Origin of the sequence: Streptomyces sp. NPDC008121 (assembly GCF_042957155.1) — a bacterium.
In the GTDB taxonomy this organism is placed as follows: domain Bacteria; phylum Actinomycetota; class Actinomycetes; order Streptomycetales; family Streptomycetaceae; genus Streptomyces.
In genome coordinates this window covers 395,151-444,043 of record NZ_JBIBHT010000009.1, presented here as the reverse complement: position 1 = coordinate 444,043, position 48,893 = coordinate 395,151, and the positions used below count along the sequence as shown (strand labels likewise).

37 protein-coding genes (1 of these 37 only partly in view) are annotated in these 48,893 nt (G+C 74.6%); 17 read left to right on the top strand and 20 right to left on the bottom strand.

Annotated elements, in window-relative coordinates; all coding sequences use genetic code 11:
• Positions 1 to 456 precede the first annotated feature (456 nt).
• Both ACFZBD_RS29400 and ptsP read left to right on the top strand, forming a co-directional pair.
• Positions 457 to 906 (top strand): PTS glucose transporter subunit IIA, encoded by a 450-nt coding sequence (locus ACFZBD_RS29400; RefSeq protein ID WP_391145304.1) that lies wholly within the window; start codon positions 457 to 459, stop codon positions 904 to 906.
• An 83-nt stretch (positions 907 to 989) separates the two neighbouring features.
• A complete protein-coding gene (gene ptsP, locus ACFZBD_RS29395; protein ID WP_391145302.1) occupies positions 990 to 2,660 on the top strand; it encodes a phosphoenolpyruvate--protein phosphotransferase in 1,671 nt (556 codons plus the stop codon).
• A 66-nt stretch (positions 2,661 to 2,726) separates the two neighbouring features.
• Here the strand turns inward: ptsP and ACFZBD_RS29390 are convergent, their stop codons facing one another.
• On the bottom strand, positions 2,727 to 3,620 hold the full coding sequence (locus ACFZBD_RS29390; protein ID WP_391145300.1) for a hypothetical protein: 894 nt from the start codon (positions 3,618 to 3,620) through the stop codon (positions 2,727 to 2,729).
• Between the two features lie 22 nt (positions 3,621 to 3,642).
• Positions 3,643 to 4,914: an MFS transporter gene (locus tag ACFZBD_RS29385; protein ID WP_391145298.1), complete on the bottom strand. Its 1,272-nt coding sequence runs from the start codon at positions 4,912 to 4,914 to the stop codon at positions 3,643 to 3,645.
• Between the two features lie 46 nt (positions 4,915 to 4,960).
• Here ACFZBD_RS29385 and ACFZBD_RS29380 point away from each other — a divergent pair, with 46 nt between their 5' ends.
• The gene (locus ACFZBD_RS29380; protein WP_391145295.1) at positions 4,961 to 6,280 is read left to right on the top strand and encodes an aminotransferase class I/II-fold pyridoxal phosphate-dependent enzyme; all 1,320 of its coding nucleotides are present in this window, start codon (positions 4,961 to 4,963) and stop codon (positions 6,278 to 6,280) included.
• A gap of 111 nt (positions 6,281 to 6,391) precedes the next feature.
• Here the strand turns inward: ACFZBD_RS29380 and ACFZBD_RS29375 are convergent, their stop codons facing one another.
• On the bottom strand, positions 6,392 to 8,368 hold the full coding sequence (locus ACFZBD_RS29375; RefSeq protein ID WP_391145293.1) for an acetoacetate--CoA ligase: 1,977 nt from the start codon (positions 8,366 to 8,368) through the stop codon (positions 6,392 to 6,394).
• 215 nt (positions 8,369 to 8,583) lie between these two features.
• Here ACFZBD_RS29375 and ACFZBD_RS29370 point away from each other — a divergent pair, with 215 nt between their 5' ends.
• Positions 8,584 to 10,938, top strand: a complete 2,355-nt coding sequence (locus ACFZBD_RS29370) for a TIM-barrel domain-containing protein (RefSeq protein WP_391145290.1) — start codon at positions 8,584 to 8,586, stop codon at positions 10,936 to 10,938.
• 106 nt (positions 10,939 to 11,044) lie between these two features.
• Here the strand turns inward: ACFZBD_RS29370 and ACFZBD_RS29365 are convergent, their stop codons facing one another.
• Positions 11,045 to 11,557 (bottom strand): NUDIX domain-containing protein, encoded by a 513-nt coding sequence (locus ACFZBD_RS29365; protein WP_391145288.1) that lies wholly within the window; start codon positions 11,555 to 11,557, stop codon positions 11,045 to 11,047.
• Positions 11,558 to 11,616: 59 nt separating this feature from the next.
• Between ACFZBD_RS29365 and ACFZBD_RS29360 the strand changes: the two genes are divergently transcribed.
• The 3 genes from ACFZBD_RS29360 (at position 11,617) to ACFZBD_RS29350 (ending at position 14,254) form a co-directional block, all read left to right on the top strand.
• A complete protein-coding gene (locus ACFZBD_RS29360) occupies positions 11,617 to 12,426 on the top strand; it encodes a M15 family metallopeptidase (RefSeq protein ID WP_391145285.1) in 810 nt (269 codons plus the stop codon).
• Between the two features lie 170 nt (positions 12,427 to 12,596).
• Positions 12,597 to 13,070, top strand: a complete 474-nt coding sequence (locus ACFZBD_RS29355; protein WP_391145282.1) for a zinc ribbon domain-containing protein — start codon at positions 12,597 to 12,599, stop codon at positions 13,068 to 13,070.
• Positions 13,067 to 14,254 carry a lipid-transfer protein gene (locus ACFZBD_RS29350; RefSeq protein WP_391145280.1) on the top strand — a complete coding sequence of 396 codons (1,188 nt, stop codon included), beginning with the start codon at positions 13,067 to 13,069 and terminating at the stop codon, positions 14,252 to 14,254. The genes ACFZBD_RS29355 and ACFZBD_RS29350 overlap by 4 nt, the downstream gene beginning before the upstream one ends.
• A gap of 125 nt (positions 14,255 to 14,379) precedes the next feature.
• On the opposite strand, the gene ACFZBD_RS29345 is transcribed toward ACFZBD_RS29350, so the two are convergent.
• From ACFZBD_RS29345 to ACFZBD_RS29330, 4 genes are read right to left on the bottom strand one after another with little or no spacing between them, the layout of a single operon-like run.
• Positions 14,380 to 14,985: an ATP/GTP-binding protein gene (locus ACFZBD_RS29345; protein ID WP_391145277.1), complete on the bottom strand. Its 606-nt coding sequence runs from the start codon at positions 14,983 to 14,985 to the stop codon at positions 14,380 to 14,382.
• A complete protein-coding gene (locus ACFZBD_RS29340) occupies positions 14,966 to 15,379 on the bottom strand; it encodes a DUF742 domain-containing protein (RefSeq protein WP_391145274.1) in 414 nt (137 codons plus the stop codon). Before ACFZBD_RS29340 ends, ACFZBD_RS29345 begins: the two co-directional genes overlap by 20 nt.
• A 13-nt stretch (positions 15,380 to 15,392) precedes the next feature.
• Positions 15,393 to 15,827: a roadblock/LC7 domain-containing protein gene (locus ACFZBD_RS29335; protein ID WP_391145271.1), complete on the bottom strand. Its 435-nt coding sequence runs from the start codon at positions 15,825 to 15,827 to the stop codon at positions 15,393 to 15,395.
• Positions 15,824 to 19,048, bottom strand: coding sequence for a nitrate- and nitrite sensing domain-containing protein (locus tag ACFZBD_RS29330; protein ID WP_391145269.1), 3,225 nt, complete (start codon positions 19,046 to 19,048; stop codon positions 15,824 to 15,826). Before ACFZBD_RS29330 ends, ACFZBD_RS29335 begins: the two co-directional genes overlap by 4 nt.
• Positions 19,049 to 19,476: 428 nt before the next feature.
• On the opposite strand from ACFZBD_RS29330, the gene ACFZBD_RS29325 reads away from it, so the two are divergent.
• Entirely contained in the window at positions 19,477 to 20,010 is a 534-nt protein-coding gene (locus ACFZBD_RS29325) for a hypothetical protein (protein ID WP_391145266.1), read from the top strand.
• A 113-nt stretch (positions 20,011 to 20,123) separates the two neighbouring features.
• Here ACFZBD_RS29325 and ACFZBD_RS29320 read toward each other — a convergent pair whose 3' ends face one another.
• From ACFZBD_RS29320 to ACFZBD_RS29300, 5 genes are all read right to left on the bottom strand, one after another.
• Complete coding sequence (locus ACFZBD_RS29320) at positions 20,124 to 24,980, bottom strand: hypothetical protein (protein WP_391145263.1); 4,857 nt, start codon at positions 24,978 to 24,980, stop codon at positions 20,124 to 20,126.
• Between the two features lie 153 nt (positions 24,981 to 25,133).
• Positions 25,134 to 26,030: a hypothetical protein gene (locus ACFZBD_RS29315; RefSeq protein WP_391145260.1), complete on the bottom strand. Its 897-nt coding sequence runs from the start codon at positions 26,028 to 26,030 to the stop codon at positions 25,134 to 25,136.
• The gene (locus tag ACFZBD_RS29310; protein WP_391145258.1) at positions 26,027 to 26,473 is read right to left on the bottom strand and encodes a hypothetical protein; all 447 of its coding nucleotides are present in this window, start codon (positions 26,471 to 26,473) and stop codon (positions 26,027 to 26,029) included. The genes ACFZBD_RS29315 and ACFZBD_RS29310 overlap by 4 nt, the downstream gene beginning before the upstream one ends.
• The gene (locus ACFZBD_RS29305) at positions 26,470 to 27,996 is read right to left on the bottom strand and encodes a hypothetical protein (RefSeq protein ID WP_391145255.1); all 1,527 of its coding nucleotides are present in this window, start codon (positions 27,994 to 27,996) and stop codon (positions 26,470 to 26,472) included. Before ACFZBD_RS29305 ends, ACFZBD_RS29310 begins: the two co-directional genes overlap by 4 nt.
• A 132-nt stretch (positions 27,997 to 28,128) precedes the next feature.
• Positions 28,129 to 28,848: an FCD domain-containing protein gene (locus ACFZBD_RS29300; RefSeq protein ID WP_391145252.1), complete on the bottom strand. Its 720-nt coding sequence runs from the start codon at positions 28,846 to 28,848 to the stop codon at positions 28,129 to 28,131.
• Positions 28,849 to 29,034: 186 nt separating this feature from the next.
• On the opposite strand from ACFZBD_RS29300, the gene ACFZBD_RS29295 reads away from it, so the two are divergent.
• Genes ACFZBD_RS29295 through ACFZBD_RS29280 form a run of 4 tightly spaced genes read left to right on the top strand, consistent with a single transcriptional unit; the run spans position 29,035 to position 32,597 of the window.
• Positions 29,035 to 30,315, top strand: coding sequence for an MFS transporter (locus ACFZBD_RS29295; protein ID WP_391145249.1), 1,281 nt, complete (start codon positions 29,035 to 29,037; stop codon positions 30,313 to 30,315).
• 19 nt (positions 30,316 to 30,334) lie between these two features.
• On the top strand, positions 30,335 to 31,102 hold the full coding sequence (locus ACFZBD_RS29290; RefSeq protein ID WP_391145247.1) for a 5-oxoprolinase subunit PxpA: 768 nt from the start codon (positions 30,335 to 30,337) through the stop codon (positions 31,100 to 31,102).
• Positions 31,099 to 31,725: a 5-oxoprolinase subunit PxpB gene (pxpB, locus tag ACFZBD_RS29285; RefSeq protein ID WP_391145243.1), complete on the top strand. Its 627-nt coding sequence runs from the start codon at positions 31,099 to 31,101 to the stop codon at positions 31,723 to 31,725. The genes ACFZBD_RS29290 and pxpB overlap by 4 nt, the downstream gene beginning before the upstream one ends.
• The gene (locus ACFZBD_RS29280; RefSeq protein WP_391145241.1) at positions 31,722 to 32,597 is read left to right on the top strand and encodes a 5-oxoprolinase/urea amidolyase family protein; all 876 of its coding nucleotides are present in this window, start codon (positions 31,722 to 31,724) and stop codon (positions 32,595 to 32,597) included. The genes pxpB and ACFZBD_RS29280 overlap by 4 nt, the downstream gene beginning before the upstream one ends.
• Positions 32,598 to 32,618: 21 nt before the next feature.
• Here ACFZBD_RS29280 and ACFZBD_RS29275 read toward each other — a convergent pair whose 3' ends face one another.
• The 6 genes from ACFZBD_RS29275 to ACFZBD_RS29250 all read right to left on the bottom strand — a co-directional run bounded on the left by ACFZBD_RS29275 (position 32,619) and on the right by ACFZBD_RS29250 (position 42,694).
• Positions 32,619 to 36,281 (bottom strand): hydantoinase B/oxoprolinase family protein, encoded by a 3,663-nt coding sequence (locus ACFZBD_RS29275; RefSeq protein WP_391145240.1) that lies wholly within the window; start codon positions 36,279 to 36,281, stop codon positions 32,619 to 32,621.
• Positions 36,278 to 37,123: a GDSL-type esterase/lipase family protein gene (locus ACFZBD_RS29270; protein ID WP_391145365.1), complete on the bottom strand. Its 846-nt coding sequence runs from the start codon at positions 37,121 to 37,123 to the stop codon at positions 36,278 to 36,280. The genes ACFZBD_RS29275 and ACFZBD_RS29270 overlap by 4 nt, the downstream gene beginning before the upstream one ends.
• 587 nt (positions 37,124 to 37,710) lie before the next feature.
• Positions 37,711 to 38,868: a glycosyltransferase gene (locus ACFZBD_RS29265; protein ID WP_391145362.1), complete on the bottom strand. Its 1,158-nt coding sequence runs from the start codon at positions 38,866 to 38,868 to the stop codon at positions 37,711 to 37,713.
• Between the two features lie 158 nt (positions 38,869 to 39,026).
• Entirely contained in the window at positions 39,027 to 40,313 is a 1,287-nt protein-coding gene (locus ACFZBD_RS29260; protein ID WP_391145237.1) for a glycosyltransferase, read from the bottom strand.
• 329 nt (positions 40,314 to 40,642) lie between these two features.
• The gene (locus ACFZBD_RS29255; RefSeq protein WP_391145234.1) at positions 40,643 to 42,058 is read right to left on the bottom strand and encodes a HEAT repeat domain-containing protein; all 1,416 of its coding nucleotides are present in this window, start codon (positions 42,056 to 42,058) and stop codon (positions 40,643 to 40,645) included.
• A gap of 243 nt (positions 42,059 to 42,301) precedes the next feature.
• Positions 42,302 to 42,694, bottom strand: a complete 393-nt coding sequence (locus ACFZBD_RS29250) for an ankyrin repeat domain-containing protein (protein WP_391145232.1) — start codon at positions 42,692 to 42,694, stop codon at positions 42,302 to 42,304.
• Between the two features lie 431 nt (positions 42,695 to 43,125).
• On the opposite strand from ACFZBD_RS29250, the gene ACFZBD_RS29245 reads away from it, so the two are divergent.
• Both ACFZBD_RS29245 and ACFZBD_RS29240 read left to right on the top strand, forming a co-directional pair.
• The gene (locus ACFZBD_RS29245; protein WP_361232465.1) at positions 43,126 to 43,320 is read left to right on the top strand and encodes a hypothetical protein; all 195 of its coding nucleotides are present in this window, start codon (positions 43,126 to 43,128) and stop codon (positions 43,318 to 43,320) included.
• A gap of 37 nt (positions 43,321 to 43,357) precedes the next feature.
• The gene (locus tag ACFZBD_RS29240; protein WP_391145229.1) at positions 43,358 to 45,199 is read left to right on the top strand and encodes a hypothetical protein; all 1,842 of its coding nucleotides are present in this window, start codon (positions 43,358 to 43,360) and stop codon (positions 45,197 to 45,199) included.
• 277 nt (positions 45,200 to 45,476) lie between these two features.
• On the opposite strand, the gene ACFZBD_RS29235 is transcribed toward ACFZBD_RS29240, so the two are convergent.
• Complete coding sequence (locus ACFZBD_RS29235; RefSeq protein WP_391145225.1) at positions 45,477 to 46,982, bottom strand: aminotransferase class I/II-fold pyridoxal phosphate-dependent enzyme; 1,506 nt, start codon at positions 46,980 to 46,982, stop codon at positions 45,477 to 45,479.
• Positions 46,983 to 47,083: 101 nt separating this feature from the next.
• On the opposite strand from ACFZBD_RS29235, the gene ACFZBD_RS29230 reads away from it, so the two are divergent.
• The 3 genes in view from ACFZBD_RS29230 to ACFZBD_RS29220 are tightly spaced (at most 43 nt apart) and all read left to right on the top strand, a layout consistent with a single transcriptional unit that may run on beyond the window.
• Complete coding sequence (locus tag ACFZBD_RS29230) at positions 47,084 to 47,761, top strand: YitT family protein (RefSeq protein ID WP_391145222.1); 678 nt, start codon at positions 47,084 to 47,086, stop codon at positions 47,759 to 47,761.
• Complete coding sequence (locus tag ACFZBD_RS29225) at positions 47,758 to 48,522, top strand: glycerophosphodiester phosphodiesterase family protein (RefSeq protein ID WP_391145220.1); 765 nt, start codon at positions 47,758 to 47,760, stop codon at positions 48,520 to 48,522. Before ACFZBD_RS29230 ends, ACFZBD_RS29225 begins: the two co-directional genes overlap by 4 nt.
• 43 nt (positions 48,523 to 48,565) lie before the next feature.
• Positions 48,566 to 48,893, top strand: partial view of an MFS transporter gene (locus tag ACFZBD_RS29220; RefSeq protein ID WP_391145217.1) — the 5' end (the start) only. It continues 1,028 nt past the right edge of the window; 328 of the gene's 1,356 nt are visible here — the first part of the coding sequence; the start codon lies at positions 48,566 to 48,568; its stop codon lies off the right edge, out of view.

Genomic DNA, 48,893 nt, shown 5'->3' with positions numbered 1-48,893 from the left:
CTCTCGGGCTTTCCTCCGGGCTTTTCCCTTCGGTCTTTCGTGTTTCCAGCTTAGCAGATCCGATTTCCGTTTCCGCCACCCGCTGGAGCGGGTTTGCCGGTTCAGGAATTCGCTTTTTGCGCTTTCCCTTGCGGCGGGGTCAAACACTACCAGGCTTTTTCGCTCCCCCCGACCACGCTCTCCGCAGTGCATGCAGAGGTGTAGACCACTGGGGTTAGGATCTGGCTCGATAGGTGCTGCCGACCCACGACTCGATGTCGCGTTGGGGTCAGGCAGAAGTACGACAGTACATCTCACCGTCAGTAGAGGCAAATCGTTTCTGGGTAGCCTCTAGGTCCGCCAACTGGTACGTCTCGTGCGGAACTAGGACTTCTCATGACATACGCTTCGGAACAGTACGCCGTCCAGGACAGGTAGTGACGGCGCCACACCATCTCCGCCCCTGGGAGGCTTCCCATGACAACCGTGTCGTCGCCGCTTGCCGGACGCGCCATCGGTCTCGCCGCAGTACCCGACCCCGTCTTCTCCGGCGCCATGGTCGGCCCCGGCACCGCCATCGACCCCGACCGTGGTCCGTCGGAGGCCGTTTCTCCGGTTGACGGCGTCATCGTCTCTCTGCACCCGCACGCGTTCGTCGTCGTCGACGGCGAGGGCCATGGAGTGCTGACCCACCTCGGGATCGACACCGTCCAGCTCAACGGGCAGGGATTCGAGCTGCTCGTGAACAAGGGGGACACCGTGACGCGCGGACAGGGCGTCGTCCGCTGGAACCCCGCCGAGGTCGAGGCGGCCGGCAAGTCCCCCATCTGTCCCGTCGTGGCCCTGGAGGCCACCGTCGACTCCCTCTCCGACGTCGTCGAGGACGGCGACGTGAAGACCGGCGACCAGCTCTTCGGCTGGAAGTGACGCCGGGCCGTCCTCGCGACGGCCGGGGGTCCGACATACATCGCGGCGGCCGGGGTGCCGTCGCTCTATCGGAGACGGGTGAGATGGAAACAACGCTGCGAGGCGTCGGCGTCAGCCACGGAGTGGCGATCGGCGAGGTTCGGCACATGGGCACGGCGGTACTCGAACCGCCGGCCAAGCAGATTCCCGCCGACGAGGCGGAGCGCGAACAGGGGCGCGCCCGCAAGGCCGTGGAAGCCGTGGCTGCCGACCTGATCGCGCGCGGCAATCTGGCCGGGGGCGAGGCACAGCACGTGCTCGAGGCTCAGGCGATGATCGCCCAGGACCCCGAGCTCATCGCCGACGTCGACCGCCGGATCGCGGTCGGCAGCACGGCGGAGCGCGGGATCTACGACGCCTTCTCCCACTACCGCGAGCTGCTCGCGGGCGCCGGCGAGTACATGGCCGGACGCGTGGCCGACCTCGACGACGTCCGCAACCGGATCGTCGCCCGCCTCCTCGGCGTGCCGATGCCGGGTGTGCCGGACAGCGACGAGCCGTACGTCCTGATCGCCCGGGACCTCGCTCCCGCCGACACGGCGCTGCTTGACCCGGCGCTGGTGCTCGGATTCGTGACCGAGGAGGGCGGGCCGACCAGCCACAGCGCGATCCTCGCACGGGCACTGGGCGTGCCGGCCGTGGTGGCGCTGCCTGGCGCGGGTGAGATCGGCGAGGGCACGGTCATCGCGGTGGACGGGTCCACCGGGGAGATCTTCGTGGACCCGACCGAGGAGCGGAAGGAGCGGCTGACGGCCGCCGCCGCCGAGCGCCGGGCCGCTCTCGCCGCGTCCAGCGGCCCGGGGGCGACCTCAGACGGGCACAAGGTGCCGCTGCTCGCCAACGTCGGCGGTCCGGCTGACGTGCCGGCGGCGGTGGAGGCCGGGGCCGAGGGTGTCGGGCTGTTCCGTACGGAGTTCCTCTTCCTGGACGACAGCGCGAAGGCGCCGTCCGAGGAGAAGCAGGTCGACGCCTACCGCAAGGTCCTGGAGGCGTTCCCCGAGGGCCGGGTGGTCGTGCGGGTGCTCGACGCCGGCGCGGACAAGCCGCTCGACTTCCTGACCCCCGCGGACGAGCCGAACCCGGCGCTGGGCGTCCGGGGGCTGCGGTCGCTGCTCGACCACCCCGACGTGCTGCGGACGCAGCTGACCGCGCTCGCCAAGGCCGCCGAGGGGCTGCCGGTGTACCTCGAGGTCATGGCGCCGATGGTGGCGGACCGTACGGACGCGAAGGCGTTCGCCGACGCGTGTCGTGCGGCGGGGCTGCGGGCCAAGTTCGGCGCGATGGTGGAGATCCCCTCCGCCGCGCTGCGGGCGCGCTCGATCCTGCAGGAGGTGGAGTTCCTGTCGCTGGGCACCAACGACCTGGCGCAGTACACCTTCGCCGCCGACCGTCAGGTCGGTGCCGTGTCGCGGCTGCAGGATCCGTGGCAGCCGGCGCTGCTCGACCTGGTGGCGCTGTCCGCCGAGGCGGCCAAGGCCGAGGGCAAGAGCTGTGGCGTCTGTGGTGAGGCCGCCGCGGATCCGCTGCTGGCCTGTGTGCTGACGGGTCTGGGTGTCACCTCTCTGTCGATGGGTGCGGCGTCCATCGCCTATGTGCGGGCGACGCTCGCGAAGTACACGCTGGCGCAGTGCGAGCGGGCCGCGGCGGCCGCGCGTGCGGCGGACACGGCCGACGAGGCCCGCCGGGCCGCGCAGGCGGTGCTGTCCGGGGAGTGATCTCGGCGGATCGTGGTCGATCGGAGGGGCTTCCCGTCACGTGAGTGGCGGGGAGCCCCTTCGGCGTCAGTGGTGGTCTGGCCAGTCGTCCTCGGGGGTCAGGTCGAAGCCCGCGTGGTAGTCGGCGTGGGGCTCGGGGGCGATCGGCTCGCCCGTGCGGGCGTCGGTGCAGTAGGCGTTGAAGACCTCGGCCTCGCTGAGCGGCAGGAGCGACCCCTGGGTGAGGCGCCAGCCGTGCAGGCGGTCGCGGGCGCCGGGGGCGGTGGTGCGCAGGACGACTCCGCCGGGGGCGCCGAGGGCGATGCCGGTGGCGAGGACGGTGACGAACTGGGCTCCCTCCGCGCTGTCGAACCGGGCCGGGCCGCGCTCGTCGCGGGTGGTGTGGAGGAGGGCCAGGAGCTGTTCGTCGGCGGCGGGGACGCTGCAGACGAGGTGGTGGGTGCCGGGGCCGGCGGCTTCGAGGAGGCGGACGAGCAGATGGGAGGCCCGGTCGAAGGCGGCTCGGCCGATGTCCTCGCCGCAGGTGGCGCACTCGCCGGTGTCGGCGAGGAGCATCGTGGCGTACTCCCAGGTGGCGCGGTGGACGGCGGTGTCGATGAGGGTGGGGACGAGGTCGGTCATGGGCTGGCCGGTGTAGGGGACGCGGGCGCCGGTGACGGCCCGCTCGGCGGTGTAGCGGCTGCGGCTGTCGGGGCGGTCGGGGTCGAGGCCGGTCTCGTCGCAGTAGGCGGCGTACTCCTCGGGGTCGAAGAGGGCGACGGTGGTGTGGCCGCCTCGGGTGGCGAGCTCCTTGAGCAGGGACTCCACCTGGCGGAGATAGGCGGGGTGGTCGTCGAAGCGGAAGGTGGCGTAGTGCCGCATGGCGGCGAAGTCGTCCTCGTCGGCGAGGAGGGCGACGGTGCTGGGGACTTCGCGGCGCAGGGCGCGACGCAGGGCTGCGGTGGTGTCGGGCTGTGGCATGTCTCCCCCTGGGTCCTGTCGATCAATGCTCACTCACCGTAGCGGTGGGCACTGACAGTGACGGTCGGGTGAGGGTGCGGCGGACGAGGCGGCTCTGGACCGCGCAGGTGGCGGCGAGGGCGGCTCCAAGAACAGGCCAGGCCAGGGGGCCGGCGGAGATGACGCCGGTGAGGAGGAGGGGTCCGGCGAAGCGCTGGGTGGCGGGGGCCAGGGCGTGGACGCCGAGGTAGCTGCCCTGGGCTTCGGCGGGGGCGAGGGCGACGGAGAGTTCCCAGGAGACGGTGGCCTGGACGATCTCGGCGAAGGTGAGGGCGATGATGCCGGCGGTCAGTGCGGCGATGGCGAGGGCGGGTCCGCCGGCCGCCGAGGCGGCGAAGGCGAGGGTCCCCGCGGCGAAGAGGCACGCGAGCGGCACGAGGAGGCGGCGGGCGGCTTCGGTGGTGGCGCCGAAGCGGGCGAGGGGGACCTGGAAGAGCACGACGAGGACGCTGTTGACGACCATGAGGGCCGGGGCGAGTCCGACGGGGGCGTCGGTGGCGTGCACGATCCAGAGCGGCAGGGCGACTTGGAGGATCGAGTCGTGGAGGGAGAGGACGCTCTCGTTGGCGGTGAAGAGGAGGAAGGCGCGGTCGCGCCAGGGGCTCGTGGGCGGGGCGGGCTGGGTGGCGTCCGGGTGCGGGCCGGGGGCGGCGGCGACGCGGACGGGGGCCGGGGGTTCGGCGCAGCGCAGGGTGAGGGTCGCCATCACGAGGTAGGTGAGGGCGTTGCCGATGAGCAGGAGTTGGAAGGCGGTGCTGGTGGCGACGGAGAGGGCGGCGGCGGCGCCGAGGCCGCCGACGGACCAGCCGAGGTTGCCGACGGTGCGGTTGATGGCCTGGTAGCGGACGCGTTCGGGGCCGGCGACGCGGGTGGCGTAGAGCTTGGTGAGGACGTTCGTGCCGCGGTCGGGGACGGCGCCGATGGCGGAGTAGAGGAGCAGCAGGGCGTACGTGTCCGTGGTGAGCAGGGCGAGGAGGGCGGCGGCGCGCAGGAGTTGGCCGCCGATGAGGAGGCGGGTGAGGGGGAAGCGGTCGGCGAGGCGGCCCGCGAGGGGGGCGCCGATGATCCCGAAGCCGCCGGAGACGCCGACGAGAAGGCCGATCTGGCCGATGCCCAGGCCGGAGACGTAGGTGAAGTAGAGGGCGATGGAGGTGGCCCAGAGGCCGGTGCCGGACTTGTCGATGAAGCCGATGAGCAGCATGCGGCGGCCGTCGGTGCCTCCTGGGATGCGGTCCTTCAGTGGTGTGCGGCGCACGGGCCCCCCTTGACGTCGGCTTTTGTATCGATACATAATTCGATACGTGGCAGCACAATATTCGATCGTAGGGACGACGGCCAAGGGGATTGCCGCGTCCATCGAGCGCGGGGTCTCCGAGGGCGGGCTCGGGCCGGGGGACGCGCTGCCCCCGGTGCGGCGGCTCGCCGACGAGCTCGCCGTCAGTCCCGGGACAGTGGCGACGGCGTACCGGGAGCTGCGGCAGCGGGGCGTCGTGGTCACCCGCGGGCGCGGCGGGACGGTGATCGCGCAGGCGCCCTCGGTCGCCTCGCGACGCCCGCCGCGCGTGCCGGAGGGGCTCGTCGACCTCGCGGGCGGCCATCCGGACCCCGCGTTCCTGCCCGAGCTGCGCCCTCCGGCGCTGGTGCGGCCGGTGTACGGCTCCCATCGCGCGTCACCCCGGCTGGGCAGGCTCGAGGAGCTGACGCGGGAGTGGTTCGCGCGGGACGGTGTCCCGGCCGAGCACGTGACGTTCGCGCACGGTGCGCTGGACTGCATCGCCCGGCTGCTGTCGACGGAGCTGAATCCCGGTGACGCGGTGGCGGTCGAGGACCCCGGCTTCCACCATCTGCTGGACCTGGTGCCCGCCTTGGGCCTGCGGATGGTGCCGGTCGCCGTGGACGCGGAGGGGCTGGTGCCGGAGGCCCTGCGCACGGCGCTGCGGTCAGGGGTACGGGCGGTGGTGTGCAGCCCCCGGGGTCAGAGCCCCACGGGCGCGTACTTCGGACGCGGCCGGCGGGACGCGCTCGCGGCGGTCCTCGGGGACTTCCCGGAGGTCCTCGTCGTGGAGGACGACCACAACGCGGACATCGCGGGCGTACCCGCGTACACCCTCGCCGCGGCCGGGCTCGAACGGTGGGCCCAGGTGCGGACCGCATCCAAGCATCTGGGGATCGACCTGCGGTGGGCCGGGCTCGCCTGCGACCCGGTGACGCTGGCGCGGCACGACGGGCGGCTGCTCATGACGTCCGGCTGGGTCAGCCACGTCCTGCAGGAGACGGCGGCCGGGCTGCTCGCGGACGAGGAGGTCCGGCGCCTGGTGGCGGCCGGCGAGAAGGCGTACGGCGTGCGGCGGACGGCGCTGATCGAGGCGCTGGCGGGGCACGGGATCGGCGCGGTCGGGGCGAGCGGCCTCAGTGTGTGGGTGCCGGTGCGGGACGAGTCCGCGGTCGTCAACGGGTTGCGCACCCGTGGATGGTGGGTGGCGGCGGGGGCGCGGTTCCGGATCGCCTCGGCACCGGCGGTGCGGATCACGACGGCGGCGCTGGAGGAGCCGGCGGCGCGGCGGCTGGCGGCCGACTTCGCCGGGGTCCTCGGCGAGACGCAGGCGACGTACGGCGGGTAGCCGTCACGGCGGCCGGTGGACCGGGAGGGTGCGGAGCCGGCGGAGGCCGCGGGGCCGGCGGACCGGGCGGTGGGGCGGGGGCTCGGCCCCGCCCCGCCCCACCGCCGTCGGCTACCGCTTCCGGGCGCGGGAGGCGGCCAGGGTCTCGTAGAAGGAGAGCAGGCCGAGGTCGTCCACGGAGCCCGGGTTGACGGCCTTGGCCAGGGGGGTGCCCTGGAGGAGGCGCTTGACCGGGACCTCGATGCGCTTGCCGGTGAGGGTGTGGGGCACGCCGGGGACCTCGATGATGTCGTCCGGGACGTGGCGCGGGGAGAGTTCGGAGCGGATCGTCCGGTTGATGCGGGAGATCAGCGCCTCGTCCAGGGAGACGCCGTCCGCGAGGTGCACGAACAACGGCATCCAGTAGCCGCCGTCGGGCTCCTCCAGGCCGATGACGAGGGATTCGCGGATCTCGGGGAGCCGTTCGACGGCTTCGTAGATGTCGGCCGAGCCCATCCGGACGCCCTGGCGGTTCAGGGTGGAGTCGGAGCGGCCGTGGATCACGACGGAGCCGTGGTCGGTGATCGTGATCCAGTCGCCGTGGCGCCAGACGCCGGGGAACATCTCGAAGTAGCTGTCGCGGTAGCGGCTGCCGTCGGGGTCGTTCCAGAAGTGGATCGGCATGGACGGCATGGGGTTGGTGACGACGAGTTCGCCCACCTCGCCGGTGAGCGGCTTGCCCGAGGGGTCCCATGCCTGCAGGTCGGTGCCGAGGCCGGCGGCCTGGAGCTCGCCGATGTGGACGGGCAGGGTGGGGACGGCGCCCGCGAAGCAGGAGCAGACGTCGGTGCCGCCGCTGACGGAGGCGATCCACAGGCCCTCGCGGACCTCGTCGTGCAGCCAGCGGAAGCCGTCGGGCGGCAGCGGGGAGCCGGTGGTGGCGACGCAGCCGACCGCGGAGAGGTCGAAGTCCCGGCCGGGGTGGACCTCCGCCTTGGCGCAGGCCATGACATAGGCGGCGGAGGTGCCGTAGAGCGTGGCGCGGGTGCGTTCCGCGACCCGCCACTGGGCGGCCGTGTCCGGATAGCCGGGGCTGCCGTCGTAGAGGACGACGGTGGTGCCGGTGAGCAGACCGGAGACGAGGAAGTTCCACATCATCCAGCCGGTGGAGGTGTACCAGAAGAACACGTCATCGGGGCCCAGGTCGCAGTGGAGGCCGAGCTGTTTGAGGTGTTCGACCAGGATGCCGCCCTGGGACTGCACGATCGCCTTGGGCAGGCCGGTCGTACCGGAGGAGTACAGGACCCACAGGGGGTGGTCGAAGGGGACCTGTTCGAAGACCGGGGCGGTGTCGGCGGAGGTGAGGGCCGACCACTCCAGGGTGCCCTCGGGGGCCTCGGTGCCGAGGAGCGGGATGTGGACGACCGCGCGGAGGGTGGGGAGCTCGGCGCGCAGCTCGGCGACCGTGTCGCGGCGGTCGTGCTCCTTGCCGCCGTAGCGGTAGCCGTCCACCGTGAAGAGGACGACGGGCTCCACCTGCTGGAAGCGGTCCAGGACGCTGCGCGCCCCGAAGTCGGGGGCGCAGGAGGTCCACACCGCTCCGACGGCGGCGGTGGCGAGCAGGGCGGTGACGGCCTCGGGGATGTTCGGCAGATAGCCGCTGATCCGGTCGCCCGGGCGGACGCCGAGGGCGCGGAGTTCGGCGGCGAGGGAGCCGACCTGGCGCCGGAGCGTGGCCCAGCTGATCGGCCGCGGCTCATGTGTCTCGTCCACATGAAGCAGGGCCGGGTCATGGGGTCGCTCGGAGGCGGCGCGCAGGGCGTGTTCGGCGTAGTTGAGGGTGGCTCCGGGGAACCACTGGGCTCCGGGCATCGACCGGTCGCCGAGGACGCGGTCGTACGGGGTGGCGAACCGGACGTCGAACCACTCGACGACGGCCCGCCAGAACGACTCCAGCTCCTCGACCGACCAGCGGTGCAGGGCCGGGTATCCGCCCTGGGCCGGGGCTCCGTGGTGCTCGGCCGCCCAGGACTGGAAACGGGTGACCGCGGCCGCGGCGATTCGTTCCTCGTCCGGCTGCCAGAGCGGGTCGGTGTGCGCTGATGTCATGGGGCGGCTCCCTGGGCGTACGCGGGGTCTGCGTGGGTCGCGCGCACGCGCTGGGGTGTGCGCGTGACGCGGCTGACAGGGACGATGCCATGGGAGCGGCTTTCGCACCAGGTTTCGCCGCCCATGGTCCGGTAGCTGAATATGTGCTCCCACCACGGGTGAACGGCAGTTGAACGAACCCCGCTCGGACCTGCGGCGATGGCAGGGTGAGCGGCATGGACGGTCGTGAGCTGGTGCGTTCGATGAGGGTGTTCGGATCGGTGCGGGGGTGGCGGGCGGTCCGCGCGGGGTGGCGGCAGCGGCGTACGGACGCGTGGGGGCTGCCCCGTGGGGGGCCGGAGCGGGCCAGGGTGCCGGGGCCGGTCGGGGAGGCCGTGCCGGCTCCGGGCGGGGGGACCGTCCGATTCGCCCGCTCGGAGCTGCGGATCCGCGTCTCGGCGGGGGGAACGGTGTTCTGGGGATGGGACGGGGCCGAGCCGCTTCCTTCGTACGCGGTGGCGGGCGAGCCACCCGAGCCGGACCCGCGGGCCGTGTTGGAGCCCGACATGGACGGCGGCTGGCGTGTGGTGTCGGAGCGGGTGACGGTCGCGGTCTCCCGGCACGGGGCGGTGGAGGTGCGGACGCCGGGCGGTGTCGTGCTCCGCCGGGATCTGCCGCCGCGCTGGTGGGAACCGGTCGGGGGCGGTCCTGCGCGCTGGGCGCAGCGCAGCGAGGCGCCCGCGGACGCCCGGTTCTTCGGCCTGGGCGGGCGGTCGGCCGGGCCGCGGCTGCGGGACGGTACGTACCGGTTGTGGAACACCGACCCTCACGGGAGGTTCGGTCCCGGCGACGATCCGCTCTACATCACCATGCCGGTGCAGTTCGTGGTCTCGGACGCCGGCACGCACCTGGCCTTCCACGACAACTCCTGGGACGGCCGGGTCCGGCTCGCCGAGGGCGAGGAGGGCGCGGGTTCGGGGCACGACCGGCCGGGGGTGGTCGAGGTCCGGATGAGCGGGGGGCCGTTGCGCTGCTGGGTGGTGGTCGGGACCCCCGCGCGGGTGCTGCACGGCTGGGCGGCGCTGACGGGTGTGCCCGCGCTGCCGCCGTCCTGGGCGCTGGGGCCGCAGCACGCGCGCTGGGGGTTCGGCAGCGAGCGGGAGGTGCGGCGGGTGGTGGACGGCTATCTCAAGCGGGAACTGCCGCTGTCCGTCCTGCACCTGGACATCGATCACTACGACGGGCACCGCGTGTTCACGGTCGACCGGGAGCGGTTTCCCGATCTGCCGGGGCTGGCGGCCGATCTGCGCGAGCGGGGCGTACGGCTGGTGTCGATCGTGGACCCCGCCGTCAAGGCCGAGCCGGGCGAGCCGGTGTACGACGGTGGGGCCGCCCTCGGCGCGTTCGTCCGCGACGCAAGGGGCCAGGAGGTGCGGGGCGAGGTGTGGCCGGGCGCGTGCGCGTATCCGGACTTCACCGATCCGGCCGTACGGGAGTGGTGGGGCGGGCTGTACGAGGAGCGTCTGGCGCAGGGTTTCGCCGGTTTCTGGCACGACATGAACGAGCCGGTCTCCTTCTCCCCCTTCGGCGACCAGACGCTGCCCCGGTCGGCCCGGCACGCGCTGGACGGCCGCGGCGGCGACCATCGCGAGGCGCACAACGTCTACGGCCTGACCATGGCCCAGGCGGGCTACGAGGGGCTGCGCCGGCTGCGGCCCGAGGAGCGGCCGTTCCTCTTCTCCCGCTCCGGATGGGCGGGGATGCAGCGGTACGGAGGGACGTGGTCGGGCGATGTGACGACCGGCTGGCCCGGACTGCGGGCGTCGCTGTCGCTCGTCCTGGGTCTCGGGCTGAGCGGAGTGCCGTACTCCGGTCCCGACGTGGGCGGTTTCGACGGGAGCCCCTCGCCGGAGCTGTTCCTGCGCTGGTTCCAGCTGGGGGCGTGGCTGCCGCTGTTCCGTACGCACGCGGCGCTCGACGCGGGGCGGCGCGAGCCGTGGGAGTTCGGCCCGGACGTCCTGGAGCACGCGCGCGTGGCCCTGGCCGAGCGGGAGCGGCTGCTGCCGTACTTCGTCACCCTGGCGCGGCTCGCCCGGCTGACCGGGGCGCCGTACGTGCGACCGCTGTGGTGGGGGGCGCCGGAGGACCGGGCGCTGCGCGACTGCGAGGACGCGTTCCTGCTCGGCGACGCGCTGCTGGTGGCCCCGGTGCTGTCCCGGGGCACGGACCGGCGGGCGGTGCGGCTGCCGCGCGGGCGCTGGTACGACACGGCGACCGGGCAGGCGTACGAGGGGCCGGGGCAGGTGCTCCTGGAGGCGCCGCTGTCCCGGATCCCGGTGCTCGCGCGCGCGGGTGCGGTCGTTCCCGTACGGGGCTGGGGCGACGAACTGGAGCTGGAGGTCTGGGCTCCGGCGGCGGGGCGGACCGGCGGCGGTCTGATCGTGCGGGACACCGGGGACGGGTGGGAGCCGGCCGAGATCGAGCGGTACACGTCGCGGCTCGAGGGCGGGAAGGTGGTGGTGGAGCGGGTGACGGACGACGGGGCGCGGCAGACGGACCTTCCGGTCCGGGTACGGGGCGGGGAGGGCTGACGGGCGGCGGGGAGGCCGTCGTCACGCGCGCGGGGAGGGCGGGCGGGGGGCGCCGTCGTCACGCGCGCGGGGACGGGAGGGCTGACGGGCCGGGGACGCCTGTTCGTCACGCGCGCGGGGAGGCGTACGCTCCCCCGAACCAGCGCCGGACCGCCTCCGTGTGCAGCGGGAAGGCCAGCTCCGCCGGGGCCGTGAGCAGGTGCCAGCCGCTCGTCTCGTCGGTGGGGGCGGAGGGCGGGAGTTCGGCGGCCGGGCGGGGCGGGAGCAGGCCGAAGAGCAGGAGGTGGCCGGCCGGGGAGCTGAGGGCGTCGGCGAGGCGCACGTCGTCCGCCGCCGCCTCGATGCCGGTCTCCTCGCGCAGCTCACGGACGACGGCGGCGCGCCAGTCCTCCCCGTGGTCGATGAAGCCGCCGGGCAGGGCGACGTGGCCCCGGCGCGGCTCGATCGTGCGGGTGATGACGACGAGTCCGGTGCCGGCCTCGTCCGTCGCCGGGAGGAGGGTGACGGCGACGGGCAGCGGGTTGCGGTACGCCACGGAGCCGCAGGATGCGCAGGTCCGGGGCCACAGGGCGGTCTCGCCGTAGGGGGCGCCGCAGGCGGAGCAGTGGGAGTCCTTCACGGCAGGACCGTACGCGATCGCCCTTCCCCGTGCCCGGGAAAACCTGATAGACGGTGCGCATGAGAGGACTCGTATCCGCCTTACGTACCGCCGGTGTCCTGGCCGTGGCCGGCCTGTGCGCCTCCACCGCCGCCGTGCCGTCCGCGCGGGCCGTGCCGGAGCCCAAGGCCCCGAAGGAGTTCACGGCCCTGGCGTCGGTGGACCGGACGATCATCCAGGAGATGCGCTACACCACGGAGCACAACTTCGTGGGCGAGCCGGTCGACGGCTACCGTCAGCCGCTGTGCATCCTGACCCGACCCGCCGCCGAAGCGCTGCAGCGGGCGCAGCGCAAGCTGCTCGCGCGCGGCTACACCCTGAAGGTGTACGACTGTTACCGGCCGCAGCGGGCGGTCGACCACTTCGTGCGCTGGGCGAAGGATCTCCACGACGAGCGGATGAAGGGCGAGTTCTATCCGCTGGTCGAGAAGGCGCGGCTGTTCGAGGACGGTTACATCGCGGAGAAGTCCGGGCACAGCCGCGGTTCGACGGTCGACGTGACGCTGGTACGGCTGCCCGTGGTGCCCACCCGGCCGTACGAGCCGGGCGAGCCGCTGGTGGAGTGCTTCGCTCCGCGGGCGGATCGATTTCCCGACTCCTCGGTCGACATGGGGACGGGCTTCGACTGCTTCGACACGCTGTCCCACACCGAGGATCCGCGGATCCAGGGGACACAGCGGGCCCACCGGCAGCTGCTGAAGACGACGCTGGCGGAGCAGGGGTTCGTGAACCTGCCCGAGGAGTGGTGGCACTTCACGTTCAAGCCGGAGCCGTTCCCGAGCACCTTCTTCGACTTCCCCGTGGCGCGGCGGTCGGTCGCCGGACACTGAGCCGGCCGCGGCGGCCCTGTGCGGCACGGGCGGCCGGGGCCACCCCCGTGGGTCCCGGCCGTCCGTGCTGTCCGGAAGGACGCAGGACGGGCCCGTACGGTTCACAGCTGTCGACATCCGTGCCAGACTCCTGACGGTTCGTCAGATCAGGGTGCTCGGGGAGGGCCGTCGTGACACGGACGCGCAGACCAGTGGTGGCCGGATGGTTCACCGACGACGGCGAGGACGGGGCGGACTTCCGCCTCCTCGGAACCCGCTGCACCGCCTGTTCCTCCGTCTTCTTCCCCCGCGAGGACTCCTGGTGCCGCAACCCCGGCTGCCCGGGCGGCGGGGAGCTGGCCGAGACCCCCCTCTCCCGGCGCGGCGTCGTCTGGTCGTACACCGACGGGCGCTACCGCCCGCCGGCGCCGTACGTCTCCGATCCAAACGTGCCCTGGGAGCCGTACACCCTCGTCGCCGTGGAGCTGGCGGCGGAGGCGATGGTGGTTCTCGGCCAGGCGGCCCCGGGCGTACGGACCTGCGACCTGAGGGTCGGCATGGAGGTCGAGCTGGTGCCGGGCGTCCTCGACGAGGATGCGGAGCACACCTGGACGACCTGGCACTGGAAGCCGGTGCACGCGCGCGGGGATCGGGAGCGGTCATGAACGACATCGCCGTGCTCGGCGTCGGGATGCATCCGTGGGGGAAGTGGGGGCGCAGCTTCGTCGAGTACGGGACGGCGGCGGCCCGGGCGGCGCTCGCGGACGCCGGGCTGAGCTGGCGGGACATCGGTGCGGTGGTGGGAGCGGACACCGTACGGGGCGGATACCCGGGGTACGTCGCCGGGGCCACCTTCGCGCGGGCGCTCGGGTGGCAGGGGGCGCGGATCACCAGCGTGTACGCGGCGTGCGCGTCGGGCGCGCAGGCCGTGAGCGCCGCGCGCGCCCAGATCCTCGCCGGGCTCGCGGACGTGGTCCTCGTCGTCGGCGCGGACGCGGCGCCGAAGGGTTTCTTCGCCCCGGCGGGCGGGGAGCGGCCCGACGATCCCGACTGGCTCCGCTTCCGCGTGCTCGGGGCGACCAATCCTGCGTACTTCGCCCTCTACGCGCGGCGCCGGATGGCGGTGTACGGCGACACCGTGGACGACTTCGCACGGGTCAAGGTGAAGAACGCGGCCGCGGGGGCGCTCAATCCGCTCGCCCGCTACCGCAAGGCGGTGAGCGCGGAGGAGGTCGCGGCCTCGGCCTTGGTCGCCGATCCGCTGCGGCTGCTCGACATCTGCGCGACCTCGGACGGGGGCGCCGCGCTGGTCCTCTCGGGCATGGAGTTCGCCCGCCGGCACGGGCACGCCGATCCGGTCCGTATCCGGGCGGTCTCCACCGTCTCGCCGGTCTATCCCAGGGCGGTCCTCGACCTGCCCGACATCGCGACCGACTCCGCCGTCGCCGTCTCCCCCGCCCCGTACGGCTTCCGGGCGTCGATCGCCCGCGCGGCGTACGAGGAGGCGGGGATCGGCCCCGAGGACCTGTCGCTCGCCGAGGTCTACGACCTGTCCACGGCGCTGGAGCTGGAGTGGTACGAGGACATCGGCCTGTGCGGGGCGGGCGAGGGCGCGAAGCTGGTACGGGAGGGGGTCACCGCGCTCGGCGGACGCGTACCGGTCAACCCGAGCGGCGGCCTCGGCTCGTTCGGCGAGGCCGTTCCCGCGCAGGCGATCGCGCAGGTCTGCGAGCTGACCTGGCAGTTGCGCGGGACGGCGGGCGCTCGGCAGGTGGCCGGCGCGCGTGTCGGGATCACCGCGAACCAGGGGCTCTTCGGGCACGGTTCGGCCGTGGTGGCGGTGCGCTGAGCAGCCCCGCCCCGGGGTCGGGGCGGGCCCGTCAGGTGGTCGCCGGGGTCGGGGGTCGGCTGAGGTGGGGCCTGGGGTCCGGGGCTTGGGGGCCGGGGCTTGGGGTCCGGGGCTTAAGCGGCCCGTCAGGTGGCCGCCGGGGTCGGGCTGCGGTCCACCAGGACCAGGGCGTGCTGGACGACCGCCACCAGGACGTTCTTCACGGACTCGCGGTCCCGCGCGTCGCACATCAGCAGCTCCACCTCGGGGTCGAGGTCCAGCGCCCCGCGCACGTTCTCCGCCGAGAACCGCCGGGCGCCCTCGAAGCAGTTGACGGCCACGGTGAAGGGGATTCCTCGCCGCTCGAAGTAGTCGATCGCCGCGAAGCTGTCCTCCAGACGGCGGGTGTCCGCCAGGACGACCGCCCCGAGCGCGCCCTGCGCCAGCTCGTCCCAGAGGAACCAGAAGCGGTCCTGTCCGGGGGTGCCGAAGAGGTAGAGGACCAGGTCCTCGCGCAGGGTGATGCGGCCGAAGTCCATCGCGACCGTGGTGGTCGACTTGGACTCCACTCCGTGCAGGTCGTCGACGGGCCGCCCCGCCTCGCTGAGGATCTCCTCGGTGCGCAGCGGACGAATCTCGCTGACGGCACCGACGAGGGTGGTCTTGCCGACCCCGAAACCGCCCGCGACCAGGATCTTCAAGGTCACCGGTTCGACGAACGGCTTCTTGCGGCTAGAGCGCCCGAAGGCCATTGATCACCTCGCGGAGAATGCTCACGTCCGGCAGCTCGGCCGGCGGAACGGGGCGGGTCACATGGACGAGTTCGTCCTCGACGAGATCGCCGACGAGGACACGTACGACTCCGACGGGAAGATCGAGTCCGGCGGCGAGTTCGGCGATCGACTGGGGCGTTTCGGAACAGAGTTCGACGATCTCCACATGCTCCGGAGAGAGCGTCTGGTCACGACCGGGGTCGTCGGCGGCCGGTTCCGGCACCACCAGGGCGATCAGGTCGAGACGGTGACGGGTGGCGGCGCTGGTCCGGCCGCGGGTCATCGCGTACGGACGGACCACCGGCCCGGCTTCGTCGTCGAACCAGTGGCGGGCACGGTCCTGCCCCCGGTCCTGCAGATCTGCGTCACTCATGCCGTCCCCCCACTCATCCTCCGGCGGACAGGTCCGAACGGGGCGCCGTGGTGAGGTGGACCCCGACCCGCTTGACCATCAGTGTCATCTCGTAGGCGACCTGGCCGACGTCCGACTCGGCGTCCGCGAGGACCGCGAGGCAGCTGCCGTCACCGGCCGCCGTCACGAACAGGAACGCCTCCTCCAGCTCCACGACGGTCTGCCGGACCCTGCCGGCCTCGAAGTGGCGGCCGACGCCCTTGGCGAGGCTGTGGAATCCGGAGGCGACGGCGGCGAGGTGCTCGCCGTCCTCCCGGGTCAGGTCGGCGGAGGCGCCGGTGGGGAGGCCGTCGCTGGAGAGCACCAGGGCCTTCCGGATGGATCCGACCCGCTGGACCAGCTCGTCGAGGAGCCAGTTGAGCTCGCCGTTTCCGGAGGTCGTGGGTGCTGCGGCGTTCGGTGCGGTCATCGACCGTCCCCCTCGGGTGTCGTTCCTGGTGCTGTCGTCTCTGCGTTCTGCCGTCGTCCGCGCTGCCAGCCGCGCTGCATGGACGCCATGCGGCTGCGCACTTCCTCGGCGTCGCGCTCGAAGTCCGCCGGGGAGGCGCCGGCCGAGCCGGGCGCCTCCTGCTCCCGCGTGCGCTCGCCGCTCTCGCGCAGCTGGGGCGCGAGGCTGGCCTGACGGACCCTGCGGGGCAGCCCCCCGAACGGCGCTGGGCCCTCCGGCGGGACGCTGCCCGCCGGCGGAGCGGGAGCGTCCGAAGGGACGGGACCGCCTGGCGGGACGGGACCCGACGGCGGTACGGGAACCAGCAGGGGCGGGGTTCCGCGCCCGGCGTTCCGGGGGCCGCCGGGGGCTCGGTCCCGGGCCCGCGCGCTTCCGTGGTCGTGGTCGGCGTCCGTAGGGCTCGGGGCTCCCTGGGGGCGGCGGGCGGCGGGCGGCTCCTGCCCGGCACGCTCGTCTCGGGCGTCGTGCGCGTCCGGGGCGTCGAGCGCCGCGTGCGCGTCGTGCGGGGACGGGTGGGCGCGGCCCGGCTCGTCGACGCGGCGGCCGTGGTCGGCGACGAGCGTCGGCGGACGGCGCCGGGGCAGCGGCACGGGGCCGCTGTCGCTTTCGGACGCCTGCGCGGACGACCGGTCGGATCCCGGGCCCGGCGTACGGCCGGCGGCCTGACCGGGTGCCCGCTCGGACCTGCGGCCCGCGGCCCAGCCCGACGTACGGCCCGGCCCTCTGCCCAGCGGCAGGCTCGACGGCGTGCCCGGGGTCCGGTCGGGTCCCCGCTCGGCCGCCGTGTCGGGGGCCTGCTGGTGCTGCTCGCCGTCGGGCGCCGCCGCGAGACCGGGGCGGGTGCCGCCACGGCGTCGCGGGTCGCGGGCCCGGAAGAGGCCGCCGCGCTCGCTCTCGGTGTCGAGCAGGTCGGCGGACCGGTCGAGCAGGTCGTCGAAGCCGGCGTCGCCGAGCGGCGCCTCCAGCTCGACGGGGCCGTTCAGCGGCGCGGCGAGGGGGTCGTCGCGGTCCGCGCCGGAGGCTCCGCCCAGGGGCCGGGGCCCGTTCCCCGGTCCGCTCAGGAGGGGGGCCGGGGCAGGGCGGCCGGGGCCCGTGGAGCCGGGCGTCGTGTGCGGGACCTGGGTGAGCGCGGCGCGCCGGGCCGGCAGTTCGACCGCGTCGCCGCGGCTCGTCCCGGACGCGGCGCCGACCGCCCGGTCCGGACCGCCCCGCTCCAGGCCGTCCCGCTCCCCGTTCTCGCGGCCCGGGCTCTTGCGGTCCAGACGGAAACCCGCGCCCTCCGTCTCGGGGGCGTCCGTGAGCAGCGCGGCCGGGATGAACACGACCGCGGTGGTTCCTCCGTACGGCGAGGGCTGGAGCGAGACGCGCACGTTCTGGCGCTGGGCGAGGCGGCTGACCACGAAGAGGCCGAGCCGGTCCGTGTCGGAGAGCTCGAACTCGGGGGTCTCCGCGAGGCGGAGGTTGGCGTCGAGGAGGGCGTCGGCGTTCATGCCGAGGCCACGGTCGTGGATCTCGAGGGTGAAGCCGTTGGCGACCCGCTCGCCGAGGACCTGCACGGCGGTGTGCGGGGGCGAGAACACGGTGGCGTTTTCGAGGAGTTCGGCGATGAGGTGGGTGAGGTCGGCGACGGCCGGGCCGCCCACACCGAGGCGGGGCAGGCGGCGGACCTCGATCCGTTCGTAGTCCTCGACCTCGGCGACGGCCGCCCGTACGACGTCCATGAGCTGGACGGGCTTGCGCCACTGGCGGGAGGGGGCGGCGCCGGAGAGGATCACCAGGCCCTCGGCGTGGCGGCGCATGCGGGTCGTCATGTGGTCGAGCCGGAAGAGGTCGGCGAGCTCCTCGGTGTCCTCGGTGCGCCGCTCCATGGTGTCGAGGAGGGTGAGCTGACGGTGGAGCAGCACCTGGTTGCGCCGGGCGAGGTTGACGAAGACCTCGGAGACGCCGCGGCGCATGTCGGCCTGTTTGACGGCCGCTTCGACGGCGGCGCGCTGCAGGGTGTTGAGGGCCTGGCCGACCTGGCCGACCTCGTCGTCCTCGTACCGCAGGTGCGGTACCTCGGTCTCGGTGTCGACGTGTTCCCCGGCGGCGAGCCGCCGCATCACGCTGGGCAGGCGGACGCCGGAGACCTCCTGGGCCTCCTTGCGCAGCCGGCGCAGGTCGCGGACGAGTCCGCGGCCGACGCGGACGGAGACGATGACGGAGACGAGCAGGGCGAGGAAGCCGAGGACGCCGGCGACCCCGGCCTTGAGCAGCACGCTGTAGGCGGCGGGCTGGACCCGGTCCTGGTAGCGGTCGCCGGCGGCGGTGTTCTCCCGGGCGAGGTCGTCGAGGACCGGGCCCGCGAGGTCGGCCCAGCGCTCGGGGCTGACGGAGCGCGGGTTCTTGGTCGCGCCCGCGACGATCAGGGCCTCCTCGGCACGGCGCAGCGGCTCGGTGGAGGGGCTCGTCCAGTAGCGCTCGAACTTCTCGCGCTCGGCGGCGGGGAGGACTTCGAGGCTGGTCTCGTAGAACTGCTTGCGGTTGGCGACGAGGTCGGAGATCTTGCGGATCTCCTCGGCGGTGATCCGCTCGGCGATGAGCGCGGACATGACGAGCGCGTCCTCGCGGGAGAGCAGTTCGCGGCCGCGGACGACACCGACGAGGGCGCGTCCCTGCTTGTCCATCTCCACGTTCTCGAGGGCGTGGAGGGAGAGCAGGAAGCCGTAGCAGGGGTCGACGAGACGGTTGTAGAAGTCGAGAGCCTCGACGCGGCCGATGCTGCGGTTCTCGACGGAGCGGCGCAGGGCGTCGAGGCCGTCGAGCGCTTCGAGCAGGGAGCCGAGGCGCTGGGAGGTGACGGGGCGCATCTCCTCCCGTACGCCGGAGTCGACGGCGTTCTCCCGGATGCGGGCGATCTGGCGGTCGGTCGCCTCGCGGCCGACGCGGAGGGTGGTGAGGGCGTCGGAGGCGCGCGGGTCGGCGAGGTAGATCAGTGACTGGCGGCGTTCCTTCTGGATGACACGGACGGTGTCCTCCAGGGGGTAGCCGATCTTCTCGACGATGTAGCCGACGTCGAGAAGCTGGTCCGCCTCGCGGCCGGTGAGCGTGGTCGCGAAGCCCCAGAGGCCGGTGAGCGAGAGGAGGGGAACGAGCAGCAACGCCACGATCTTCCGGCGGATGGACTTTCCGCGAAAGCGCATGGCCTCCCCCAGCTCGGCCCCCGCCCGACGCGGAGGTCTCCCACGTCGACGCGCGGGCGTCGGCCCACGGCGTCAACCCACGGCGTCAACCTTCAGCTTCAACAAACCGCTGCGCGAGCCTACTACTGCATCACAGCCAACTCGAAGGCATGTCCGGGCTATTTTCAGCCTGTCCAGTAAGCGTTGATCATGAGATGTCCTGGTATTCGAGGGGTTGCGCTCGGACGTGTGGCACAGGACACCTGGCCGGGCGCCACCTGTTCTGCCTGGACGGATGGCTGGAACTTTTCGTTCCGGTCGGGGTCGGGACGAAACCTTTTCCCTTTCTGGTTCGTCATTCTGCGTAGGGGGGTTGTGTCCGCGTAAAGCGGCTCAAGACGGGCAGCAGCCACCCTGGGAGACTTTCGGCGGTGGGGAGTGACGGAACCATGGACCAAGAGGCGCGGATGACGCGTCAGTTGTGGGTGGAGGACAAGAAGGGCCGGCGGCGGATGCCCGATCCGGTGCGCAGGGCCGCGGTGCGGGCCCTGCTGCTCACGTCGGTGACGCTGATCCAGGCGATGGTGGCCTTCTTCGCCGCGATGAGCGGTTCCTGGCTCGCGTTCCCGACGCTGCTCACCTCGGTGGCCAGCACGGTCGTCGCCACGTGGAGCGTGCTCGACGTGTGGGTGACGCGCCAGGTGTGGCGGCAGCGGAACGGTGTGGTGTCGGAGCCGAGCAGTACGGCCCGTCAGCTGCGCCGCGAGCGGCGCCGGGCGGAGAAGGCCGGTCGGGGCCGGGCGCCGGAAGGCGCACCGGGTCACAGTGAGCCGGTGCACGGTGCGGCGGATCGAGGCGCGTCCGGTCTCGGTGAGCCGGGTCTCGGTGAGCCGGTGCGGGGTGAATCCGGTCAGGGTGTGCCCGCCCAGGGCGGCGCGAAGGTGCGGCGTCCGGAGGCGGCGCGCCTGTCCGAGGCCGCCTGACCGACTGTGTGACGCATCGGCCTGACCCGGCCTCTGGCGGTACGAGAAAGCGGTGGTGGCCCGCTCCCCCCTCGGGAGCGGGCCACCACCGCTTTCTCGTCTCGTCCTCCGGGTCACCCCTGCGGGGCGGGCCTCGGCTCCTCGGCCTGGGAGCGGCGGAACATCCGGGTGGCCGTGATCTCGCCGTGGATGGTCTCGCCCTCGGTGCTCTGCTGCGGCAGGCCGGGCCGCAGGTGCTCCTCGACGCTGATGTACTTCAGCCCCGCCCGCAGGTCGGCGTCGTTGCGCAGCCGGATGACCAGCGGGAACTCCGCGAGGGCGGTCGTGTCGAAGAGACCCGTGGTGTAGAGCAGCTGGACACCGAGCGCGTCCGACACCGCCCGCTGCAGCTCCAGCAGGTACGTGGCGTTGGCGCGGCCGATCGGGTTGTCGAGGAAGAGGGTGCCCGCGTGGCGGTGCTTGTCGCGGCCGCGGTCGTTGGAGCGGAGCGCGGCCATCGTGCAGTAGAGGGCGATGGCGGCGGTGAGGAGCTGACCGCCGGAGAAGACGTCGCCCATCTGCCCGACCGGCACCCGCTCGGCGCGCAGCACGGCGTCCGGCTTCAGGATCTCCACGGCGATGCCGCGCGGCTCCAGCGCCGCCTGTACCCCGCGCAGCAGGAGCGACATGCCGTCCCTGCGCAGATCCGAGTTCTTCCTGACGGCCGCCCGGGTCGCCTCGTCGATGACCTCGCCGAGCCGCTCGGTGAGGGTGGCCTGGTCGGGCTCCTCGAAGCGGATGCGCAGGAACTCCTGTCCCGACCACTCGCCGAGCCCCTCCGGCAGCCGGGAGAGACGCTGCGCGGAACGGAGGGTGGCGAGGGCGGACTCCACCAGGCCGCGCAGCCGGTCGACGATCGAGTCGCGGTTGCGCTCCAGCTGTTCCAGCTCGTCGGTGAGGACGCGCAGTCGGGGCGCGAACGCCTCGGCCCACTTGGCGGCGTGCTCGGGCAGCGCGGCCGCGGGCAGTTCGCGGATCTGCTGCCGGGCGGGGGTGCGGACCTGTTCGTAGCGGGTGGAGTTGGCGTGGCGGACGAGGATGTCGCTCGCCTCGCGCACGGCCGCGTCGGCGCCGGAGAGTTCGGCGACGCAGGCGCGCAGCGAACGCCGGGCCTCGGCGGCGGCGTTCCGGGCCTCCTCCAGCGCGCCGGCGTACGGCTCGGGCTCCTCCCGCTCCTCCTCCGCGTGGTCGCGCAGCAGGTCGCGCAGGAGCGCCGCCGTCTCGTCGAAGCCTCCGGCCGCGTCCTCGGCGGCGCGATGGGCGCGGAGCAGGCCGGTGTGCGCGGTGCGCGCGGCCTCCAGGGCGTCGGTGCGGGCGGCGAGTTCGGTGGTCGCGGTGCGGAGCAGGGTCTGGGCGTGCTCGGCGTCGGCGGGGACCAGCTCCTTCGGCAGCTCGGTGTGCGACGCGCCGTCCTCGGGGGCCAGCCGTTCGGACTCGCCGCGGAGCCGGCCGAGCTTCTCGCTCGCCTCCGAGGCCCGGGTCTCCAGCATCTGGACCAGGGATTCGGCGCGGGCGGCGGCGGCCTGGCGGGACGGGCCGTCGGCGCCGTCGGTGGACTCCAGGAGCTGCTCGGCGCGCAGGCGGACCTTGTTGGTGAGACGGTCGAGCTCGGCGAGCGCGGCGGACTCGTCGCTCTCGGCACGGGCCTGCTCGGCGCGCAGGTCCGCGCCGACGCCGACCTTCTCGTACAGCTGGGACGCGGCGCGGTACGCCTCGCGGAGGGTGGGCAGCGCCAGGCGCGGGGCGTCGGCGTCCGGCTCGGGGAGCTGGTCGGGGGCGCCGGCGATCTCGGCGCGCTCGGCCCGCAGGGCGCGCGCGGTGCGGTGGGCGTCGTCGGCGGCGCGCTGGGCGGCGCGGCGGTCCTCGTCGGCGGCCCGGGCCCGCCCCAGGCAGGTCTGGGCGCGGGCCTCGGACTCGGCGGCGTCGTCGGCCAGTTCGCGGAGCTTGGCCTGCCATGCGGAGCGTTCGCGCAGCCGGTAGGCGAGACCGGCGAGGGCGTCGGCGGCGCGGCGGGCCCGCTGGGCGGCCTCCTGGCGTTCGTCCCGTACGCGGGCGGCGTCGGCGGCCGCCTCGTCGGCCTCCGCCCGGACCGTACGCGCCTCGGCGAGGGTCGCGGCGGCCGCCTCCGCGGCCTCGCGGGCGGTGGTCGCCGCGGCGGCCAGCTCGGTGAGCATGCCGGGCGGGCAGTCGGCCCGCCAGGAGCCGATCCGCGCGGCGAGCGAGCGGTCGCCGGTGAGCCGGGCGGCGAGCGTACGGATCTCCTCGTCGCGGGCGGCGGCGCGGGCGCGCAGGGCGTGCCGCTCCTCGTCGGCGGCGTGTTCGTCGTGCATGGCCGGGTTCGGCGGTACGAGGAAGACCCCCGCGTCCTCGCCCGCGTCGGCGCTCGGTACCGGCGCCAGCAGGGCGGCGGTCGTGCCGACGGCGACGGCGGAGCGGGGCAGCAGGGCGGCCGTGCTCAGCGCCTCGCGGGCGCGGGCGTACGACACGGGGTCGGTGATCACGACGCCGTCGACGAGCTCGGGCCGGGCGGCGAGGACGGCGGCGTGGTCAGCGGGGTCGACGGCCTGGGCGAGATAACGCCAGCCGGGGAGGGCGGGGATGCCGTGCTCGCCGAGGTACTCGACGGTGGCGAGCACGTCGGGGCCGGGCGGGAGCAGTCCGCCGTCGCCGAGGGCGCCGAGGATGCGGGAGTCGTCGGCGGCGGCGGTGCGCAGGTCGAAGAGGGTGCGCTCGGCGGAGGCGATCGACTGCTCCAGCAGCCGCCGCAGCTCGTCGGCGTACCGGTCGAACTCCGTGACGGTGAGCGGTCCGTACGGCGCGGTCGCCGGGTCGGCGACGAGGCCGAAGGCGGCGCCCGCGACGGGGCGGGCCGGGGACGCCGGGTCCGCGGACTGGGGCCCGGGGCCGTGCGTCTCGGCGGGGTTCCGGCCGGATGCGGGGTCCGCGCCCGGGGCGGCCTCCGCATCGTCCGTGCCCGTCGCCGCCCCGGTGCTGTGGCGGGCGGGGCCGGTGGGCGGGGTGGTGTCGCCGGGCGCCTTGTTCCGTGCGCCGTCGCCGACCCGCTGGCCCGGCAGCGTCGAACCCGCGGCGGGCAGGCTGAGGAGTTCGGCGAGGCGCTCGTCGGCGGCGAGGGACTCCGCGGCGCGGCGCTCGGCTTCGTAGGCGTTCTCGGCGGCGTCGGCCGCGTCCGTGGCGCGGGCGGCGGCGAGTTCGGCGCGGGACTCGGCGGCGGCGGCCTCGCGGGCGCGGTCGGCGGCCGAACGCGCCGCGTCGCGGGCGACGTCCCAGGCGGCGACGGTGGTCTTCTCGGCGTCGCTTGCGGCAAGGGCCGCACGGGCGGGGTCGGCGTCCGGGGCGGTGTCGTCCAGCCAGCCCGCCCGTACCGCCTCGGCGGTCTCCTGCTCGACCTCGGCGAGGCGCTGGCGGAGGTGCCCGGCCTCGCTGCGGGCGCGCTGGGCGTCGGTCGCGGCGGCGGTGGCGTCGCGGTGGGCGGTCTCGCCGGCCTCCTGGAGGGCCGCGGAACGCTCCTCCTCCTCGGCCGCCTGCCGCTCGCCGTCCTGCGCGGCGGCGGCGAGGGCCCGTACGAGATCGGCGGCGGCCCTGGCCCTGGCGGCGAGGGCGGGGGCCGCGTCGCGTTCGGCCTCGCGGATGACCGCCGCCACCCGGGTGGAGCGGTCGCCCGCCGCGCGGTGGCGCAGGACGGCCTCGGTGGCCTGCCAGGCGGAGTGCAGGGTGCGGGCCTCGGTGAGCTCCCGGCGCTGGGAGGCGGCGCCCTTCTCGGCGGCGGCCAGCGCCAGGGAGGCGTGGCGGTAGGCGAGTTCGGCGGTGATCAGGGAGCTGCGGCCGCGCGCGGTCTCGGCTTCGGAGACGGCGTGGGCGGCCGAGGTGACCTGCTGGGCGAGTTCGGCGGCGCGGCCGCGCTCCGCGTCGCCGCGGGCGGAGAGCCGGCGGGCGAGCGTGCGGGTGCGGCGCTCGGCGGCGGCGTGGACCTCACGCGCGCGTGCGCGGGTTCCGGCGGCCTCGACGATGCGGCCGAGGAGGTCGACGGAGCCCGCCGTGAAGTCGCGCTCGGCGGTGAGTTCCGCGCGTCGGCCGAGCTTGTTGCCGAAGCCGCTGACGAGGTCGGCGAGGCCGTCGGTGTCGCGGGTGTCGGTGACGGCGCGCAGGAGCAGGTCGGTGAAGTCGGAGTCCTTCTTGACCGCGAAGAGGCCGGCGGCCTCGCCCTCGTCGGCGTTCATCTCGCGCTGGTAGCGGAAGAGCTCGGGGTCGAGCCCCAGGTCGCCCAGGTGCTCGTTCCAGCGGTCGTGGATCTCCTCCCAGTACACCTCCAGATGCGGATAGACCCGGCTCGCCTCGGTGAGGGCGTCCCGGAAGCCCTTCATGGTGCGGCGGCGGCCCCGCGCCCCGGAGGCGCCCTCGGCGGACGGGCGGACGGAGCCGGCCTCGGCGACCGGGAGGGAGTCGAGGCTCAGCCCCGGGCCGGGGCGGAAGGAGTACCACGCCTCGGCGAACTTCCGCGGGTCGTTGGAGACCTGGCGCCCGCGCCACTCGCTGGCCTTGCCGACGACGACCAGCTCGCCGGTGAGGGTGTGCTGCCACTCCAGGGCGACGTGGCCGCAGTCGTCGGCGAGCAGGAACTTGCGCAGCACGCCGGAGCTGGCGCCGCCGAGGGTGTTGCGGTGGCCGGGGAGCATCACCGAGAAGATCAGCTTGAGGAGGACGGACTTGCCGCCGCCGTTCTCCAGGAAGAGGACGCCTGCGGGGGCGGGGCGGCGGGGCGGACCGACCGGCTCCTCCTCGAAGAACTCCGCCTGGGTGGGGGCGGGCTGGGGCACGGGGGCGCCGACTCCGCGCAGGTCCAGGACGGTGTCGGCGTAACGCGCACCGGCGGGACCGATGGAGTAGAGGCGGACCCGGGACAACTCGTACATGGCGGCGGACTCTCGTCGACTGGTGCGGTGGTTACGCGGCGTGGGGGGTGGAAGCGGTCGGGCGGGGCGGCTCGTGGGGGCGGGACGGCTCGTGGGGGGGCGGGCGGGACGGTTCTGGGCGGGTGGGGTTCCGTGTGCGGGTTACGGATGGGGTTACGTGTGGAACGGCAGGCCGGCGTCGGCGGCCAGCTCCAGGTCGTCGCCCTCGGGCGGCGGGAGGAGGCTGGCCGTTCCGTCGCTGACGGGGACGACGCCGAGGTCGAGCAGCTCCGCCATGGCGGCGCTGCCGGCCATGTCACGGACCTGGAGCTGATAGCGGGCGGTGGTGCGGTACGCACCACCGGCGTCGTCGCCGGTGCGCTGGAGGAAGCCGGAGTCGGTGAGGAAGGCGACGGCCTTGCCGACGATGCCGGTGGTGGAGCCGGCGAGGCGGCGGGCGTCCTTCGTGGCCCCGGTGGCGCTGCGCCGGGCGTAGATCCGCCAGGCGGCCTCCAGGCCGGGGGCGTCGGAGGCGGGGTCGGTGTTGACGCCCTGCTCCTCGGCCCGCTCTTCGAGGCGCCGGCAGGCCTGGCGGACGAAGGCGTCCACGCCATTGACGGTGAGGCGGCCGATGTAGCCGTCGTCGGCGAGGTCCTCGGGGCGGGGGAAGGCCATGGCGGCGACGGCGAGGTGGGCGAGGCCGTGCAGGAAGCGGTCCGCGGAGTCGGTCGAGGCGCGGCGGGCGTAGTCGCCCATGCGGACGGCGAAGACGGAGTCCTCGCCCGCGGTGACGGCCATGCCGGCGCGGGGGGAGACCTCCAGGACGACGAGGCCGAGCCCGGTGGCGACGGCGTCGGCGAGGCGCGCGAAGGCGGGGTCCTCGCGATAGCGTCGGAGCAGCTCGGCGTACTCGGCGTCGCGGGCGGGGAGCAGCTTGGGCTGGAGCCCGAAGGAGACGAGCCGCGCCGCGTCGGCCGCGTCGGCCGGGGTGACCGCCGCGGACGGGGCGGCGGTCTGCTGGGGCTCCGGCTCGCTCCACGCGTCGGCGTGCTCGGCGTGGTGTTCGCTCACGGCTGGGGCTCCTCGGTGCGGGTGGTCGGTACTGCGGTGGGTCCGGGCAGCGGCAGGCGTACGGGCGTGACGCTGACCGCGGGGCGGCGCGGAGGCACAGGTGCCGGTTCGCTCTCGGGCACCAGCCGGACGGCCCGCACGACGGGTGCGGGGCTCCGCCGCGCCGGCTCGGGCACGGACACGGTTCCTACCCGCGCCTGACGCGTGGCGGGGGCCGGTGTGGGGGCCGGCACGGGGGCCTGCAGGAACTCCGGAGCCGGAGGGCAGGGCGGCGGGAGCGCACCGTCCGCCCCGGAGGCGCCGGCGAGCGGGCCGGTCGGGATCGCCGGCGCGGGGGTGTCGGCGAGCGGGCCGGTCAGGATCGCCGCCCCGGAGGCGTCGGCAAGCAGGCCGGTCGGGATCGCCGGCGCGGGGGTGTCGGGCATCGGCGCGAGGTCGCTCATGTCGCCTCCGAGCGGGCGGCCGCCATGCCGACGGCGTCGAGGAGTGCCGTACCCACTATCAGGTCGGCTCCGCCGAATTCGGGGTCGTCGAGGGAGGTTCCGTCGTCGACGGCGAAGAGCAGGCGCTCCTCGCCCTGGCGGTACGCGGTGCCGACCGGCGGGCTCGCGGCGTGGACGGCGAGCAGGGCGACCAGGTAGGGCAGGTCCGGGTCGCGGCGGCGGGCGTCGGCGAGGAGGCCGGAGAGGCGGCGCGGGGCGTCGTGCTCCAGGTCGAGCAGCTCCATCGCGCTCGCCAGCTGCTCTTCGCTGAAACGGCTGTCGTCGGGGGTGGCGATCAGGTCCGGCTCGGGCATCTCGGCGCCGAGGTGTTCGCGCTCGACCGGGGGTGTGAGCAGCATGTCGACCAGGTCGCCGACGCGTACGGACACGGGCGTGCGCAGTCCGGTGCCGTGGGCGAAGAAGGCGTCCGTGACCCGGGTGGCCTGCTCGACGGGGAGCGGGAGGAGCGGGGCGACCAGCTGGCCGTACAGGTCTATCCCGGTGTACGAGGTGGGCGCGGCGAAGGCCTGTCGGTCCTGCTCGGCGCGGAACAGCGGCCCGGCCTCCAGGAGGCGGGACTGGAGCTGGGTGTGCCGGCGGATGCAGTCCTTGACGATGTCGACGAGCTCGGCGGCGCGGCGCTTGTGCTCCTGGTCCTCGGCCTCGTCGCGGGCCTTGCGGATGTTGGTGAGGATCGCGTTCTCGTGGCGGTAGCGGTCGGCGACGTGGTCGAGCGCCTCGGCGATCAGGTCGGGGACGGCGCTCAGCCAGTCGACGGCCCGGACGTTGCGCCGGGTCGCCTCCAGGGTCTTGCGGAGGGTCTCGGCGTACTGCACGGTGCGGTACCGCGCCTGTTCGGCGGCGAGCTGGGCGTCGGCGAGACGGCCCCGGCTGATCAGGACCTCCAGCTTCACCTCGGCCGCGATCTGGGCGCTGGTGACGTCGGTGTCGAGGGCGCCGACGAGGACGTTGACCGCTTCGTCGGTCGTGCGGAGGAAGACCGCGCCGCCGTGGCCGGGGACCTCTTCGAGCAGCTTGAAGTCGTAGTCCCGGCGGGTGTACACCCCGTCGGCGCCGAAGGTGCCGTAGACGGCGCGGAAGCCGCGGTCGACGCTACCGACGTTGATCAGGTTCTCCAGGACCCAGCGGGCGACGCGCTCGTGCTCGGCGGCGGGGCGGGCGGGTGCCTGGGCGGCGACCCGGGGCAGCAGGCGGCCGACGATCTGCTCGTGGTCGGCGCCGGTGTCGAAGTCCATGTTGAGCGTGACGAGGTCGATGGCGGAGAGCGCGACCTCCGCCATCGCGTAGACCGAGTACTCCCCCGCCAGGTTCGCCTTGCGCGCGTCCAGGTCGTGGAGCGGCGCGGTGCACGCGAGCGCGCGGAGGCGCCGCGCGAGCCCTTCGTCGGCGGCCGGGCCCGGCGCGGGCCGCGGCCCCGCGCTGAGCTGGGGCGGAACGAAGTCCGTCGAGGCAGGCGAAGTCACGGAGCACAGATTAGGTCCTCGCACTGACAACGGTCGAAACGGCGCAGATGCGACCGCCCCGAGGCGCCCGTGAGGCCCCGCCCCGCGAAGCCCGCCGCATGACGCCTCTGACGAGGTGTTCCGGCGGCCGCCTCAGCCCTCCCGCGCCTTTTCGTCCGTCTCCGCCCCGCCCACGACCGCCCGTGCGTAGGCCTCGACGAGGCGGGCGCGGGAGTCGTCGAGGTAGCGGGCCAGGAGGCGTTCGGCCGTCGGCCGCTCCCCCGCCCGCAAGGCATCCAGAATCTCCTGGTTTCGTACAAGATAGGGCTCGTGCAGTCCTTGGGCGTCGTCCACGATGTGGAAGGCCAGGCGGAGTTCGGCGAGCACGCTCCGCATCAGCTCGTCGGTGCGCGCGCTGCCCGCCAGGGCGACCAGTTCGCGGTGGAAGTGGATGTTGGCGGTGGAGACGGCCGCCCACTCCCCCGCCCGGGCCGCCCGGCGCCCCTCCTCCACGGCGCCGGCCAGGCCGTCGAGCGCGTACGGCGGCTCTCCGAGACCCGCCACGACCGCGCATTCGACCAGTCGCCGGGTGCGGTAGATGTCGGTGACGTCCGCCACGCTGAGCACCCGGACGAAGACGCCCCGGTTGAGTCGGTGGACGAGCAGCCGTTCGTGGGTGAGCAGCCGGAAGGCCTCCCGGAGGGTGTTTCGGGACACCCCGAGGGCGCCGCCGATGCCGTCCTCGGACAGACGGGTGCCGGGCGGGAAGAACCCCTCGGCGATGCGGGTGCGCAGGATGTCGGCGACGCGTTCCGCGGTGCTCGTCCTGCTTAGCAGCGCCCGGTCGTGCGCGAGTTCGTGCGTTCCGCTCACCGTTCCTCGTCTCCTCGGTGCGCCCCTCCGGCGGTCGCCGCGAAGTCAACCGCACAAACGAGGACGAGACAACGTACCTCTTGTCGGATCGTTGAACGATCCTCTACGTTGACGACACCGCACGGCACGGCAACGCACGGTCCTCCCGCACGTCCTCAGGCACGCCTCTCCCCCTGCGAGGTGCAGATGAGCACGACACAGACCCGGCGCCGGACCCCGGGCGAACGTCCCGACGACACAGGCGCGTTCGCCTGGCTGCGCGCCCTCGGGCCACGCGGTCGGCGCGCCTTCGGCGGTGCTTTCGGCGGATACGCCCTGGATTCCTACGACTTCTTCACGCTGCCGCTCTCGATGGTGGCCATCGCCGCCGCCTTCGGTCTCGACAAGGGCCAGACCGGCCTGCTGACCACCGTCACCCTCGTCGTCTCGGCGGTGGGCGGCGCGCTCGCCGGCATCCTCGCCGACCGCGTCGGCCGGGTGCAGGCGTTGATGATCACGGTCGTCACGTACGCGCTCTTCACCGTCCTGTGCGGCTTCGCCCCGAACTACGAGACGCTGCTGGTCTTCCGTGCCCTCCAGGGCCTCGGCTTCGGCGGCGAATGGGCGGTCGGCGCGATCCTGGTCGCCGAGTACGCCTCCGCCAAGCACCGGGGCCGCACCCTCGGCGGCGTCCAGAGCGCCTGGGCGGCCGGCTGGGCGCTGGCCGTGATCGTCTACACCCTGGTCTTCCGGTTCGTCGACGCCGACACCGCCTGGCGGGTCATGTTCTGGACCGGCGCGCTGCCCGCGCTGCTGGTGGTCTACATCCGGCGGAACGTCGAGGACGCCCCGCGGGCCGCCGAGGCGCGGCGGACGAGCGCCGACCGCGGGTCGTTCACCGCCGTCTTCAAGCCGTCGCTGCTGCGCACGACGCTCTTCGCGGTGCTGCTGTCGACGGGCGTGCAGGGCGGCTACTACACCCTCGCGACCTGGGTCCCGACCTATCTCAAGACCGAGCGGGGGCTGTCCGTGGTCGGCACGGGCGGATATCTCGCCTTCCTGATCTCGGGCGCCTTCATCGGCTATCTGACCGGGGGCTACCTCACCGACCGGCTCGGCCGGAAGAAGAACATCGCGCTCTTCGCCGTCCTCTCCGCCGTCTGCGTCCTCGCCTACACCCACATCCCCGCCGGGGCGAACACGCTCGTCCTCGTCCTCGGCTTCCCGCTCGGCTTCTGCATGTCGGCCATCTTCAGCGGTTTCGGCTCCTTCCTGGCGGATTTGTACCCGACGGCGGTACGGGGAACGGGCCAGGGATTCACCTACAACACCGGCCGCGCGGTGGGCGCGGTCTTCCCGACCCTCGTCGGCTTCCTCTCCGAGAGCTGGGGCGTCGGCGGCGCGCTGGTCTTCGGGGCCGTCGGCTACGGCCTCGCCGTCCTGGCTCTGCTCGGGCTCCCGGAGACCCGCGGAAGGGAACTCGTATGACACGGAAGGTACCGACACCATGACCTCGGGCTCGATCGACCTCAACGCCGACCTCGGGGAGGGATTCGGCCGCTGGACGCTGACCGACGACGAGCGGTTGCTCTCGGTGGTCACCAGCGCCAACGTGGCCTGCGGGTTCCACGCCGGGGACGCGGTGACCATGCGGCGCGTCTGCGAGCTGGCGGCGGCGCGCGGGGTACGGATCGGCGCGCAGGTCTCCTACCGCGATCTGGCCGGCTTCGGCCGGCGCTCGATGGAGGTCCCGGCGGACGAGCTGGCCGCCGAGATCGCCTATCAGATCGGGGCGCTGGAGGTCTTCGCGCGGGCGGCGGGGTCACGGGTCGCGTACGTCAAGCCGCACGGCGCGCTCTACAACCGGGTGGTCCACGACGAGGAGCAGGCGCGGGCGGTCGTCGACGGCGTCCTGCTGGCGGGCGGCGGGGGGCTTCCGGTGCTCGGGCTGCCCGGCTCGCGGTTGCACGAGGCGGCCGGGGCAGCGGGTCTGCCGGTGGTCCCGGAGGCCTTCGGCGACCGGGCGTACACGGCGGACGGCTCCCTGCTGCCACGGGGGCGGGAGGGGGCCGTCGTCACCGACCCGGACGAGGTCGTGGCACGGTCCGTGTCCATGGTCCGGTCCGGCCGGGTCACCGCGCACTGCGGACGGCCCGTCACCGTCCGGGCGCGGTCGCTCTGTCTGCACGGCGACACCCCGGGCGCGGTGGACCTCGCCCGGCGGGTGCGTGCCGGTCTCGAGGCCGCGGGCGTGCGGGTGGAGGCGTTCGTATGACGGCGCCCCGGGTGCTCCGGGTCGGCGAGCGGGCGCTGCTCGTCGAGCTGGCGAGCGGGGAGGCGGCGGAGGCGTTCCACGCCGAGCTGCTGCGGCGCAGGGAGAGCGGCGCCCTGCCCGCCGTACGGGAGATCGTGCCGGCGGCGCGGACCGTACTGCTGGACGGGGTCGACGCCCCCGACACGTGGGCGGGGCAGTTGCGGGAGTGGACGGTTCCGCCGCTCCACGCGCGCGTGGAGCGGGCGGTGGAGGTGCCGGTCCGCTACGACGGCCCCGACCTGGCGGAGGTCGCCGCGCTGTGGGGGGTCTCCGAGGAGGCGGCCGTACGCCTCCACGCGGCGGCCGACTTCCGGGTGGCGTTCTGCGGTTTCGCGCCGGGGTTCGGTTATCTGACGGGGCTCGGCGAGCGGTACGAGGTGCCGCGCCGGGCCACCCCCCGTACCGCCGTCCCGGCCGGTTCGGTCGCGCTCGCCGGGCCGTACACCGGCGTGTACCCACGCTCCTCCCCCGGCGGCTGGCAGCTCATCGGCTCCACGGACGTGGTGCTGTGGGACACCGCGCGGGAGCCGGCCGCGCTGCTGGCGCCGGGCACGCGCGTGCGTTTCGTGGTGGCCGGGCGATGACCGACCGTGCTGTCGCCGTCGTACGGGCCGGGGCGCTGACCACCGTGCAGGACCTGGGGCGCGCGGGTCACGCGCATCTGGGGGTGCCCCGGTCGGGGGCCCTCGACGCGGGGGCGGCGCAGCTCGTCAACCGGCTGGTCGGCAACGCGGAGGACGCGGCGGTCCTGGAGACGACCGTCGACGGATGTGCGGTACGGCCCCGGTGCGCGGTGACGGTCGCCGTCGGCGGCGCACCGGGCCCGGTCACGGTCGACGGGCGGCCGGTGGCCTGGGGAACGGCGGTACGGGTCGCGGCCGGGGCGCTCCTCGACGTCGGGCCGGCCGTGCGCGGGCTGCGCGGGTATGTCGCCTTCGGCGGGGGTGTCGCCGTGGAGCCGGTCCTCGGCAGCCGCTCCACCGACCTGTTGTCGGGGCTCGGACCGGCCCCGCTGACGGTCGGGACGGTCCTGCCGCTCGGGGCCGAGCCGGCCGCCCGGGTCGCGGTCGACGCGCCACCCTGGCCGGGACCGCCGGACGAACTCGTCCTGCGGGTCCGGCTCGGTCCCCGGCACGACTGGTTCTCGCCCGCGGCGCTGGAAACGCTCGCCACGCGCGCGTACCGGGTCTCGCCGTCGAGCAACCGCATCGGTCTGCGCACGGAGGGCCCGCCCCTGGAACGGACCGTCACGGGCGAACTGCCCAGCGAGGGCATGGTCCTGGGGGCGGTGCAGGTCCCGCCGGACGGGCGCCCGGTGGTGTTCCTGGCCGACCATCCGACGACGGGCGGCTATCCGGTCGTGGCGGTGGTGCGGGAGGACGACCTGGCGGCCGCGGCGCAGGCGGTACCGGGGACGGCGGTACGTTTCCTGCCGGTTCGTACCGCTTCGCGCTAGTCGATCTCCGGGGGTGGCGGCTCAGCGGTCCACGGGGGCGCAGCCGCCTCCGGGGCGTGGGCCGGAGGTCTCCTGTGGCGGCGGCTCCTCCCGTTCCGGGGGCCCGTAGCCCCCGCCGCCCGGGGTGCGCAGGACCAGGACGTCGCCCGGGCGCACGTCGAGCGCGTCGACGCCGTCGAGACGGTCGACGGTGCCGTCGGCGCGTTCGACCGTGTTCTCGCCGAGGGATCCCGGATCACCGCCCGCCATGCCGTACGGCGGGACCCGCCGGTGGCCGGTGAGGAGGGCGAGCGTCATCGGGGCGAGGAAGCGGATGCGGCGTTCGACGCCGTCGCCGCCCCGCCACCGTCCGCGCCCGCCACTGCCGGCCCGGACCGCGAAGGAGTCGACGCGGACGGGGTAGCGCCACTCCAGGATCTCGGGGTCGGTCAGACGGGAGTTGGTCATATGGGTCTGGACGGCGTCGGCCCCATTGAAGCCCTCTCCGGCGCCCGAGCCGTTGGCGACCGTCTCGTAGTACTGCAGGCGCGCGTCGCCGAAGGTGACGTTGTTCATGGTGCCGGAGCCCTCGGCCTGCACGCCCAGGGCCGCGTAGAGGGCGCCGGTGACCGCCTGGGAGGTCTCCACGTTGCCCGCCACCGTCGCGGCGGGGTAGGCGGGCGCCAGCATCGACCCCGGCGGGACCCGGATCTCCAGGGGTTCCAGACAACCGCTGTTGAGCGGGATGTCGTCGTCGACGAGGGTGCGGAAGACGTACAGGACGGCGGCCATGACCACGGACGTGGGGGTGTTGGCGTTGCCCGGGAGCTGGGCCGAGGTGCCGGTGAAGTCGATGACCGCGGAGCGCCGTTCGCGGTCCACCCGCACCGCGACCCGGATGACCGCCCCGCTGTCCGTCTCGTAGCGGTACGCGCCGTCCCGCAGCCCGGCGACGATCCGCCGGACGGACTCCTCGGCGTGGGCGCGCACGTGCCGCATGTAGGCGTGGACGACGTCGATCCCGAACTCGTCGACCATGGACCGCAGTTCCTCGATGCCCTTCTCGTTCGCGGCGATCTGGGCGCGTAGATCGGCGAGGTTGGTGTCCGGGTCGCGCGAGGGGTGGCGGGCGCCGGTCAGCAGCGCCCGCGTCTTCGCCTCGCGCAGCCGCCCGTCCCGGACGAGGAGCCAGTTGTCGAAGAGGACGCCCTCCTCGTGGACGGTCCGGCTGAACGCGGGCATCGAGCCCGGGGTGATGCCGCCGATCTCGGCGTGGTGGCCGCGCGAGGCCACGAGGAAGAGCAGGTTCTCGCCGGACGGGTCGAACACCGGGGTCACGACGGTGACATCGGGGAGGTGCGTGCCTCCGTGGTACGGGTCGTTGATCGCGTACACGTCGCCGGGGCGCAGCTCGTCGCCGCCGCGGCGACGCAGCACCTCCTTGATGGACTCGCCCATGGAGCCGAGGTGGACGGGGATGTGCGGGGCGTTGGCGATGAGGTTGCCGTCGGCGTCGAAGAGGGCGCAGGAGAAGTCCAGGCGTTCCTTGATGTTGACGGAGTGGGCGGTGTTCTCCAGGCGTACGCCCATCTGCTCGGCGATCGCCATGAAGAGGTTGTCGAAGACCTCCAGCAGGACGGGGTCGACCTCCGTCCCGAGGGCGGTCCGCGCGGGACGGGGCCGCACGCGCGCGAGGACCAGGTGACCGGTGTCCCCGGCCGTGGCCCGCCAGCCCGCGTCGACGACCGTGGTGGCGTCGGCCTCGGCGATGATCGCCGGCCCGGTGACGGTGTCGCCGGGGCGCACGTCCTCCCGGCGGAGGAGGGGCGTGTCCGCGCTCTCGCCGGCGCTGTACATCCGTACGGTCGCGCGGGGCGCCGGCTCCCCCGCGGGCGGCGGTACGTCGACGACGACCGGTCCGTGGGGCCCGGCGAGGCCCACGGCCTCCACCGAGACCGCCTCGACGACGAGCGGCTTGTCCATGGTGAAGGCGTAGCGGGTGCGGTGGGCGGCGGTGAACGCGTCGGCCATCTCCCGGGCGGGGCCGAGGTCGACCGGGAGACTCGCGTCGGTCCCGGCGTACCGCAGCAGCACGCGCGCGTGGGTGGTGATCGCCGCGTCGGCGAGGCCGTCGGCGCGCAGCTCCGCCCGGGTGGTGCCGGCGAGTTCGGCGCAGAGGGCGGCCACGCGCGCGTGGGTCTCCGGGGCGTCGAGTCCGGCTTCCACGGAGCGCTGGCGCATGGCGGTGGCGTCGGCCAGGCCGATGCCGTAGGCGGAGAGCACACCGGAGAGCGGCGGTACGAGGACGGTGTCGATGCCCAGGGCGTCGGCGACGGCGCAGGCGTGCTGGCCGCCGGCGCCGCCGAAGCTCGCCAGGGCGTAGCGGGTGACGTCGTGGCCGCGCTGGACGGAGATCTTCTTGACGGCGTTGGCCATGCCGAGGACCGCGATCTCCAGGAATCCGGCGGCGACCTGCTCCGGTGTGCGGCCGCCGCCGGCCCGCTCGGCGAGCGCCGTGAAGCCGTCCCGGACGGCGGCGGTGTCGAGCGGCTGGTCGCCGGACGGGCCGAAGACGGCGGGGAAGTGGCCGGGCTGGACGCGGCCGAGCATGACGTTGGCGTCGGTCACCGTGAGCGGCCCGCCACGGCGGTAGCAGGCGGGGCCGGGAACGGCACCGGCGGAGTCGGGGCCGACGCGATAGCGCCGGCCGTCGTCGTGGAGGACGGAACCGCCGCCGGCGGCGACGGTGTGGATGCTCATCATGGGCGCCCGCATCCGCACACCCGCGACCTGTGTACCGAGTTCCCGCTCGAACTCGCCCGCGTAGTGGGACACGTCGGTGGAGGTGCCGCCCATGTCGAAGCCGATGACCCGGTCGAAGCCGGCCTGTCCGGAGGTGCGGGCCATGCCGACGACCCCGCCGGCGGGTCCCGACAGGACGGCGTCCTTGCCGCGGAAGTGCGCGGCTTCGCGCAGGCCGCCGTTGGACTGCATGAACATCAGCCGGACCCCGGCGAGTTCGCGCGCCACCTCGTCGACGTAGCGACGCAGGATCGGGGAGAGGTAGGCGTCGACGACGGTGGTGTCTCCCCGGGGGACGAGTTTGATGAGCGGACTGACCTCGTGGGAGCAGCTGACCTGGGTGAAGCCGGCCGCCCTGGCGAGTTCGGCGATCCGGGCCTCGTGGGCGGGGCGGAGGTAGCCGTGCATGAGGACGACGGCCGCGGAGCGGTAGCCGTCGCGGCGGGCGGCCGCCAGCTCCCCGGCGACGGCGTCCTCGTCGAGCGGTCGGACCACGCGCCCGTGGGCGTCGACCCGCTCGGGGACTTCGACGACCCGTTCGTAGACGGCCTCGGGAAGCACGATGTGGCGGTCGAAGAGGCGGGGCCGGTTCTGGTAGGCGATGCGCAGGGCGTCGCGGAACCCCTCGGTGACGAGGAGGAGGGTCGGCTCGCCACGGCGCTCCAGGAGGGCGTTGGTCGCGACGGTGGTACCCATCTTCACGACGTCGATCGCGTCGGCGGGAACGGGGTCGCCGGGGCCGAGGCCCAGCAGGAGCCGGATCCCGGCGACGGCCGCGTCGTGCGGTCGGGACGGGTCGTGGGAGAGGAGCTTGCGGGTGACGAGCCGGCCGTCGGGACGCCGGCCCACGACGTCCGTGAAGGTGCCGCCCCGGTCGATCCAGAACTCCCAGCGCCCGCTCATGCCCCCATTGTCGGCGTGACCGGCGTCCCGGGGCCTGGCGACACCACGGCGAGCGCGGCCGCCAGGGAGTGGGCGGCCCGACGGTCGAGAAGGGCGTCGGTGCCGGCCGCCCGGTGCCGCAGCTCGCTTCCCGCCAGGGCGAGGAGCTGGGGCAGCAGGTCGCGGCAGCGGCGGGCGACCCAGCCGGTGCCCGCGGTGGCCAGCCAGAGCAGGGCGTCGGCGCGGCTGGGCGGGGGCCGGTCGGGCGCGGTGGAGGGAGGGGCACCCTGGGCGAGGCCCCGGTCGGCGAGCAGCGCGTGGAACCGCGCGGCGATCACGCGGTGGCCGCGCTCGCCGGGATGCAGCCGGTCCGCGCTCCACAGGGTGCGGTCGTCGGTCCAGGCGGTGTTGGCGAGATGGAGGTGGACGGCGCCGTAGCGGGCGGAGACGGCATGGACGAGGGCATTGACGGCCCGCTGGCGCCGGGCGAGCGGCCGGGCGAGCGGCGCGGGGAGACCGAGCATCCGGCCGGGATCGGGAAGGCAGGCCGTGAGGAGTACGGCTCCCTCGGCGGCGAGGTCGCCGCAGACACGGTCGAGGCGGCGGGCGAACCGCTCGATGTCGAAGGTGTGGCGCAGGGTGTCGTTGACGCCGACGACGACCGAGGCGACGTCCGGCCGGAAGGCCAGCGCCCGCGCGGCCTGGAGCTCGGCGACGTCGCGGCTCTGCGCCCCGCTGACGGCGAAGTTCCGGAACTCCACCCGACGCCCCGGCCCGCCGAGCCCACCCGCGAGCAGCACGGCCCACCCCCGCCACCCACCGTCGACCCGGTCCCCGACGCCCTCGGAGAGCGAGTCCCCCAGCGCGGCGAACCGGAGGGGGGTGGGGGCGGGCGGGGTCGGGGAGGCGGGGCCGGGGAGGGACCCGGCCTGGGCCGAGGCTCGCGGCGCGCGGTCGTGCGCTGTCCGTGCGCCGGCCGTGCGGTGCGAGCCCTTCGCAGGGGCCGGGGGGTGTGGGCCCGCCACAGCGGCCGTGACGCGACCGGCGACCGGCACGGCCGGGGCCGCGGGGCGGTCGGTGACGGGCGCCGCAGCGGCCGTGACGCGGTCAGCGGCGGGCGCCGCCGGGACGGTAGCCCGGTCCTCGCCCGGCACGACGACGCTCACGCGATCGGCGCCCGGCACGGCCGGGGCCGTGACACGGTCGGCGACGGCGAGGTGTCCGTCGTCAGGGAGCGCCGCTGGCGGGGCGGCCGCCAGGCGCGTCGCAGGGACGGCAACCCGGTCCTCGCCCGGCACGGCAACGGTCACGCGATCGGCGACGGCGAGGTGCCCGTCGTCAGGGAGCGCCGCTGCCGGGGACGTCGCCGGGACGGTCGTCAGCGCCGCCATCGGGGCCGCCATCGGAGCCGCCGTCCGGGCGGTCGGCAGGATCGTCGTGACCCGGGTCGTCATGCGAGCACCGTCCTCGGTGCGGGAGAGGCCGGGAGGGCGGCACAGGCGGCGTCGTGGGCCTGGAGGAAGGCGGCGACGGAGCGGTCCCAGCCGAAGAGTTCGGCACGCGCGCGTGCGGCGGTGCGGCGTTCGGGTTCCGGCCGGGTGAGGAGGCCGTGCACGGCCGCGGCGAAGGCGGCCGGGTCGTCCGGGGCGCAGGCCCCGGCGTCGCCGATGACCTCGGGCAGGGCGGAGGAGGAGCTGGCGACGACGGGCGTGCCGCAGGCGAGGGCCTCCAGGGCCGAGAGGCCGAAGGTCTCCGCGGGCCCCGGCGCCAGGCACACGTCGGCGGCGGCCTGGAGATCCGCCAGGGCCTCGCGGTCGGCCACGTGCCCGAGGAACCGCACCGGCAGCCGTTGCTCCCTCGCCCGCCGCTCCAGCGCGCCCCGCAGCGGCCCGTCCCCGGCCACCACCAGCGCCGCCCGCACCCCGCGGGCCCGTAGTTCCGCGAGCGTGTCGAGCGCCGACCCCGGCCGCTTCTCCACCGAGAGCCGCGAGCAGAGCAGCAGGAGCACCCGCTCGCCGTCCGCGTGCGCGGCCCGTAGGACGGTGCTCCGCCGCCCCGGCCGGCACCGCAGCAGGTCCACGCCGAGCGGCGCCCGGACGACGTTCCGGGCCCCGATCCGTACGAACTCCCGTTCCGCCCACTCCGTCGTGCACACGATCCGGGAGTAGGCCCACGCGGTGCGGCGGTTGAACCGGTCCGCCGCGCGCGTGGCGGCCGCCCCGGGCAGCCCCCAGGTCCGCAGCACGCCGTCCGCGGTCTCGTGGGAGACCATCACCGCCGGCACCCGGGCGCGACGCGCCCACTCCCCCGTCCAGCGCAGGGTCGTCCGGTCGGAGACCTCCAGCCGGTCGGGGGCGAGGGCGTCCAGGACCCGGCGCAGCCGGGGCCGGTCGGCGAGGACGCGGTAGCCGCCGGTGCCGGGCAGGACGGGCCCGGGGAGGGTGATGACCCGGCCCTGTTCGGTCATGTGGTCGCTCGCCACGTCGCCGGGGACGACGAGGACGGGCTCGTGGCCCGCGGTGCGGTAGCCGCGCCCGAGCTGTTCGAGGGCCGTGCGCAGACCGCCCGAGGTGGGTGTGACGAAGTTGGCGAGCCGGACGATCCGCAGCGGCCCGGCGCCGCTCCCGCCCTGCGGCGCCCCGGTCCCTCCCGGGGCCTGGGCGGTACGGTCGCCCGGCCGGCCCGCCCCATCGGCGATCCGACCGGCGCTCGCCTCCAGCTCCCGGTCGCCCCTGGGCTCTGCCACCGTTCCGTCGGTCGCCCGGTTCACGCCGCCACCGCCGTCCGCTCGCGCAGGACCTCCAGGTAGTGGCCGATCAGCTCGTCCCCGACCGCCTCCCAGGTGCGGCCTTCGACCTCCGCGCGGCCCGCGCGGGCGAAGGCGGCGCGCAGGGCAGGCGCGCCGGCGAGCGAGGCGACCGCGTCGCGCAGGGCGGCGGCGTCGTCCGGTGGGACGAGGAGGCCGGTACGGCGGTGCTCGACGAGGTCCAACGGGCCGCCGGCGGCGGGGGCGACGACGGGGACGCCGCTCGCCATGGCCTCCTGCACGGTCTGGCAGAACGTCTCGTACGGCCCGGTGTGGGCGAACACGTCGAGCGAGGCGAAGATCCGGGCGAGGTCGGGGCCGGTGCGGCGGCCGAGGAAGACCGCGCCGGGCAGCGCCGCCCGCAGGCCGGGCTCGCTGGGCCCGTCCCCGACGACCACCACCCGGACGCCGGGCAGCGCGCACAGCCCGGAGAGCAGCTCGACCCGCTTCTCGGGGGCAAGTCGTCCGACGTAGCCGACGAGCAGTTCGCCGCCGGGGGCCAGTTCACGGCGCAGGGCCTCGTCGCGCAGGGCGGGCCGGAAGCGGTCGGTGTCGACACCGCGCCGCCAGATCCGTACGCGTCCGACGCCGTGGGCCTCCAGGTCGCGTACGGCGGCGGTGGAGGGCGCGAGGGTGCGGTCGGCCGCGCCGTGGACGGCCCGGAGCCGGCGCCAGGCCGCGGCCTCGCCCGTCCCCATGTACGTACGGGCGTATCCGGCGAGGTCGGTCTGGTAGACGGCGACGGCGGGCAGACCGAGCCGGGCCGCCGCGGCCATGCCCCGCGCGCCGAGCACGAAAGGGCTCGCGAGATGGACGATGTCGGGCCGGTGCGCGGCGATGGCTGCGGCGACGCGGCGGCTGGGGAGGGCGACGCGGACCTGGGGGTAGCCGGGCAGCGGTACCGACGGCACCCGGACGACCGGATACGTCGGGCCGTCGCCGGCCGGAACCGCCGGCCCCTCGCCCCCGGCCCGCCGGCCGGAACCGTACACCGCGAGCCGCGACCGACCGGAGCGAGGCCCGTGGGGCCCGGTGCCGGGCCCCACGGGCTCGGGCAGGGGTGCCGGTACGGCATGGACGGGGGAATCGGCGCTGAACGCGCTGGGAGCGCCCGGCCCCGGCACCGCGGGGGCGATGACGAGCGGGGCATGGCCGCGCCGTACGAGATGGCGAGCGGTCTGCTCGGCGCAGTGGGCCACTCCGTTGACGTCGGGAGGGAAGGATTCGCTGACGATGACGACACGCATAACCGTGTTCTCGTCCTGCCCGGCGTGGGCCCGCCGACTTGGATCTGGACGGGCGGGGAACGTCCCGTGAGCGTTTGGCCCCTCGGCCCGGGCGGCCGCGTGACGAGCCTCCTCGCCCCTCGGCCCGGGCGGCCGCGTGACGAGCCTCCTCGGCCTCGGCTCCGGCGGCCGGCGTCGGAAGCCTCTCCGGCCCCGCCGGGCCGTTCCGGCCAGGCCTGGCCCGCGGCCGGTCGGGCTTCCGGCGCCCTCGTCCCACGCCATCCCCCCAGGCGGGGCCACGTCGGCGGCTTTCGCTCGCCGCAGGCCGCGCCGGCCCGGGGGGCGGGGTGTCAGACCTGGAGGTCCGGGCCTATGCGGTTGCGTACCGCCGTCTGGACCTCGTCCTCCTCGGCCGGGTCGGCGGCCAGGCGCCGCAAGCGCTCCGCGACTCGTACGTCACCGGTCTCGGCGTGCAGCGCCGCGATCTCGCGGGTGGTCTCCTCGCAGTCCCAGAGGCATTCGACGGCGAAGCCGGTGGGGAAGGTCGGGTCGGTGGCGGCGAGGGCGCGGGCCGTGCGGCCGCGCAGTTGCGAGGAGGCGGTCTCTCGGTAGACGTGGCGCAGCACGGGCGCCGCGCAGGCGATGCCGAGGCGCCCGGCGCCGTCGACGAGGGGGTAGAGGGCGGGGGCGTCGGGCCCCTGGGCCCGGACGGTCTCGCGCAGGGCGCCGAGGACGAGGGGGGTGTCCTGGGCGCCGCCGCGGCACGCGAGGACTCCGGCGGCGGCGGTGCCGAGGGCGTCGGGCCGGTGGATCCAGCCGCGGGCGCGGTCCACGGCGGGCTCTCCGCACATCCGCTCGAAGGCCGCGACGGCGGCTTCGGCGACGGTGAGGGACGTGCTGCCGGCGGCGGCCTCGACGAGGTCGAGCACGGCGGGGTCCTTCGCCTCGGCGAGGTAGTGCAGGGCGGCGCAGCGGGCGCCGTCGGTGCCGCTGCGGGCGGCCTCGACGATGAGGGGCCGGTCCTCGGGTCCGGCGACGGCGGTCAGGCAGCGGGCGGCCGGTCCGTGCAGGACGGCGCCGCGCGCCAGGCCTTCCTCGGCCCAGTCGAAGACCGCCTGGACGCTCCAGCCGGGCCGGGGCCCGCTCGGACGCATCTGGCGCTGCCACCGGTCGAAGGAGCCCTGTTCCTGGGCGGCCCTGACCCGGCTGCCGACCGCGTCGCGCCGGTCCTCGGCCCACAGCCGCCACGGCCGGGGCTCGAAGGCGTCGCGTACGGCCGTCGCCAGCTCGGCGTCGCCCTCGGCGGTGGCCGGGAAGCGGGCGAGGACCGGGACGGCGAGCGAGCGCAGTCCGGCGTCGTCGTCGCGCAGGGCGAGCTCGTCCAGCGCCCAGGCCCAGTTGGCACCGGTCGCGGCGTAGCGCCGGAGCAGGACCAGGGCGTCGTGGCGGCCGTAGGAGGCGAGGTGCCCGAGGACGGCGAGCGCGAGCCCGGTCCTGTTCTCCTCGGCGTCGAAGTGGTCGTCGGCGCGGAAGAGGTGGCCCTCGATCTCCTCGAGCCCGCCGTGCAGGTCGAGGTAGAGCCGGGCGTAGTAGAGGGAGCGGTTCTCGACCTGCCAGTCGTGGCGGGGGTCGTGGAGAACGCAGTGGTTCAGGGCCGCGAGGGCCTCGGCGCGTGGCGCGGCGAGCGCGTGCAGGGTGCCGTCGCCGCGGCCCCTCTGCAACAGGCCGAGCAGGGTGCCGCTCGGCGCTATGACTGGTTCGAACATGGAAGATGCCTCACATCAAGCTGTCGACGCAACCGGGGGGTGCCGGAGACTGGTGATCGTCTAGGCCGCGCAGCAACATGGAGGGCCGCCCGTCGTCCTTCGCTTGGTGTTGACCATCTTCCTCTGCCTCTCGTCGGTGGCCCCTTGCGGGCTCGACGTCATGATGACCCAGCCATTTCGCCACCGCGACCACATTTACGACACCGCTCTCACCTGGGGTTCAGTGCCCGTTCACCCGTCGTGTCACAAGGCGCCGAACAATTCCAGGAGTTCTGTCTTCCCAAACATCCGAGCAGTATCCACGGCGGACGGAGTGCCCGCTTCCGGATTCGCCCCGCCGGCGAGGAGGGCGCGGACGACGGCTTCCTCACCCTTGAAGACGGCCCCGGCGAGCGGGGTCTGACCGCGGTCGTTGGCGCGGTCGGCGTCGGCCCCGCGGGCGAGGAGGGCGGCCACCGCCTCGGCGTGCCCGTGGTAGGCGGCGAGCATGACGAGGGTGTCGCCCTTGTCGTTGGTGAGGTTCGCGGGGACGCCTGCGTCGACGTACGCGCCCAGCGCCTCGGCGTCCCCGGTGCGTGCCAGGTCGAAGACCTTGCCGGCCAGCTCGATGACCTCGGGGTCCGGAGTCTCGCTCATCGGACGTGTCCGCCTTTCGTTCCGTTGCTTGTGCGGGTGCGGGTGACCGTCGCCGCGTCGGCGGGTGATCCGCCGCGGGTGATCTGTACCGCCTCTGACCTGCGCACGGCAAGCGCGGCCGTACGAGTGAATCGACAGGGTACTGCCCGTCCGGCGACATGACCCGGTCTGTCCGAGGCAAGGATCACGGCAGCCCGCACGGTCCGGACCGGTCCGAGCCCGTCGGGTGGTCCGCTCCCGAGCGGACCGGACGGGCCGTCCACGCCGTGCTACCGCGCGCCGCGCGTTTCGCCAGTCGGGCGGGGCCGTCACCTCCTCCAGTCAAGTGAAATCGCCCAACTTTCCCTCTTATGCACCTTTAATCGTATAGATACTTTCTGTGAATCTGGAAGGACTCATGGTGACTGTCCCCCTCAACCAGGAGAACTCTCATGATCCTGTCCATCTCAGGCGTGGTCCTGCTCGGCATCATCTGCTTCCTGTTCTTCAAGAAGGACGGCCTCAAGGCATCCCACGCCCTGGTCTGCTCGCTCTTCGGGTTCTACCTCGCGGGCACGGCCATCGCCCCGAGCATCACCGCGGGCGGCCAGAGTCTGGCCAGCCTGCTGGGCGGGATCAAGTTCTGACGCCCCTCAGCCCCTTCCACGACTCCAGGAGTACGACGTGGCCCGGCGACCACTCCCCCGCATTCTGAGCAGCGGCAGCGCACAGATCGCTCGCAGCCGAGAGATCGCGCGCACGGCCGCCGACAGCGCCACCGACGTGCTCCATCCGCTGATCACCGTCACGCGTGGTCTGCGGAGGCTGGCCGCCACCGCACGGGCCGGCTGGGCCGCGACTCCCAAGGAACGGCGCGGTCCCACGCTGTTCGTGGTCGCGGCCTGCGTCGTCGCCGTCGCCCTCCTCCCGTACGGACCGCTGCTCGCGCTCCTGTCGGTGATGGGCGCGGCCGCGTGGAAGGGGCACGAGCGTCCGGTCGTGAAGACCGGCCCGGACGACGCCGAGATCGAACGCCTCAAGGGCCTGTACGAAGCGCTGGTGCCGTACTTCTCCGTTCCCGAGGACCCGGCCCCGCTCTTCTCCCACGGCGGCGACTGGAGCGGCGCCTTCACGGACCACGCCTTCGACGACGCCGGGCGCCTCACCCGGCTGCGGATCCGGTACCCCGCCTACTTCACCGACGGGGAGGCCGACTCCCGCGCCCGCATCGAGCAGCTGCTGCACGCCAAGTCCGGTCGCGGCCGCGAGTACCTCTTCGACTGGGACGAGGAGGGCAACCAGCTCGTCATGAGCGTGCTGGCCGCCCTGCCCACCACGATCGCCGCCCAGCGCTTCGTCACCGTCCCCGGCGAGACGGTCCTCGGCTTCACCGACGCCGACGCCGTCCAGCGGACCGTTCCGGTGCACACCGCCGAAGGACCGGCCGACGCGCCGCCGGTCGTCTGGCGGACCGGCCCCCGCTCCACCGAGCCGCACCTGCTGGCCGTGGGCCAGCCCGGCAGCGGCACGACGTCCCTGCTGCGCTCGATCGCCCTGCAGGCCCTGCCGCACGGCGACGTGCTGATCATCGAGGGCGGCGGCACGGGCGAGTACGCCTGTCTGACCGGCCGTGCCGGGGTCCTCGCCGTGGAGTGCGGTCTGGCCGGGGCGCTGGCGAGCCTGGAGTGGGCGGCGCACGAGACCGAGCGGCGGCTGATCGCGGCGAACCGCGCGCGCCAGGCGGGCCTGCCGGCGCCCGAGGACACCAGGCGGCCGCTGTGGGTCCTGCTGGACCGCCCGAGCATCCTCGGCCACCTCGCGGCGGCCGACGGCCGCCCGGACCCGCAGGAGCTGCTCCAGGTGCCCCTGCGGCACGGGAGGGCGGCGCAGGTCACGGTGGTGGTGGCGGAGCAGTTCGACAGCGTGGACGCGCTGAGCGAGACGGTACGGGCGCACACGCGCGCCCGGCTCGTGCTCGGGCCGTCGTCGCCGGGGCAGATCGAGTGGGTCCTCGGCGTCGCGCCGCACACGACCCCGGTGCCCGTCGTGCCGCCCGGCCGCGGGTACGCCCGCCTCGGCACGGGGCCGGTGCTGCGCCTCCAGGTGCCGGCGACGCCCGACCCGTACGACGACGCGACGAGCGAGGCGGACCGCCAGGCCGTCCTGGCCCTGCTGCCCGAGCGTCAGGCCGCCACGGGCGCGGCGATCGACCCGGCCCCCGGCTCGGCCCCGGATCCGGGCGCCACACTGTCCACCGGCGTCGTCCCGTCGCCCGACGCTGCCGTGGGCGCCCTGGGCGCCCCATCCCCCGGCGCGATCCCGCAGGCCACGGGCGCGGCCGCCGACCACAGCGGCTTCCCCTCCCCGGGTGCGGCGCCGGGTCCCGAGGTCCTGCCGGCCCCCGCCCCGCCGCTCGTGCACGCGCCGCCGGTGCCGCAGTACGCCCCGACCGCGGGAGGGCCCGCGGCGCCCGCTCCGGACCCGGGCCTGACGCGCCATCCCGCCCCGGTGCCCGCCGAGGGCTGACGCGACCCGCGCCACGACCTCGGTGCGCGCGCCGACAGAGCCGAGGGGCTGGTACGGACGCTCGTCCGTACCAGCCCCTCGGCCTGCGGGAAGCACAACGATCCCGGGCCTGGTCGTCCCGGTGCCTGCGGGCGGCGACCTCCTCGGCCACCGAGGCCGGACCGGTGGCGGCACAGCGAACCCGACCCCGGGCCCGCGCGGGCACAGCGAACCGGACCGCGGGCCCGCGCCGACCTGCCGGCCGCGCTGGCGGCTCGCCACCCCGTAGCGCCGCCCCCTACGCCACGAACGTCCTCGGCGGCTCGCTCCCCGTCGCCGCGCCCGCGCCCGATTCCACCAGGCGGGCCGCGGCCGCCAGGCGGGACGCCGCCTCCTCGGCGACCGGGCCGCCGACGGTGAACGGCAGGCGGACGTACCCCTCGAAGGCGCCGTCCACGCCGAAGCGCGGGCCGGAGGGGACCCGGACGCCGACGCGTTCGCCCGCCTCCGCGAGACGAGAGCCGGAGAGGCCGCCCGTACGGACCCACAGGGTCAGGCCGCCGCGCGGGACGTCGAACTCCCACGTCGGCAGTTCGGCGCGGACCGCCGCGACGAGCGCGTCGCGGTTCTCCCGGGCCTGTTCGCGGCGGATCGTGACGGCCTGCTCCCAGCCCCCGGTCCGCATCAGCCAGTTGACGCCGAGCTGTTCGAGGACCGGGGTGCCGAGGTCGGCGTAGGCCCGGGCGGCGACCAGCGAACGGATGACGTCGGGCGCCGCCCGTACCCACCCGATGCGCATGCCCGCCCAGAACGCCTTGCTGGCCGAGCCGACCGTGAGGACCGTCGAACCGGCCGGGTCGAAGGCGCAGACCGGCCGGGGCATCTCCAGATCGTCGTCCAGGTGCAGCTCGGTCATGGTCTCGTCGACGACGAGGACCGTGCCGGCCGAGCGGGCCGCGTCGACCAGCTGCCGCCGCTGGTCCTCGTCGGCCAGGGCGCCGGTGGGGTTGTGGAAGTCGGCGACGACGTAGGCCAGGCGGGGCGCCGCGTCGCGGAGCACCTGGCGCCAGCGGTTGACGTCCCAGCCGGTCAGCCCCTCGGCCATGGCGACGGGGACCAGTCGGGCGCCCGCCTCCCGCATGAGCTGGAGGATGTTGGCGTACGACGGCGACTCGACGGCGATCCGCTCGCCGCGGCCGGCGAAGAGGTGGCAGATGGCGTCGATGGCGCCCATCGCGCCGGTCGTCACCATGATCTGCTCGGGCATGGTCGGGATGCCCCGCTCGGTGTACCGGTCGGCGAGCATCTGCCGCAGCGCCGGCAGCCCGGCGGGATAGTCGCCGTGCGTGTGGGCGTAGGGCGGCAGCTCCTCCAGGGCGCCCTGGATACCGCGGGTCAGCCACGGCTCGGGGGCGGGCAGCGCCGCACACCCCAGGTCGATCATCGAGCCCAGCGACTCGGGCGGCAGCGGTTCCAGGCCGCGCGCGGGCAGCGGGTTCCCGGCGGGCACGGCGGTCCAGCTTCCGGCGCCGCGCCGCGACTCCAGGAAGCCCTCGGCGCGCAGCGCCTCGTACGCCGCCGCCACCGTCGTACGGCTCACGGTCAGCGCCAGGGCGAGTTCGCGCTCGGCGGGCAGCCGGGCCGCGACCGGGACCCTGCCCTCCAGGACGAGGAGGCGGATGCCGTCGGCCAGCGCGCGGTAGGCGGGCGGCTTGCGCGTTCCCGGTCCGGCGGGACGGGGCTGCTGCGCCTTGAGCTGGCGCGCCAGCTGCGCCGGCCCGACGGCCGAAGTCCACTGAGCCATGGAATTCAGTCCACCTTCCTCGAATTGGCCATGGTTGGTATCGGTTCCCCCGCCACAGAGTGACATGGGTCAGTCCACCATCACCACACAGGGGGCACTCGTTGTCCATCACGACCTTCGCCGCCGGCCTGCGCGGTCGGCGGCTGAGCCGCCGGCTCGCGCAGCTCTACCTCGGACTGGCCCTGTACGGCGTCAGCTCGGCGCTCCTGGTCCGCGGCGAGCTGGGCCTGGAGCCCTGGGGCGTGCTGCACCAGGGCCTCGCCGAGCGGACCGGGCTGACGATCGGCGTGGTGTCGATCATCGTCGGCGCCGTGGTGCTGCTGCTGTGGATCCCGATCCGGCAGAAGCCGGGCCTGGGCACCGTCTCCAACGTCTTCGTGGTCGGCCTGGCGATGGACGGCACGCTGGCGCTCGTCCCCGAGGTGGACGGAGTGGCCGGCCACATCGCCCTGCTCGTCCTCGGCATCCTTCTGAACGGCGTGGCGACCGGTCTGTACATCGCGGCCCGTCTCGGGCCCGGCCCGCGCGACGGCCTGATGACCGGGCTGCACCGGATCACGGGCCGTTCGATCCGGCTGGTGCGGACGGCGATCGAGATCGGCGTCGTGGCCTCCGGCTTCCTGCTCGGCGGCTCGGTGGGCGTCGGAACGGTCCTCTACGCCCTGGCCATCGGGCCCCTCGCGCAGTTCTTCCTGCGCCGGTTCGCCGTCCCCGGGCAGGAGGAAAGCAGCACCGCGGTCGCCTCGGGGACACCGGAGCAGGCCATACTGCGGCGGTGACTCGCGTACGCCATCCCTATCTGGACCACCCCTCCCCCATCCCGTTCGCCCACCGCGGCGGCACGGCGGACGGCCTGGAGAACACCGCGGCGGCCTTCCGCCGCGCCGCCGCGGCCGGGTACCGCTATTTCGAGACCGATGTGCACACCACGGCGGACGGCGCCCTGGTCGCCTTCCACGACTCCACGCTCGACCGGGTCACGGACGCCACCGGCCGGATCCGCGACCTGCCGTGGGCGGCGGTGCGGGAGGCGCGGGTGGCGGGCAAGGAGCCGCTCGCCCTCTTCGAGGATCTCCTCGCGGAGTTCCCCGAGGCGCGCTGGAACGTGGACCTGAAGGCGGAGTCGTCGCTGGTCCCGCTGGTCGAGCTGATCCGCCGGGCGGACGCCTGGGACCGGGTCTGCGTCGGTTCCTTCACCGAGAGCCGGGTCGCGCGCGCCCAGCGCCTGGCCGGGCCCCGCCTCGCCACCTCGTTCGGCGTGAAGGGGGTGCTCGCTCTGCGGCTGCGCTCCCTCGGCATTCCGGCGGCGCTGCGCGCCGGGGCCGTCGCCGCGCAGGTCCCGGAGCGGCAGGGAGGCGTGACCGTGGTCGACCGGCGTTTCGTCCGGGAGGCGCACGCCCGCGGGCTTCAGGTGCACGTGTGGACCGTCAACGATCCGGAGCGGATGAACTCTCTCCTCGACCTGGGGGTGGATGGCATCATGACCGATCATCTGGAGACGCTGCGCACGGTGCTCACCGACCGGGGGGTCTGGGCCTGAGCGCGCGCGTCCCGCCACGGGGACCAACGAGGGGGCCGCGGCCTTGACTGCCGACACCACCGAGCCGGAGCGGCCCGCCGTCGAACCGGCCGATCGCAGGCGCGAGCAGCGCGGCTGGTACTTCTACGACTTCGCCTGCTCGGTGTACTCGACGAGCGTGGTCACGGTCTTCCTCGGCCCCTACCTGACGGCGGTCGCCGAGGCGGCGGCCGACGGGGAGGGCTTCGTCCACCCGCTGGGCGTTCCGGTGCGGGCCGGCTCGCTGTTCGCGTACGCCGTCTCGGCTTCGATCCTGCTGGCGGTCGTGGTGATGCCGCTGGTGGGCGCGGTGGCGGACCGTACGGGCCGCAAGAAGCCGCTGCTCGCCGCGG

Bases quoted from the DNA above. Each gene is read 5' to 3' on its own strand.
- ACFZBD_RS29400 (WP_391145304.1), top strand. From the start codon at position 457: ATGACAACCGTGTCGTCGCCGCTTGCCGGACGCGCCATCGGTCTCGCC.
- ptsP (WP_391145302.1), top strand. From the start codon at position 990: ATGGAAACAACGCTGCGAGGCGTCGGCGTCAGCCACGGAGTGGCGATC.
- ACFZBD_RS29390 (WP_391145300.1), bottom strand. From the start codon at position 3,620: ATGCCACAGCCCGACACCACCGCAGCCCTGCGTCGCGCCCTGCGCCGC.
- ACFZBD_RS29375 (WP_391145293.1), bottom strand. From the start codon at position 8,368: ATGACATCAGCGCACACCGACCCGCTCTGGCAGCCGGACGAGGAACGA.
- ACFZBD_RS29370 (WP_391145290.1), top strand. From the start codon at position 8,584: ATGGACGGTCGTGAGCTGGTGCGTTCGATGAGGGTGTTCGGATCGGTG.
- ACFZBD_RS29360 (WP_391145285.1), top strand. From the start codon at position 11,617: ATGAGAGGACTCGTATCCGCCTTACGTACCGCCGGTGTCCTGGCCGTG.
- ACFZBD_RS29350 (WP_391145280.1), top strand. From the start codon at position 13,067: ATGAACGACATCGCCGTGCTCGGCGTCGGGATGCATCCGTGGGGGAAG.
- ACFZBD_RS29345 (WP_391145277.1), bottom strand. From the start codon at position 14,985: ATGGCCTTCGGGCGCTCTAGCCGCAAGAAGCCGTTCGTCGAACCGGTG.
- ACFZBD_RS29340 (WP_391145274.1), bottom strand. From the start codon at position 15,379: ATGAGTGACGCAGATCTGCAGGACCGGGGGCAGGACCGTGCCCGCCAC.
- ACFZBD_RS29335 (WP_391145271.1), bottom strand. From the start codon at position 15,827: ATGACCGCACCGAACGCCGCAGCACCCACGACCTCCGGAAACGGCGAG.
- ACFZBD_RS29330 (WP_391145269.1), bottom strand. From the start codon at position 19,048: ATGCGCTTTCGCGGAAAGTCCATCCGCCGGAAGATCGTGGCGTTGCTG.
- ACFZBD_RS29325 (WP_391145266.1), top strand. From the start codon at position 19,477: ATGGACCAAGAGGCGCGGATGACGCGTCAGTTGTGGGTGGAGGACAAG.
- ACFZBD_RS29320 (WP_391145263.1), bottom strand. From the start codon at position 24,980: ATGTACGAGTTGTCCCGGGTCCGCCTCTACTCCATCGGTCCCGCCGGT.
- ACFZBD_RS29310 (WP_391145258.1), bottom strand. From the start codon at position 26,473: ATGAGCGACCTCGCGCCGATGCCCGACACCCCCGCGCCGGCGATCCCG.
- ACFZBD_RS29295 (WP_391145249.1), top strand. From the start codon at position 29,035: ATGAGCACGACACAGACCCGGCGCCGGACCCCGGGCGAACGTCCCGAC.
- ACFZBD_RS29290 (WP_391145247.1), top strand. From the start codon at position 30,335: ATGACCTCGGGCTCGATCGACCTCAACGCCGACCTCGGGGAGGGATTC.
- pxpB (WP_391145243.1), top strand. From the start codon at position 31,099: ATGACGGCGCCCCGGGTGCTCCGGGTCGGCGAGCGGGCGCTGCTCGTC.
- ACFZBD_RS29280 (WP_391145241.1), top strand. From the start codon at position 31,722: ATGACCGACCGTGCTGTCGCCGTCGTACGGGCCGGGGCGCTGACCACC.
- ACFZBD_RS29275 (WP_391145240.1), bottom strand. From the start codon at position 36,281: ATGAGCGGGCGCTGGGAGTTCTGGATCGACCGGGGCGGCACCTTCACG.
- ACFZBD_RS29260 (WP_391145237.1), bottom strand. From the start codon at position 40,313: ATGCGTGTCGTCATCGTCAGCGAATCCTTCCCTCCCGACGTCAACGGA.
- ACFZBD_RS29255 (WP_391145234.1), bottom strand. From the start codon at position 42,058: ATGTTCGAACCAGTCATAGCGCCGAGCGGCACCCTGCTCGGCCTGTTG.
- ACFZBD_RS29250 (WP_391145232.1), bottom strand. From the start codon at position 42,694: ATGAGCGAGACTCCGGACCCCGAGGTCATCGAGCTGGCCGGCAAGGTC.
- ACFZBD_RS29245 (WP_361232465.1), top strand. From the start codon at position 43,126: ATGATCCTGTCCATCTCAGGCGTGGTCCTGCTCGGCATCATCTGCTTC.
- ACFZBD_RS29235 (WP_391145225.1), bottom strand. From the start codon at position 46,982: ATGGCTCAGTGGACTTCGGCCGTCGGGCCGGCGCAGCTGGCGCGCCAG.